This window comes from Leptotrichia shahii (assembly GCF_008327825.1).
Taxonomy (GTDB): Bacteria; Fusobacteriota; Fusobacteriia; order Fusobacteriales; family Leptotrichiaceae; genus Leptotrichia; species Leptotrichia shahii.
In genome coordinates this window covers 692059-749729 of record NZ_AP019827.1, presented here as the reverse complement: position 1 = coordinate 749729, position 57671 = coordinate 692059, and the positions used below count along the sequence as shown (strand labels likewise).

General features: G+C 29.6%; 53 protein-coding genes (2 of these 53 only partly in view). 6 read left to right on the top strand and 47 right to left on the bottom strand.

The window, feature by feature from the left end; all coding sequences use genetic code 11:
- The 3 genes from F1564_RS03415 to F1564_RS03405 form a co-directional block, all read left to right on the top strand.
- A protein-coding gene (locus tag F1564_RS03415; protein WP_018450354.1) for a riboflavin synthase crosses the window boundary here: on the top strand, positions 1-74 show its 3' end. Its footprint begins 604 nt before the window's first position; the window shows 74 of its 678 coding nt (coding positions 605-678); the start codon falls outside the window, past its left edge; the stop codon is at positions 72-74.
- A gap of 63 nt (positions 75-137) precedes the next feature.
- The gene (locus F1564_RS03410; RefSeq protein WP_018450355.1) at positions 138-1358 is read left to right on the top strand and encodes a bifunctional 3,4-dihydroxy-2-butanone-4-phosphate synthase/GTP cyclohydrolase II; all 1221 of its coding nucleotides are present in this window, start codon (positions 138-140) and stop codon (positions 1356-1358) included.
- 196 nt (positions 1359-1554) lie between these two features.
- Entirely contained in the window at positions 1555-2643 is a 1089-nt protein-coding gene (locus F1564_RS03405) for a glycerol dehydrogenase (RefSeq protein ID WP_018450356.1), read from the top strand.
- 111 nt (positions 2644-2754) lie between these two features.
- On the opposite strand, the gene F1564_RS03400 is transcribed toward F1564_RS03405, so the two are convergent.
- The 41 genes from F1564_RS03400 to nikA form a co-directional block, all read right to left on the bottom strand.
- Positions 2755-3555: a hypothetical protein gene (locus tag F1564_RS03400; protein WP_018450357.1), complete on the bottom strand. Its 801-nt coding sequence runs from the start codon at positions 3553-3555 to the stop codon at positions 2755-2757.
- Positions 3556-3675: 120 nt separating this feature from the next.
- Positions 3676-4416, bottom strand: coding sequence for an amino acid ABC transporter ATP-binding protein (locus F1564_RS03395; RefSeq protein ID WP_018450358.1), 741 nt, complete (start codon positions 4414-4416; stop codon positions 3676-3678).
- Positions 4416-5981 carry an ABC transporter substrate-binding protein/permease gene (locus F1564_RS03390; protein ID WP_018450359.1) on the bottom strand — a complete coding sequence of 522 codons (1566 nt, stop codon included), beginning with the start codon at positions 5979-5981 and terminating at the stop codon, positions 4416-4418. Before F1564_RS03390 ends, F1564_RS03395 begins: the two co-directional genes overlap by 1 nt.
- A gap of 6 nt (positions 5982-5987) precedes the next feature.
- Positions 5988-6986, bottom strand: a complete 999-nt coding sequence (gene asd, locus F1564_RS03385) for an aspartate-semialdehyde dehydrogenase (protein WP_018450360.1) — start codon at positions 6984-6986, stop codon at positions 5988-5990.
- A 127-nt stretch (positions 6987-7113) separates the two neighbouring features.
- Positions 7114-7962, bottom strand: a complete 849-nt coding sequence (locus F1564_RS03380) for an NlpC/P60 family protein (protein ID WP_018450361.1) — start codon at positions 7960-7962, stop codon at positions 7114-7116.
- Positions 7963-8113: 151 nt separating this feature from the next.
- Positions 8114-8557, bottom strand: coding sequence for a D-aminoacyl-tRNA deacylase (gene dtd, locus F1564_RS03375; RefSeq protein WP_018450362.1), 444 nt, complete (start codon positions 8555-8557; stop codon positions 8114-8116).
- A 33-nt stretch (positions 8558-8590) separates the two neighbouring features.
- On the bottom strand, positions 8591-9241 hold the full coding sequence (locus F1564_RS03370; protein ID WP_018450363.1) for an MBL fold metallo-hydrolase: 651 nt from the start codon (positions 9239-9241) through the stop codon (positions 8591-8593).
- A gap of 159 nt (positions 9242-9400) precedes the next feature.
- The gene (locus F1564_RS03365; protein WP_018450364.1) at positions 9401-10450 is read right to left on the bottom strand and encodes a mechanosensitive ion channel family protein; all 1050 of its coding nucleotides are present in this window, start codon (positions 10448-10450) and stop codon (positions 9401-9403) included.
- 163 nt (positions 10451-10613) lie between these two features.
- Positions 10614-12158, bottom strand: a complete 1545-nt coding sequence (locus F1564_RS03360) for a class I SAM-dependent methyltransferase (protein WP_018450365.1) — start codon at positions 12156-12158, stop codon at positions 10614-10616.
- Between the two features lie 62 nt (positions 12159-12220).
- Positions 12221-13057 carry a tRNA (guanosine(46)-N7)-methyltransferase TrmB gene (gene trmB, locus F1564_RS03355; protein ID WP_018450366.1) on the bottom strand — a complete coding sequence of 279 codons (837 nt, stop codon included), beginning with the start codon at positions 13055-13057 and terminating at the stop codon, positions 12221-12223.
- A 46-nt stretch (positions 13058-13103) separates the two neighbouring features.
- Entirely contained in the window at positions 13104-13907 is an 804-nt protein-coding gene (locus tag F1564_RS03350) for a 3-deoxy-D-manno-octulosonic acid transferase (RefSeq protein WP_269473413.1), read from the bottom strand.
- Positions 13874-14362: a glycosyltransferase N-terminal domain-containing protein gene (locus F1564_RS10475; RefSeq protein ID WP_269473406.1), complete on the bottom strand. Its 489-nt coding sequence runs from the start codon at positions 14360-14362 to the stop codon at positions 13874-13876. Before F1564_RS10475 ends, F1564_RS03350 begins: the two co-directional genes overlap by 34 nt.
- A 136-nt stretch (positions 14363-14498) precedes the next feature.
- The gene (locus F1564_RS03345) at positions 14499-14780 is read right to left on the bottom strand and encodes an HU family DNA-binding protein (protein ID WP_018450368.1); all 282 of its coding nucleotides are present in this window, start codon (positions 14778-14780) and stop codon (positions 14499-14501) included.
- A gap of 285 nt (positions 14781-15065) precedes the next feature.
- Positions 15066-15725 carry a (d)CMP kinase gene (cmk, locus tag F1564_RS03340; RefSeq protein ID WP_018450369.1) on the bottom strand — a complete coding sequence of 220 codons (660 nt, stop codon included), beginning with the start codon at positions 15723-15725 and terminating at the stop codon, positions 15066-15068.
- Positions 15726-15813: 88 nt separating this feature from the next.
- Entirely contained in the window at positions 15814-16737 is a 924-nt protein-coding gene (gene prmA, locus F1564_RS03335) for a 50S ribosomal protein L11 methyltransferase (protein ID WP_018450370.1), read from the bottom strand.
- Between the two features lie 21 nt (positions 16738-16758).
- Complete coding sequence (locus tag F1564_RS03330) at positions 16759-17538, bottom strand: TIGR00282 family metallophosphoesterase (RefSeq protein ID WP_018450371.1); 780 nt, start codon at positions 17536-17538, stop codon at positions 16759-16761.
- Positions 17539-18144: 606 nt separating this feature from the next.
- Positions 18145-19719 carry a ribonuclease Y gene (gene rny / locus F1564_RS03325; RefSeq protein WP_018450372.1) on the bottom strand — a complete coding sequence of 525 codons (1575 nt, stop codon included), beginning with the start codon at positions 19717-19719 and terminating at the stop codon, positions 18145-18147.
- A 12-nt stretch (positions 19720-19731) separates the two neighbouring features.
- A complete protein-coding gene (locus tag F1564_RS03320) occupies positions 19732-20130 on the bottom strand; it encodes a hypothetical protein (protein WP_018450373.1) in 399 nt (132 codons plus the stop codon).
- 115 nt (positions 20131-20245) lie between these two features.
- On the bottom strand, positions 20246-21115 hold the full coding sequence (locus F1564_RS03315) for a lysophospholipid acyltransferase family protein (protein ID WP_018450374.1): 870 nt from the start codon (positions 21113-21115) through the stop codon (positions 20246-20248).
- Between the two features lie 70 nt (positions 21116-21185).
- Positions 21186-21449, bottom strand: a complete 264-nt coding sequence (gene rpsO, locus F1564_RS03310) for a 30S ribosomal protein S15 (RefSeq protein WP_010129505.1) — start codon at positions 21447-21449, stop codon at positions 21186-21188.
- 182 nt (positions 21450-21631) lie between these two features.
- On the bottom strand, positions 21632-22126 hold the full coding sequence (locus F1564_RS03305) for a TlpA family protein disulfide reductase (protein WP_018450375.1): 495 nt from the start codon (positions 22124-22126) through the stop codon (positions 21632-21634).
- A gap of 277 nt (positions 22127-22403) precedes the next feature.
- A complete protein-coding gene (locus tag F1564_RS03300) occupies positions 22404-23798 on the bottom strand; it encodes a tetratricopeptide repeat protein (RefSeq protein ID WP_018450376.1) in 1395 nt (464 codons plus the stop codon).
- A 115-nt stretch (positions 23799-23913) separates the two neighbouring features.
- Entirely contained in the window at positions 23914-25815 is a 1902-nt protein-coding gene (gene metG, locus F1564_RS03295; RefSeq protein WP_018450377.1) for a methionine--tRNA ligase, read from the bottom strand.
- Positions 25816-25854: 39 nt separating this feature from the next.
- Positions 25855-26535, bottom strand: coding sequence for a lysophospholipid acyltransferase family protein (locus F1564_RS03290; RefSeq protein WP_018450378.1), 681 nt, complete (start codon positions 26533-26535; stop codon positions 25855-25857).
- A gap of 34 nt (positions 26536-26569) precedes the next feature.
- Complete coding sequence (locus F1564_RS03285) at positions 26570-27124, bottom strand: TetR/AcrR family transcriptional regulator (RefSeq protein ID WP_018450379.1); 555 nt, start codon at positions 27122-27124, stop codon at positions 26570-26572.
- Between the two features lie 18 nt (positions 27125-27142).
- The gene (locus F1564_RS03280) at positions 27143-27661 is read right to left on the bottom strand and encodes a dihydrofolate reductase (protein ID WP_018450380.1); all 519 of its coding nucleotides are present in this window, start codon (positions 27659-27661) and stop codon (positions 27143-27145) included.
- A 117-nt stretch (positions 27662-27778) separates the two neighbouring features.
- A complete protein-coding gene (thyA, locus tag F1564_RS03275; RefSeq protein WP_018450381.1) occupies positions 27779-28648 on the bottom strand; it encodes a thymidylate synthase in 870 nt (289 codons plus the stop codon).
- A gap of 36 nt (positions 28649-28684) precedes the next feature.
- Positions 28685-29608 carry a hypothetical protein gene (locus F1564_RS03270; RefSeq protein WP_018450382.1) on the bottom strand — a complete coding sequence of 308 codons (924 nt, stop codon included), beginning with the start codon at positions 29606-29608 and terminating at the stop codon, positions 28685-28687.
- Positions 29609-29626: 18 nt separating this feature from the next.
- On the bottom strand, positions 29627-30088 hold the full coding sequence (locus tag F1564_RS03265; RefSeq protein ID WP_018450383.1) for a tRNA (cytidine(34)-2'-O)-methyltransferase: 462 nt from the start codon (positions 30086-30088) through the stop codon (positions 29627-29629).
- A gap of 42 nt (positions 30089-30130) precedes the next feature.
- Positions 30131-30700, bottom strand: a complete 570-nt coding sequence (ruvC, locus tag F1564_RS03260) for a crossover junction endodeoxyribonuclease RuvC (RefSeq protein WP_018450384.1) — start codon at positions 30698-30700, stop codon at positions 30131-30133.
- Positions 30701-30779: 79 nt separating this feature from the next.
- Positions 30780-32363, bottom strand: a complete 1584-nt coding sequence (locus F1564_RS03255) for a hypothetical protein (RefSeq protein WP_018450385.1) — start codon at positions 32361-32363, stop codon at positions 30780-30782.
- A gap of 32 nt (positions 32364-32395) precedes the next feature.
- Positions 32396-33472 (bottom strand): tRNA pseudouridine(55) synthase TruB, encoded by a 1077-nt coding sequence (gene truB, locus F1564_RS03250; RefSeq protein WP_018450386.1) that lies wholly within the window; start codon positions 33470-33472, stop codon positions 32396-32398.
- A 32-nt stretch (positions 33473-33504) separates the two neighbouring features.
- Positions 33505-35112: a cardiolipin synthase gene (gene cls / locus F1564_RS03245; RefSeq protein WP_018450387.1), complete on the bottom strand. Its 1608-nt coding sequence runs from the start codon at positions 35110-35112 to the stop codon at positions 33505-33507.
- Positions 35113-35474: 362 nt separating this feature from the next.
- Entirely contained in the window at positions 35475-35831 is a 357-nt protein-coding gene (locus F1564_RS03240) for an MliC family protein (protein ID WP_018450388.1), read from the bottom strand.
- A 134-nt stretch (positions 35832-35965) separates the two neighbouring features.
- Entirely contained in the window at positions 35966-36550 is a 585-nt protein-coding gene (gene gmhA / locus F1564_RS03235; RefSeq protein ID WP_018450389.1) for a D-sedoheptulose 7-phosphate isomerase, read from the bottom strand.
- A 154-nt stretch (positions 36551-36704) separates the two neighbouring features.
- Positions 36705-37598, bottom strand: a complete 894-nt coding sequence (locus F1564_RS03230; protein ID WP_018450390.1) for a LysR family transcriptional regulator — start codon at positions 37596-37598, stop codon at positions 36705-36707.
- 166 nt (positions 37599-37764) lie between these two features.
- Positions 37765-38544 (bottom strand): ABC transporter ATP-binding protein, encoded by a 780-nt coding sequence (locus F1564_RS03225; protein WP_018450391.1) that lies wholly within the window; start codon positions 38542-38544, stop codon positions 37765-37767.
- Positions 38545-38590: 46 nt separating this feature from the next.
- Positions 38591-39391 (bottom strand): ABC transporter ATP-binding protein, encoded by an 801-nt coding sequence (locus F1564_RS03220; RefSeq protein WP_018450392.1) that lies wholly within the window; start codon positions 39389-39391, stop codon positions 38591-38593.
- 17 nt (positions 39392-39408) lie between these two features.
- Positions 39409-40212 carry a nickel/cobalt ABC transporter permease gene (gene opp1C / locus F1564_RS03215; protein ID WP_018450393.1) on the bottom strand — a complete coding sequence of 268 codons (804 nt, stop codon included), beginning with the start codon at positions 40210-40212 and terminating at the stop codon, positions 39409-39411.
- A complete protein-coding gene (gene opp1B, locus F1564_RS03210) occupies positions 40213-41151 on the bottom strand; it encodes a nickel/cobalt ABC transporter permease (RefSeq protein WP_018450394.1) in 939 nt (312 codons plus the stop codon).
- A gap of 15 nt (positions 41152-41166) precedes the next feature.
- Positions 41167-42753: a nickel ABC transporter substrate-binding protein gene (gene nikA / locus F1564_RS03205; RefSeq protein WP_018450395.1), complete on the bottom strand. Its 1587-nt coding sequence runs from the start codon at positions 42751-42753 to the stop codon at positions 41167-41169.
- A gap of 173 nt (positions 42754-42926) precedes the next feature.
- On the opposite strand from nikA, the gene F1564_RS03200 reads away from it, so the two are divergent.
- Entirely contained in the window at positions 42927-43706 is a 780-nt protein-coding gene (locus F1564_RS03200; RefSeq protein ID WP_018450396.1) for a nucleotidyltransferase domain-containing protein, read from the top strand.
- 66 nt (positions 43707-43772) lie between these two features.
- Positions 43773-44516, top strand: coding sequence for a gamma-glutamyl-gamma-aminobutyrate hydrolase family protein (locus F1564_RS03195; protein WP_018450397.1), 744 nt, complete (start codon positions 43773-43775; stop codon positions 44514-44516).
- A 132-nt stretch (positions 44517-44648) separates the two neighbouring features.
- On the opposite strand, the gene F1564_RS03190 is transcribed toward F1564_RS03195, so the two are convergent.
- Both F1564_RS03190 and gltB read right to left on the bottom strand, forming a co-directional pair.
- Positions 44649-46100 carry a glutamate synthase subunit beta gene (locus tag F1564_RS03190; RefSeq protein WP_018450398.1) on the bottom strand — a complete coding sequence of 484 codons (1452 nt, stop codon included), beginning with the start codon at positions 46098-46100 and terminating at the stop codon, positions 44649-44651.
- A gap of 2 nt (positions 46101-46102) precedes the next feature.
- Entirely contained in the window at positions 46103-50614 is a 4512-nt protein-coding gene (gene gltB, locus F1564_RS03185; RefSeq protein WP_018450399.1) for a glutamate synthase large subunit, read from the bottom strand.
- A 461-nt stretch (positions 50615-51075) separates the two neighbouring features.
- Here gltB and F1564_RS03180 point away from each other — a divergent pair, with 461 nt between their 5' ends.
- Entirely contained in the window at positions 51076-53181 is a 2106-nt protein-coding gene (locus F1564_RS03180) for a glutamine synthetase III family protein (protein WP_149201891.1), read from the top strand.
- A gap of 180 nt (positions 53182-53361) precedes the next feature.
- Here F1564_RS03180 and glmM read toward each other — a convergent pair whose 3' ends face one another.
- The 4 genes from glmM to F1564_RS03160 all read right to left on the bottom strand — a co-directional run.
- Positions 53362-54726: a phosphoglucosamine mutase gene (gene glmM / locus F1564_RS03175; protein ID WP_018451503.1), complete on the bottom strand. Its 1365-nt coding sequence runs from the start codon at positions 54724-54726 to the stop codon at positions 53362-53364.
- A 105-nt stretch (positions 54727-54831) separates the two neighbouring features.
- Positions 54832-56403 (bottom strand): sensor histidine kinase, encoded by a 1572-nt coding sequence (locus F1564_RS03170; protein WP_018451502.1) that lies wholly within the window; start codon positions 56401-56403, stop codon positions 54832-54834.
- A 10-nt stretch (positions 56404-56413) separates the two neighbouring features.
- Complete coding sequence (locus tag F1564_RS03165) at positions 56414-57094, bottom strand: response regulator transcription factor (protein ID WP_018451501.1); 681 nt, start codon at positions 57092-57094, stop codon at positions 56414-56416.
- A 291-nt stretch (positions 57095-57385) separates the two neighbouring features.
- On the bottom strand, positions 57386-57671 hold the 3' end of the coding sequence (locus F1564_RS03160) for a peptidase U32 family protein (RefSeq protein ID WP_018451500.1). The gene runs 983 nt beyond the window's last position; the window shows 286 of its 1269 coding nt (coding positions 984-1269); the start codon falls outside the window, past its right edge; the stop codon is at positions 57386-57388.

Sequence of the window (57671 nt, the reverse complement as noted above, 5' to 3'; positions counted from 1 at the left end):
GCTCTGAAAACGAAGAAAAAAATTTAAAAAAATCAAACTTGACAATGGAATTTTTACAAAAAAATGGATTTTGATATAAATAATAAACTTTGCTAAATTGAAATCAAAAATATAACTAACGAAAGAAGTGATTTAAAATGTCAGAAAATAAAATAAAATTTGATACCGTCGAAGCTGCAATTGAAGACTTGAAAAAAGGTATTCCAGTTGTGGTTGTTGATGATGAAGACAGGGAAAATGAGGGGGATTTGATAATTCCTGCTGATACAGTAACTTATGAAACATTAAACTTCATAATTAATGAAGCACGTGGACTTATGTGTGTTCCAATGTCTAAAAAAAGAGCTGAGGAACTTGCATTGAATCCAATGGTTCAGCATAATACTGACTATTTTGGAACTGCCTTTACTATTTCAGTTGATTCATTAGAAGGTACGACTACTGGAATTTCCACAGGGGATAGACTAAATACTATAAAAGATCTGGCAAATCCATCTAAAACTGCAAAAGATTTTAGAAAGCCAGGACATTTATTTCCCTTAATTGCACGTGAAGGTGGCGTTCTCGAAAGAAAAGGACATACTGAAGCGGCTATTGATCTGGCAAGACTTTCAGGATTTTCTGAAGTGGCTGTCATTATGGAAATTTTAAAGGAAAATGGAGAAATGGCTCGTCGAAATGACTTATTTGAATTTTGTCAAAAACATAATTTAAAATTAATTACAATTGATGATTTGATTGTTTATATAAAAAAAAACGAAAAATTAGTTAAAAATGAAGCGACTGTCGATATCCCAACTCAATTTGGAAAATTTACTTTTGCAGGTTACAGTGATAAAATTGAACATAAAGAATATATCGCAATTATGAAAGGTGAAATAAAAAATAAAGAAAATATTGTAGCAAGACTTCACTCTGAATGTCTGACAGGCGATGTCTTCGGTTCAAAACGATGTGATTGCCAAGAACAGCTTCACAGAGCTTTGCATGAATTGGAAGAAAGTGGAGAAGGGCTTATAATATATCTACGTCAAGAAGGACGTGGAATTGGAATTTTAAATAAATTGAAAGCATATAAATTACAGGACGAAGGCTATGATACTGTGGAAGCCAATCATAAACTGGGATTTTCTGATGATTTGAGAGATTATGGTGTGGCTGCACAGATTATAAAGGATTTAGGAATTAAATCTATTATTTTAAAAACTAATAATCCAAAAAAAATTGAAGGATTGGAAAAATATGGGATTAAAATTGCTGGACGTAAGGAAATTGAAATTGCTGCCAACGATGTGGATAAAAATTATTTAAAAGTAAAAAAAGAAAAGATGGGACATTTGTTAAAACAGGATTTATAAAAATTTTAAATTTATATTATCCAAAAAGAAAATTTAACTTTAGAATCAATTTAATAAAATTCAAAAATCAGGAAATTATCTAAAATATTAAATCTGAATAATTTTTTGATTTTTTATTTTAAATTACTATTGACTTTATTAAAAAATATGTTATAACAGTATTAATAAATAATAAATTTTCAGGAGATGATTTTTTATGGTAAAAATTATTAATTCACCATCAAAATATATTCAAGGAAAAAATGAAATCACTAATTTAGCAACTTATTACAAATTACGTGGTAACAGCGGAGCATATCTGCTAGTGGACAAATTTATTTTTGATAATTTTAAAGATAAAATTGTTGAAAGTTTTAAAAAAGAAGGTGTAAATTATCATATTGAAGTTTTTGGTGGAGAATGCTCAAAAGCTGAAATAAACCGAAATATTGATATTTTAAAAGAAAAAAAATGTGATGCAGTATTTGGAATCGGCGGAGGAAAAACTCTTGATGCAGCAAAAGCAATATCATATTATGAAAATATCCCTGTATTTATCGTGCCTACAATCGCCTCAACTGATGCACCATGCAGTGCCTTATCGGTAATTTACACTCCAAGTGGAGAATTTGAAGAATACTTATTCCTAAAAACAAATCCTGATATGGTAATAATGGATACAGTTGTAATTGTAAATGCACCTGCAAGACTTCTTGTAGCTGGAATTGGAGATGCACTTGCCACTTATTATGAAGCTAAAGCCTGTGTCGACTCAAATGCCACTTCAATCGCTGGCGGTGGTATTACAAAAGCTGCTATTGCAATCGCAGAACTATGTAAAGACACATTATTTGAAGATGGTTTAAAAGCTAAAATTTCAGTTGAAAATAAAGTAGTTACAAAAGCTCTAGAAAACATAATTGAAGCAAATACTTATTTAAGTGGAATTGGATTTGAAAGTGGAGGACTTGCTGCAGCTCATGCTATTCACAATGGACTTACAATTTTAGAAGAAGGACACAATATGTATCACGGAGAAAAAGTCGCATTTGGAACAATAACACAGCTAGTTTTAGAAAATAGATGTCTATGTGAAATCAAAAAAGTTGTAGACTTCTGCAAAAGTTTAGGACTTCCAACAACATTGGCTGAACTAGGAATGGGAAATGTTTCAAAAGAAAGATTATATGAAGTGGCAAAAGCAAGTACAGCTGAAGGTGAAACAATCCATAATATGCCATTCAAAGTTACTGCTGATGATGTTTTTGCAGCAATATTAGTAGCAGATGAACTTGGTAAAAATTAATTTAAAATTAGATAATTTTTGGGGGTACTGTATTGTACTCCTTATTTTTATAAAATAAAAAAACTTGGATTTTATAAATTTACTACTTTCCAAGTTTTTATATAATTATTTTTATTCAGCTTCTGCATATTCTTTTGCAACTTCATCAATTTTATAATCTTCTATGATTTTATTTATTAAATTGTTTCTTTCTTCAACTGCTCTATTGTTTAACAAACTATTAGCAATTTGTTGATAAGCACTGTTTGGAGTTACATTTCCTAGTTTTGCTTTTTCATTTTCATAAATTTCAGCTACTTCTTCTTGAGTTACTTTTACATTTTTTCTAACTTCTAAATCCAAATAATAGTTGATGTATACATTATCTCTTATAACTTCTAAATCTTTTTTATTTTGTTCTTGTTCTTCAAATTTATCATCAGCTATTTTTTTAGAAATTACTTTACCAACTATTAAAGTTTTTAATACTTCTGCATCTCCTTTAGAAAATAATACTTCTTTTTTAGTGATTTCTATTTTATCTTCCATTCCTTCAATTAATTTATTCAATTCTTCTGCTTCTAACATAGCAACCTGCTGATTCAGTAAATCTCTTTGAATAATTTCTCTAGCTTGAGAAAAAGGAATATTTTGTGCATCAAAATTTGCTTTGTTATCTGTATATAATTTTGTAACATCATTTTCGTTTACAGAAATTTTATCTTCAATTAATTTTGCAACAAAAAATTTATGTTTTTCATTTGTAAAGAAATATTCAAATTCTTCTTTTTCCTCATCTGAAAATTTATATTCTTTTGCCACATTTAATATAGCCTTATTAGTTAAAACTCTTTTTACTCCTTCGTTATCCAATCCTTCTCTTTCTTCATCAGTTAAAGTTAATTTAATATCTTCAGCTTTTTTCTTTGCCATTTTTTCTCCTTTAATTTTAATAAATTTTACTTTTACTATTCTACACTATTTTTTTAAAAATTTCAAGGAATATTTTTAGTTTTAATTTTATTTTAATTATAATTTATAAATAATAGTATATTATTTACTCAACATTCTGCTTAAAAATTCCTTAGTTCTTTCATGTTTTGGATTTCCAAAAATATTTTCAGGCTTGTCATCTTCTACAATTACACCTTGATCCATAAATACAACTCTACTTGAAACATCATGTGCAAAATCCATTTCATGGGTTACAACGATCATTGTAAGTCCACTTTTTGCTAAATCCTTCATTACTTTTAGAACTTCTCCAACCATTTCTGGATCTAACGCACTTGTAGGCTCATCAAATAATAAGACTTCAGGCTGCATTGCCAGTGCTCTTGCTATTGCCACCCTTTGCTTTTGTCCACCTGAAATTTGATTTGGCTTTGCATAAATAAAACGTTCCATTCCCACTTTTGCCAAAAATTCTTTTGCAATTTTTTCAGCTTCTTCTCGTGACTTTTTTAAAACTTTCATTTGTCCAATTACACAGTTTTCCAAGACACTCAAATTATTAAATAAGTTAAACTGCTGAAATACCATTCCTACTTTTTCGCGTAATGTTACAAGCGATATATCTCCTGCCATAGCGTCTTTTCCGTGAATTAATACTTGTCCACTTGTAGGTTTTTCAAGCAAGTTTATACACCGTAGAAGAGTTGACTTTCCACTTCCAGATGAACCAATTATACTTACAACTTCTTTTTCATGAACATCAAAGTTTATATCCCTTAATACTGTCCTTTTTCCAAAATCTTTTCTAATATTTTTTATTTCAATAACTTTTTTCCCCATTATTTTTCCTCCCCATTAACATCATCTAAAAATTCAAAATTTTGAGGTCCATCAATTCTTTTTTCAATTTGTTTTAAAATTAATGATAACGTAAATGTCAAGAAGAAATAAATTACACTTGTTATAATAAACACTTCGTAATAACGTGAATAAGTTCCTGCAACAGAATTTGAAATAAAAAATAACTCTGTAACACTTATTACATTTAACACTGATGTATCTTTTATATTTACAATAAGTTCATTTCCTATCATTGGCAAAATATTTCTAAACATTTGCGGAAAAATAATACTTTTCATTAATTGAAAATTTGTCATTCCAATCGCCTTTGCCGCTTCAAACTGTCCTGTGTCAATCGAATCAATTCCACCACGAATAATTTCACTCATATATGCCCCCGTATTTATTGATACAATAAATAAAGCTGCTAGTAATGGAGATAAATTTAAATTAAATACTTGAGAAAGTCCATAATAAATTACCATTGACTGAACTATCATAGGAGTCCCTCTAAATACTGCAATGTAAACTGAAAAAAACCAGTTTAGGACTTTTAATCCACCTTTTTTATATTTTTTAGTCTGTCCATCAATTTCTGCTTCTGAATATCTAAATAATGCAACTACTAATCCAATGAAAAATCCTACAATTGTACCAGTAACTGAAATAAATAATGTTACAACTGTACCTTTTAAAAATGTCTTCCAGTTATTTTGAATAAAAAATGTAACCCATCCAAAAAATGAGCGAGATGTTTCATTTGGCTGATTTTGTATGGCTTTTTCCATAATTTGCTGTCGCACTTTGGGAGTCAGTTCTTCATCTAGAATTTTATTAACTTTCTCTTCCAATTCTGTATTTCCCAGTTTCATTCCAACTGCAACATTTACTTCTTCAGTATCGTATTTAAATCCATCTTTTTTATCAAATGAAATGAACTTTAAATTGGGATTTGAAAATTGGGCTGCCATCGCTCCTGGTCTTTCAGAAATATATCCATCTATTTTCCCAGAATTTAGGGCTACTATCATCGCAGGAAAACTTTCCATCGCAGTTTGCTTTTTCACACCCTTTATTTGATCAATAACATCATAATGAAGTGTATTTAACTGCCCTGTAATCTTTGCTCCCACAAAATCATTAATTGTTTTAGCATTAGCATATTTTCCATTTTTTTTCACAACTACTACTAAATCTGATTCATAATATGGTTTTGAAAATTTTAAACTTTGTCGTCTTTCAGGCGTTGCCGACATCCCTGCTATAACCAAATCAACTTTCCCAGAAGTTAAGGCAGGTCCAAGCAATGCATCCCATTTTGTTTTTACAACTACTAATTTTTTATTTAACTTTTTAGCAATGACTTTAGCTATTTCAACGTCATATCCGCCACAATAACCTCCATCTACTTTCACTGCACCATTTTTACTATCATTTTGAAACCAGTTGAAAGGAGCATATCCACACTCCATCCCAACCTTTATATCATCACTATATCCTGCTATGAAAGTTGCCATAAAAACTAGTAATACTAATATTTTATTTTTTATCGTACTAACTTTCATTTTCTATTATAGTGCTCCTTCTTTTATTAAAGTTTCAGCAATTTGAATTGTATTTGTAGCCGCCCCTTTTCTGATATTATCTGCCACAACCCACAAATTTAGAGCATTACCAGCTGAAAAGTCTTTTCTAATTCTTCCAACATAAACTTCATCAGTATCTTGTGCATTTATAGGCATTGGATAAATATTATTCTTACCATCATTTTGCACAATAATTCCTTCTTTTTCTTCAAATGCATTAATAACATCTTCCAATTCAAAAGGTTTTTCCAATTCCACATTTACAGATACCGCATGTCCAAATCTAATTGGAACTCTTACACAAGTTGCAGTTACTTTTAAATCTGGCAAGTTTAAGATTTTTCTAGTTTCATTAATCATTTTTTCTTCTTCTTTTGTATATCCATTATCTAGGAAAACATCAATGTGAGGCAATGCGTTAAATGCAATTTGATGTGGATACCCTTTTGATGGTTCTCCTTTTAAATTAGCTTCCAGATCGTTAAGCCCCTTTTGTCCAGAACCTGCAACAGCCTGATAAGTAGAATAAATTACTCTTTTCAATCCATATTTTTCTTGCAATACCTTTAATATAGGCATTACTTGAATTGTAGAGCAATTTGGATTTGCAATAATTCCAGGGTGGTTTTTCAATGCTTCTGGATTAGCTTCAGGAACTACCAGTGGAATATTTTTATCCATTCTCCAAGCACTACTGTTGTCTATAACAACTGCGCCTTTAGCTTTAAATTTTGGAGCATATTCAAGTGATACTCCTCCTCCAGCTGAAAATAAAGCAATATCAATGTCATTAGCTATATTCTCATCCGTTAATTCCATCACAGTGTATTCTGTTCCATTAAATTCGATTTTTTTACCTGCTGAATTAGCTGAAGCATAAAGATACAACTTTTCCACTGGAAAATTTCTTTCTTTTAACACTTTTAAAAATGTTCTTCCAACAAGTCCTGTAGCTCCAATGATCGCCACTTTATAATTTTTCATTATTTTTCCTCCTAAAAAATTTTTTAAAGGTTTTACCCCTCCAATATTTAATTTTAAATGTTATGGGTATATTATACTCTAAAATTTTTAAAATTACAAGTTTTGAAGTCCTTTAAAATAATATTTATTATGCCATTCTAACTCTTACACCGTATTTAAAATATTTATTCCAGTAAGTATTTTCTAATGTAGAAATTACAACTCCTTTAGAGGAAGATGCATTAATAAAAAGAGAATCTCCTAAATAAACTGCCGTATGATTATTTGTATCTTCTGGTCTAAAAAATACAATATCTCCTGGTTTCAAGTTTTCTTTAGCGATATGAGCTCCCATTTTAATTTGCTGTACTGTCTGTCTTGGTAGTTCATATCCGTATACTTCTCGATAAACTCTACGTGTTAATGCTGAACAGTCCATTCCACTTGACGAATCTTCTCCAAGTGAATATTTTGTACCTTTCCAGTGACTGTACGACTTCAATAGATCATTTTGTAACTTTACAGTCTTTTTTTGACTAGCTGTACCATTTTTTAATATTTCCTGCTGCTTTCTCTTCAATTCAGATAACTTTTGCAATATTAATTGAGAATTTGGCATTGAACGATCTACCAAAGTATTTTCATCAAATAATTTAGTAATTTTTAGATCGTCTGAATTTTCATTTGTATGACTATTTCTTTCAGAATTATTTCTTTCAGTTACTTTTTCAATATCATATTCACTTTCATTATTTTTATCTTGATTACTATATTTTTTTTCTATATTATTACTTTGAGAATCTCCTTTGTTTCCCTTCTTATTATTCCCAACTATTTCAATAACAATATTATCATCTCTATCATCACCATTACTATTAGCTGAAAGATCATTATTATTCTTTCTAGTTTTAGAATCATTTTCACTATTTGTTTGTAATCCTGTACATCCCACTGTCAATAACATACAAGCCATTGTTAAAGTTGATTTTCTCACCATTTTCTCTTTTCTCCCTTCATTTATATCAATTATTTTTATTTGTAAAAGTCAATTTTAATTTTTTATATTATCTCATTTTATAATTTTTTCACTTTTACAATTTCCTTTTTAAAAAATTAAATAATTTAACTTTAAAATTAAATTGTTTTCATTACAAATCTGAAGATAATATTAAATTTACAGGTCCATCATTTTCAGAAACTATTCTCATATATTCACCAAATTCTCCTGTTTCAAATCTAATATCCGTATTCTTCAATTTTTGCAAAAAAAGACTATAAACTTTTTTAGCCTCATTAGATGCCGCAGAATTTGTGTAACTTGGTCTTCTTCCTTTTTTTGTATTTCCATAAATTGTAAAATTGCTGACAATTAATAATTCTCCTTTTATATCTTTCACCGATAAATTTAATTTCCCATTTTCATCATTAAAAATTCTAAGATTAATTAATTTTTCAATACAAAAGTCTATATCCTTCTCACAATCTCCGTTAGCAACTCCAACGTAAGCAACTATTCCCTTTTGAATTTCCCCTTTAAATTCATTATTCACAAATATTTTTGCAAAATTCACTCTTTGAATTATTATTTTCATTTTTTTCCTTATTTTTTTATTTTAACTTATAAATTAATAATATCTTTTTTCTACTTCAATAACAGTATCAAATCCATGTCCTGGATAAACTTTAATCTCTGGATTCAAATTCAATAATTTTTTCAATGATTTTCCCATTTGAATTGGATCACTCGTTGGCAAATCCACTCTTCCATAAGTTCCAGCAAACAACGTATCTCCTGAAAATAATATTTCATTTTTTTTATCATAGTAGCAAATATCCCCTCTGCTATGTCCCGGCGTTTCAATTATTTCAAAGTAAACTTCTTCATTATTAATATTTCCAGAGATTATCCCATTTTCTCCAATTTTATCATTTTCCTTCAAAGTTACAATTTTGACATCTTCTTTACTTAACTCAAACTCTCCTTCTCTCCAAGCAAAAAGCGACAATTCAGGATTAAATAAAAATTCATATCCTCCTTCACTTACATAAACAGGAACTTTTTTATATTCTAGCATAGACGGTATACCCCAAATATGATCCCAATGACTGTGTGTCAAAAGAATTCCCAATAAGTTTAACTCATTTTTTTCAATATAATCAACAACTTCTGTCATTTTTTCCTGTCCAGGATCCATAACATAACAGTTTTTTCCATAAGAAATAACGTAACAGTTACTTTGTACTGCATTGTCATTCAAAAATCTTTTTAATTCCATTTTTCCTCCTTTTTTTATTTTAGCATTTGTAAAAGTCTAAAATTTCTAACAAATACAATGCTTTTACAGTTCTAAATTTTACAGTATTTTTGTAATAAAATTTTAATATTTTAAATAAAATTGAATTTTTATCTTATTATTTTTAAAATTTCCTATTTATTATTTTGATATATGCACATCCATTTGAGGATATGGTATTTCAATGCCTACCTTATCAAATTCAGTTTTTATTCTTTCATTCAACTTCAATTTCAAATTCAAATAATTTTCTGAACGTGTATAAACGTAAACATAAAATATTATCGCAGAATCTGCTAACTTACCAACTCCTATAACAGATGGCTTTGAACCTAATATCATTTTTTCATTATCAACTTTTGGAATATTTGATACATTTTCTATATTTTTAGTATTTCCATAAATTTCTTCTTCAGATCTTTTACCTGCTTCATCTTCTGCTTCTTTCATTTTTTTCCTAGAAAAAATTGTTGAAAATAAATTGATTCTATTTTTTTCACGATTTTCTAAAATTGTATTTTGAAGTTTTACAAGTAAATTATTCTTTATTTGCGTTTCCTCAACTTCATTCATTGTTTCATCTATAACTATTCTTTCCAAAACATTTTTTACTTTTTCAATATTGCTATTATACGAAACTCCAATTTCCAAATCAAGTCTACGTTCTCCATTTTGCCTAATATTTCTTATTTCTGTATTGGTAACTATTCCATTTGGAATTATTACAAGCTCATTTTGCGGATTTAACATTTTTGTATAAAATAATTCTATTTTCTTTACAGTTCCAATATAATTATTATACTCAATTGTATCTCCAACACTAAATGGCTTAAATGTAAGAATTATGAGTCCTCCACAAAAGTTTCCCAATGTTTCCTTAAAGGCTATTCCTAAAACAATACCAGTTGCTCCTAAAAACGTTGTAATTGAAGTAGTATTGATTCCAAGAATTCCCACAGAAGAATAAAGCAGGATAAAATAATATAAAATCGAATAAATTGAAAGCAAAAATGAAGCCACACTTTTATCAACATTTGATTTATTAAGTATAATTTTTAATATTTTTTCAATCCTTGTCTTAAATATTTTTCCAATTTTTACAATTAAATAAATTATAAACAATTTAAAAATATTGGTCTTTAAAAATCTAATTATATTATCCAATTCTAAAAATTTTTCCAATTCTTTCATAATTTATTTTCTCCCCCTTTTTATTTATATTCGTCTAAATGATATACAATTCAAAATTCCTGATATACTAAACGAAATAGTATTACTACAGTTTCATTACAACATAAATAATTATGTAAAAAAGTGATAAGTATTTATCCGCCTATCACTATTTTACATTAATTTATCTTTTTGAAAAATAACCTAAAAATTCAAATTTTCTTATGCTTTCTGGTAAATATTCAGAAGCTTCCACTTCTTGTTTTTCACCATTTGGCATCGTTCTATAAATAGTTGTTTTTGATAATTCCTTAATTATTTCATTTTCTGTTCTCGGTTCTGATAAAATATCTGCAACTATTACATCAACATCATTCAAATCACTAATAATTTCATTTCTCGAATTTGCTATTCCTACTAATCCAGATCCTTCTCCAACAATTAATGTTTTTATATAATTTCTAAATTTTTCAGAAATATAAACTTGATTTTCTTCATAAGGAATTATTTCATTTTCAGAACAGTAAAATTTAATTTTACCATTAATCATACTATTTAAAACAAATTTTCTCAAATTAGCAAGAACTTCATTTTTTTTCTCTTCACTTTTATCCTCTTCTTTAGTATTATTCTCCCAATATTTCATAGCATCCATAATATCAAAGCTCTTATATGGAGTTTCTGCCAAATGAAGCATAATTTCCTTAACATTATCTTCATTTAATGTTTCCAGTTCTTCCTTTGTATATCTCAATGATAATATAAATGAATCTAGTATTTCGTTAGGAAAACTTTCACTAAAATTGAGTTTTCCAGATTGACTATTTTTACAAATTAATGATCTTCTAAATTTAGTATCAAGTATAAAGTCAAGGCACTGTTCCTTTATTACATGATCTCCTTGTGATAATTGCTGCAATTTATTTACTGTATCTTGATTATAAGTACTGATAATAGATAACCTTAAAGCAACATCTGATACATATTGTAAATTTTCTTTTTTTATCAAGTCTACAAATTCATTTAAATACAATGGATGATTAAAACTTTCAAGATATTCATGTGCCACATAGTAATCCTGCATTTCTAGAAGCTCTTCTATCTGCTTAATAAAATCCCCTTTTTTCTCAACAATATCTTCATATAATTTCATTTGTTCTGCAACAATTGAAATAAAAGCCTTTCCACGCTGATTTTTATCCCCTAGTGAAATTTCAGGAAAATATTTATTAGCATAAATCATCATTTCACGTATTTTATCTGGCTCTTTCCATCCTGGATAAGTATTATAGGAAATATATGCAATTCCTTCTTCATTTAAATTTTCATTGCAGATCTTAATAATTTTATCCTTTACATTTTCAGGAACCCATGAAAACACACCGTGAACAATAATGTAATCAAATTTCCCGAAATCTTCATTTACATCCAGAATATTTTTTTCAATTAATTTTATATTTGTAAGCCCTATTTTTTCAATAATTTCATTTCCTTTTCTTACCTGTTCCGCTGTCAAGTCAATACCGACATATTCAGCTTCAGGATTATAAAGTGCCTGTGTAATAATATTTCCTCCAAATGATGAACCTAATTCCAGTACCCTAGCTTTTCTCGAATCTTTTGGAGTTAATCCATATAATTTCCCATTTGCCTCTAATAACGCTGGTACAGTATAATTAAACGGATTAGACTTATAAAGCAATTCACTATATGTATTTTTATTTTCCATAATTTTTAATATAAGAAATTCAGATTCTTATTTTCTCTCCCTTCAATATTTTTACCTATAATTTATTTTATTTTTTCAATTTCGATATACTTAATATTCATATTATGCTTACTTAAAAACATTTGTTCAAATTCAGTTTTAATATTTTCACTTGCCTTTTCTGAATTATGCAAATCATTTGTATGATAAATAATTTCATAATTATCAAGTTTATTCACTAATTCCAAAACATCTTCATAATATTGATCATGGTCAGTTTTAAAAAATAGTTTCCCATTTGTTTTTAAAATAATATCCAATTTAGAAAATAGACTTTTACTTATAACTCTTTTTTTCTCCTCGCCCTCCCAAGGATCAGGAAAATTAATATACACTCCTGTAATTTCATCTTTTCCCAAAAAATCCAATACTGTTTCAGCTCTTTTTCTCACAAACAAAATATTATCTAAATTTCTTTTCTTAGATTTTTTTGCTCCCAAGACAAGTCTTTTGAATCGTAATTCCAATGCGATATAATTTCTATCTTTAAATTTTTGCGCATTTTGAACTGTGAAATTTCCACTTCCACAACCTATTTCCAAGTAAATCTCATTTTTATTTTTAAAAAATTTATTCCATTTTCCACAATATTCATCAACGCTCTCATTATTATACATCAAATGCCTAGGAAATTCAAGCATTTCATACATATATTTATTATAATTTTTTTTAGGCTTTTCAAAGAAATATTTCCAAATTTCCTTTTCATTTATAATCCTGCTTTTTTCTGCATTCGCCACTTTAAATTCATCATTAACTTTTTTTATTTTAGCTCTTCTTTCCTGCTCAGCTTTACTAATTTCAATTTTTTGACCATTTTTCCCAATAATCTTAATCTTATCTTTATTCTTATCTTCCATAATTTATTTATTTTCCTTTTCTCTTTCTAAATTATTTTCAAAAATTTTAATATAAAATTTCATCCAGTATCTTATTTATTTCGTTATTTTTCTCAAAAAATTCCCTCGTATCAACATTTTCAAATTTTTTCAAATATTCAACAATCTCATCTTCATTTTCCACAATTTCAACAAAACCAAGCTGTTTAGCATCCTTCACAATTTCCTCAATATTTTGAAAATACTTCCCAATAATCGGCTTTTTCCCATAATAAAGCGGCTCTAAAATCGAATGTCCGCCAATATCTACAAGCGTCCCGCCAACAAATACAAAATCCGCCAATTGATAAAAATCAGTCAAAATTCCCATTTTATCAACTATAATTATTTTTTTATATCTTGTTGTTTCATTATTTTTTTTATTTTCTTCAATTTTTGTAAATAAAGAATAATCATTTCTCAAAAATTTTTCCAAAATTATTTTTTCAATCTCATAAATTCGCTTTAAATGTCGTGGCACAATAATCAACTGATATTCATTATCTGTATCTACTTTTTTTAAAACATCCAGCCAAATTTTTTCCTCATCTGGACGTGTACTTCCACATACAATTATTTTTTTATTTTTATCTATGGTTGTATTGTAATACTCTTTTTTTTGATCTTCTGAAATTTTATTATATTTAATTGAATATTTCAAGTTTTTATAAACTTTAACTTTATTCTTTTCAGCTCCTAATTTTTCATATCTTTCCTTATCAGAAACACTTTGCACCATTATTTTTTTTGCACGATTTATAGTTCTTTTAATAATCCAGCCAAATTTTAGATATGATTTTAATTTTTTTTCTGTAAGTCTTCCATTGACAATAAATAATTCTCCATTTTAGCAGCAAAATAATATAAATTTGGCCAAATTTCAGTTTCTATAATCAATGTTTTTTTTATTTTATATTTTTTGTAAATTTTACGAATCACAAAAAAATCATCAAGTGGAAAATAAAATATTTTTACATTTCTATTTTCAGAATATTCTTTACTAACTGCCTCATATCCAGTATTTGTCATAACAGAAAGAATAACTTTTTCTTTTTTTCCAGTCTTTTTTCCCTCTAATATTTCTGAAATAAGCTCTTTTGTTAAATTAAATTCTCCAACTGATGAAAAATGAATAAGAATTGCCTCTTCATTACTATTTAGAAAACTATTATTGTCCATTTTTTGAAATAATCTAGATTTAAAAAATTTTAGCAGTTTACCGTTAAATATTGCTAAAATTATTATTACAAAATACAGTAAATTTCTTAATAAATTATATAAAATCATATCTCACCTATCTTCTAACTTCTTTTTCTAATTATCTTTAAGCAAAAAGACTATCTCCCAATGATTTTCCATTTAGAAATAGCCTTTTAGACTCTCATAACCAAAGTTATGAGTGTTTTGGTACTAATTTAAAGTATTATTTTCCTTCAACTACATTATCAGCTAATTTTTTACCAACTTTAAATTTAACAACCTTTTTTGCAGGTATTTGAATTTCTTCTTTAGTTTGTGGATTAATTCCAGTTCTTGCCGCTCTTTCTTTTACTTCAAATGTTCCCCAACCAACAAATTGAACTGAATTTCCATTTAATAACGTTTTTTCCACAGTATCTAAAAATTGATTTACCAATTCTTCTGCTCTTTTTTTAGTTTCTCCTGTAGCTTTTGCATAAGCATCTACAAATTCTTTTTTTGACATATTAATCAAACCTCCGCTTTATTCTTTAAATTATTAAATTACTAGATTATTATACACTATTTTCAGCATTTGTCTAGTACTTTTTTTACTTTCTCCCTCTTTTTTACATATTCTATGTATTTTATAATTTTTAAAAAACAAAATCTAAGCAGATTATTAAAAAATAAAGGGTTTTTATAAGTTTAAACTAATATAAATCCTGTTAACAAGTCAAAATTACATTTATTTCTAAATTTCGTAATAAAAGATTTTATGGAAAATTCTCTATTTAAACTTAAAATAATACTAAATATTCTCATTTATCATTCTCAAAATCTCATTTTTCACTTCTTCAATATTTTTAGAAGTTGTATCCACTTCAATAGCATCTTCCGCTTTCTTCAATGGACTTTCTTTTCGTGTCGAATCAATTTTATCCCTTTTCAAAATATTTTCATAAATTTCCTCAATTTCAACATTTTCACCTTTTTCAACAAGTTCCTTATAACGCCTTTTTGCCCTTTCCTTTGCATCAGCAATCAAAAATATTTTCAAATCCGCATTTGGAAAAACAACCGTTCCAATATCACGACCATCTAAAATAACATTTTTTGATTCTGAAAATTTTCTCTGCAAATCTACCATTTTTTCCCGAACCTCACGAATTGCCGCAACATCTGATACATTTTCTGAAACAATCGGCTTTCTAATTTCTTCACTTACATCAACATTATCAAGATAAAATCCATTTTTCTTAATATCAATATTAAGATTGTCAAGCAGTTTTTTTATTTCCTCCAAATAATTCAAGTCATTATTCCCTAATATTCCTTTATTTAAGGCCTTTAATGTAACAAGTCTATACATAGCACCCGTATCAAGATAAATAAGCCCTTTATCTTTTGCAATTAGTCTTGCAATCGTGCTTTTACCACTTCCTGCTGGACCGTCAATAGCAATTATCATTTTTTCTCACTTTCTATTTTTATTAATTTATTTCACCAGATACATTTAGAATAATCTTACATTTTTTAAATAAAAAATACGAAATTAACTAATTTTCATATTTAAAAACAAGTGATACCCAATTATTCTTCTCTCGTCTATCAATTTGTTTCAAATTATAATTTTTAGCCTTTTTCACAAATGCCTCTTCTTTTTCATTCAAAATCCCAGAAAAAATAACCGTTGCCCCTTTTTCTAAAATCTTTTCTATATCCTCAAGCAGTTTTTCCAAGACATCCACCAGAATATTTGAAACAACTAAATCATACTTTTCACTTACGTCATCTACAAGATTTCCGATTATCACTTGAAAATTATCATTTATTCCATTTTTAGAAAAATTTTCCAGCACGACATCATTTACTTTTTCATCAATATCAATTCCAACAACCTTTTCTACACCTAATTTTTTCCCAATTAACATCAAAATTCCAGAACCGCATCCAATATCAAGCAATTTTTTCTTATTTTGGGCATATTTTTCCAAAAATTCTACACAAAGTGAAGTCGTTTCATGTGTTCCAGTCCCAAAGGCAAGTCCAGGATCAATCTCAACTACAATTTCGTTATCAGACGGCTCATATTTATCCCAGCTGGGCTTTATCACAATATTATCAGTTATGTTTACAGTGTGAAAATACTTTTTCCATTCATCTTGCCAGTCTTCATCGTTGCATTTAGCTGTAAAAATTTCATGCATAAATTCATTTTCATTTTCCATAAATTCTTTTAAATTATTAAAAATAATATTTAATTTTGTATTTGCAAATCTATTATCCACAATATATCCGATGATACTCCAAACATCATTTTTATTAGAAAAATTAGCATTATAGTCAAGTTCATTTTCTAAAAAATAATCAATGACTTCAACTTGATTGATTCCAATTTCATTAAACATATTTACTAATTTTGCTTTTGCTTCTTCTAAATTATCTGAAAAATAATCTACTCTTACTTTTATCCACTTCATTATTAAATTTTTCCTCTATTTTTATATTTCATCGTATCCCATATTTACACGTTTTATAGAAACTGCTTTTCCCGTCTTTTCATTTACTTCCAGTTCAATTCCATTAATTCTTAAATTTTCTTCACATACAGAATATCTTGTTGGCATTCCATCTTTAAATCTTTGAATACTTTCCCGTCTATTCATTCCCAAAATACCGTCATGACCTCCAGTCATTCCAATATCTGAAATATAAGCTGTTCCTCCAGGCAATATTCTTTCATCAGCTGTTTGAGTATGCGTATGAGTTCCATAAACTGCAGATACTCTCCCAGTTAAATTCCATCCCATAGCCTGTTTTTCCGAAGTAGCTTCTCCATGAAAATCAAGCACAATAATATCAGTTTCTTCCTTTATTTTAGGCAAAACTTCTTCAACTGCTAAAAACGGACAAGCAATTGGTGGCATGAATACTTTACATTGTGCATTTATGACTGCCACTTTTATTCCATTTTTCTCTACAATTGTATAACCATTTCCTGGAGCTTCCTTTGTAAAATTAATAGGTCTAATCAAGTTTTTCTGCTCATTAATATAAGAATAAATTTCCCTTTTATCCCAGCTATGATTTCCTAAAGTTATAACATCTGCTCCACGCTCAAACATTTCCTTTGCAATCTTTACATTTATCCCAAATCCACCAGCAGAATTTTCACCATTTACAATAATAAAATCATAATTTTGACGTCTTTTTTCCAAATATTTAAACAGTGTATTTCTACCAGGTCTTCCAACAACATCTCCAATTATTAAAAATTTCATCTAAAATCATTCCTTTACATCTTCATTTCTTGATTCCTTGCCAAACAACAAACTTATATGATTATTAAATACTTACAATATTCAAACTTCAAACTAATCTAAATTAGACAAAATTTTTAAGATCAGTTTTAAAATAGCTTTAACGTATTATACTTATTATACTACATATTATCATTTTTTTATAGTTTTTCTTAATTTATTTTTCAATAAATTTTACTCCTTATTAATTAACCAATCTATAGTCTTTGTAAAAATCGAAAATTTTCAATAAATACAGTATTTTTTTATGTTTAATTTTCTTATTTTTCTTTACTTTCTGTCAAGTGGTATTGACCCTTGTAATTATAATTCCGTCTTTATTGATTTTACTTTTTTAATCGTCTAAATTAGCCAACCTATACTATTTCTCATTTAAAGAATAAAGTTATTACAAATTTTATTTAACAAGGGTGGTCAATCCTTATCAAAAAATATTTATTAAATAATTATGATAAAAAAAGAGCCTCCAAAATAAAATTATCTTCACTTTGAGTTTATATAAAATTTTAAACACTCTCTAAAAAGATATTTTTAATGGATTAGCTCTATTTTTAATTTATTTTATTATTATTTTGCATATTCCACGGCTCTAGTTTCTCTAATAACTGTAACTTTTATTTGCCCTGGATATTGCATTTTTTCTTCAATTTCTTTTGCTACATCTCTTGCCAGTATTGTAGCCTTGTCATCATCAACATTATCTGGATGAACAATTAATCTTAGCTCTCTTCCAGCTTGAATTGCATACGAACTTTCAATTCCTTCATGGCTGTTTGCAATTTCTTCTAGTTGTTCCAGACGTTTTAAGTAATTTGATAATGTTTCACGTCTTGCTCCTGGTCTTGAAGCTGAAATTGAATCTGCAGCCTGTACTATTACCGCTTCAATACTTAACTGCTCAACTTCATTATGATGTGATTCTACTGCATTTATCACAATTTCACTTTCTTTAGAAAATTTTCTCAAAAACTCTCCACCATTTATAGCATGTGAACCTTCCTGTTCATGTGAAAAAGCCTTACCTATATCGTGCAATAATGCAGCTCTTTTGGCTATATCAATATTTGCACCAATTTCTGCAGCTAGTGTTGCCGCTATATGTGCAACTTCTATTGAATGCTGTAAAATATTTTGTCCAAAAGATGTTCTAAATTTCAAGCGTCCAAATACTTTTAAAACTTCACGTGGTAATGTTGGAATTCCCACTTCTAAAATAGCCTGTTCCGCAGCATCTAATATGCTTTCATCTACTTCATGCTGTGCTTTTGCTACAACTTCTTCTATTTTTGTTGGATGAATACGTCCGTCTGAGATTAATTTTTCAAGTGCAATTTTAGCCACTTCTCTTCTTACGCCATCAAACGAAGATAACACAACTGCCTCAGGAGTATCGTCAATTATCAGGTCAACTCCAGTCGCCGCTTCAATAGCTCTTATATTTCTTCCTTCACGCCCAATAATTCTACCTTTCATTTCTTCACTTGGCAGCTGAATAACTGAAATTGTGGAATCTACAACATAGTCAGCAGAAGCCTTTCCAATTGCAGTAGAAATAATTCTCTTAGCAATTCTGTCTTTTTCCCTGTCTAAATTATACTCATAGTCTCTAATTAACACAGCTTTATCGTGATCTAATTCATTCTCAAGCTTAGTTAAAATGATTTTTCTAGCATCTTCTTGTGTCAATTCAGAAATTCTTTCCAGTTCCTTTTCCTCACTTGCAATCATTTCTTCCAGTTCTTTTTCTCTCCGAAATAATTTTTCACGATGTTTATCACTTTTAGCTTCTTTTTCTTCCAATCGTTCCATTTTTGTTTCCAATGTTTCCTCTTTTTTGGCAATTCTTTCTTCCTTAATGGCAAGCTCTGATTTCATTTTTTTTATTTCGTCGTCTGCTATTTTTTTCTCATTTAACAATTCTTCTTTTACTTTTAATGTCTCTTCTTTCCTAAACGATTCAATTTCTCTTTCAACTTCTTTTTTTGATGTTTCAAGTCTTCTTTTAGCATCAACGATTTTTAATTCTAGTTCGTTCAAATCTCCGTATTTTTTCTTAAAAATTGAACTTCCAAAAAAATAAGCTATAAAAAAAGTTAAAAAAGAAAAAATAACAATCAACAAAATTGTTATTGATATGCTCATTTTTCTCCCTTCCTATTTTTTTTCAGCTACATTTGAAATCTTCCATACATTGTCATCTGTCTTTTTCCAAGTTAATTTATAATAATTGCTCACTGTGGCAAAATTAATTACCATCGTACTATTTGCCTTATTTGCTGATACGACATTCACATCAGAAAAAACAAATGTCAATCCTGAAAGATCGTATTTTTGTATTTTTTTTACAATAATATTATTTTTAAATGTAGGTAAAAAAACTTCTTTTAATTTATCATATTCATTTAAGCTGGCAGCATTTTTTAACTCTTCAGTAACTTTTACTATCTCAGCACTAATTTCATTTGCTTCAACTTGAGATATATTAGCCGCAGGGCTTAAAATTGTACAACTTGTTAGAATTAACAAAATAAATAGACATAAATATTTTTTCATATTTTCCTCCAAAAACTTCGTCATTTAATTTTATCATAATTTTTTCACATATTCAAGTTAGAAAAATAAATTTTTACTTTTTTTTCAACTTATTTTCTTCTTATCTGTTTCTTTCTTAATTTATTCTTTTCTTATTTCTCCATCTATTATGCTGCCACATATACTGCCCTGGATATTCTCTTATAATTTCTTCAAATTCATTATAAATTTTTTGCATATTAAACTGCATTGTTTCCTTTAATTTCTTTTGCTTTTCAATTTGAATAATCTTTTTATTTATAACTCGAACAACATCTCCATCAAATATTGCATAAGCCAAAACTATTGGTATCTTATGTTTCATCGAAAGCAGCACAGGTCCTGCTACTCCTGTCGTTTCCCTTCCAAAGAATGTCACGTTCACATCTTTTCCATAATGATCTGAAGCAAGTGCAATAATTGATTTTTCATTTATCGCTGTACTAAGTACCTCATTATTATGCAGAGGTAATGAATTTAATCCACCTTCTTTTCGCCACTTTGTCATCAAGCTATTAATTTTTTTATTTTTCTGATTTCTAAAAACGGCATAAAATTTTCTAATATTACTCATTTTACTCCCCGCTTCAAATCCTCCTAAATGAAGCGACACTATTAAAACTGCCTTTTCATTATTTTCACAAGCTTTCCTCATTAGCTCTTCATTTTCTACAACAGTATTCCCATCTTTTGTAATTTCCTTCAGGAAAATCGAAGTCATTATCATTTTTCCCATTGTCTTGTATGACTCTTTTGCAATTTTCACAACTTCCTTTTCATCTTTTTCAGGAAAAGCATTTTTTATATTATTTATCGCAAGTAATCGTCTCTTTTTTATAAGATGATATGCAAAAATTCCAAAACCCTCAAAAATTTTATACCTAATTTTAAGAGAAAAAATCGACAACAATTTTTTTATCAGAATTACAAAAAATCCACTTATTTTCTCACTTACTTTATATTTCATGTATTTATCTGAACTCCTTTAAAATTTTTAAAAAAAGAGCATATACAAATACGCTCTTTTAAATTAATTACTATTTTCTGATTCCTAATTTCTCGATTAGTGATCTATAATCATCAACATTTCTATTTTTAATGTAGTTTAATAATCTTCTTCTTTTACCAACCATTTTTAATAATCCTACTCTTGAGTGAACATCTTTAGGATGTGTTTTTAAATGAGCAGTCAAATGACTGATTCTATCTGTAAGAAGTGCAACTTGAACTTCTGCAGATCCAGTATCTTGAGCATTTTTTCCGAATGCTTCAATAATTTCTTTTTTTGGTTTTAATGCCATTTTATTTCCTCCTAATATTTATTATTTAAACCAAGAATATAACGGCAAACTTATATTCATAGTATAAATTTCAAGTGTAATTTTATCATATATTTTCATATTTGTAAAGATTTTTATTTTTTATTTTAAGTTATTCTTATAAAGTCTCTTGTTACTAAAACTTCTAATAAACTAAAATTAAATTATTTTCCAAAAGAAGCTGTCATCGAATCAAAATCAACTGGTAATTCAAGTTTTTCTTCAACTTTTCCATTATTTATTTTTAAATTAAATGGGAATCCATCAATTTCAAATCCACGAGTAACTGTACCATCTTCATCATAATAAGCTGGGAAAGTATATTCATTATTTTTTACATAAGTTTGTGTTTTTCCAAGATTAGTATTACTATTTGTGAATACTACAATCACATTTATTTTATCTTTATTTGCGTCATAAAATTTTTGAACTTCAGGCAATTCTTCCCTGCAATGCGGACACCATTCAGCAGCTATAATAAACAAAGTCTTTTTCCCATTTTTCATAATTTTACCAAGGTTAGCACTTTTACCATTAAGATCCTTCAATTCAAAGTCAGGAACTTTCCCTTTCCCATCGACATCAACACTAAATTCCTTTGTTCCACACGATACTACAAATAATAAAAGTATCGATATCATTAAAATTATTTTTTTCATTTTTAAAATTTCTCCTTTTCTTAAATTTTATTCAGTCATTTGTAAAAGTTTGAAAATCTCATCCAACACTGTATTTTTTAATGTTTGATTTTCCTTCTTTTCTGTATTTTCTAACGAGGAGCCAAGACTCCTTGCGATTAAAAGTATTGTTTTTAATTCTCTCACTTTTATAAATGGCTATTAAATTTATCGTTATAATAATTTAGTAATTATACATTATATTTATTAGATTTTTCTGTTAAAACATTTATTTTTGTGCATAAAAACTTAAATATTGTTACTCGGCTATATAAGCACTAAAGACATCTCCAATATCATATCCATTTTCTTTAGCAACTTTAAAATAAAATTTTGCCTTGTCTTTATTTTTTTTGTTATAATAATAAACTCCTAAATTGTAAAATGCAGTTGTATTCAGTTTTGCAGCGGCTTCCAGATTCAAGATTCTAACCATTTTATCATTTTCTGGATAATAAAGGCTTAAATCTACCATTGAATAGTCATCTCCGCTATTTGCAAGTCTTTCAAGTATCTTTTTAGCTTCTTTATTTCGTTTTGCTGGTTCATTATCATTGTTGCTTACAGGAGGATTTTTTTCTTTTTCCTCATCTTCAAGAATATAGGCAAGTTTATATCCAGCTGAAATTGAACCTAGCATATATGCCTTATTATAAATATTTTTAGCTTTTTTCATTTCCTTTTGAGTTTCATACAAACGTCCAAGATAATTCATTGCGTCAATGTCATCTTTATTAGCAGCTTTCTGATAAAATTCTTCCGCTTTTGAAAAATCCTTTAAATTTTCATAAATAAATCCTTTATATCCTAAAATAAGAACTTCATCAGAATTTGTATCATCTAATATCTTTAATGCCAAGTCATAATTTTTTTTGTCTTTTACAAGTCGTGAAGCCAGCTCAAATGCCGCTAAATAATATTTATCCTGTGTAAATATCTGATTATAAATTTGCACAGCTTCTTCATCCTTATCATCTTTTTCCAGTAATTTTGCTTTTGCATAAAGTGCAGGCGAATAATTTTCAGATAGAAAATCCTTTAAAATATCATAAGCTTTTTCTGGATTTGAAACTTTTTCCAAAACTAAAGTTCCAAGTTCCTTTTTTTCTTCTGATGTAATCGTTCCATCGTTTAATTTTTGATTAAGCTCTTCTATCCGCTTATAAAATTTCATCAATTTTTTATTGTATTCATATGAATAAAGCGAATAAATCTCTCCAGCATCTCTGCCTTTTTTCAAGTATTCCTGTGCCTTTGTAAACTGCAACCTATTTTCATATATATTTCCAATCATGTAATAAGCCTTTATATTCCCTTGCTTTGCTGAATTTTCTAAAAGATCTAGAATCTGAAGCTCATCTCCATTAGTTTGCTGCAACAAAAGTGCCTGATAATATTCGGCAATTCCTTTGCTTTTTTTCATATATTTATTAAAGAACATACTCCCATTTTCAGCAAGATAAGTATAGGCAAGTCCGTAGACATCTTCATTCCCAGCCTTTGCCGATTCATTTATATTTTTCATTATATATTCATAATCTTTCTTTTCCAAAATACCGATAAGACCTTTTTCAAGTGCATCATAACCAGCATCATTTTTTGAGCAAGATACTAGAAATAATAACACAAATAATATATATATACATTTTTTCATATTTTTATCACATTTCCTATTCGTAAAAAAATTGCCCCCGCTTTTTTAATCTATACATTTTCCTATTTATTTGATAACAACTCTGCCATTTAAAATAAATCATAATTAAAATTACTTATTTTACAGTTGTTCCAACTTTTACTTCATCATTTATAATTATCAGTTTAGTTTTTTTCTTTTCTGTCGTTGTCAAAAGCATCCCTTGTGAAAGTTCCCCTTTTAATTCAACTGGTTTTAAATTTAACACAGCCTGAACTTTTTTACCAGCTAATTCCTGTTCATTCGGATACCATTTTGCGATTCCTGAAATAATCTGTCTTTTTTCTTTTCCTGTATTTACAATAAATTTTAGCAGTCTATCGGCATTTTCAATTTTTTGTACTTTTTCAATTTGAACAACTTTAATTTCAATTCTGTTAAAGTCATCTATTGTAATTGGATTTTCAATTTTTAAATCTTCATTATATTCTTTTTCAAGCTCTTCTTCCAGCTCAATTCTAGGAAATAATGGAACCGCTTTGTTTAATTTATTTCCAACAGGATAACTTTTCCATTCTCTTACATCATCCAAAAGCAATTTAGTAACATCCTTGTCAAGTCCCAGTTGATTTATCATCTTTTGTCCAGTTTCAGGCATAAACGGCGAAATCACTACAGCAATCTTATAAAGTGAATCCACTAAATTATACATAACCGTTGACAATCTATCCTTTTGATTTTCACTCTTTGAAAGTTTCCAAGGTTCACATTCATCAATATATTTATTCATTCTTGAAATGAATTTCCAAATATCCTTTAATGCTTCAGAAAATTGATAATTATTTATATGCTTATCCAAGTCTGCCAATGTATTTTCCCAAAGTTCCTTAATTTCAGCATCAAAACTTTCTTCAGCTTCATTTAATACAACTTCCGAATTAAAGTATTTCTTTTGCATTCCAATCGTTCTATTTAAAAGATTTCCCAAATCATTTGCAAGGTCAGAATTTATTCTTTGAATCATAGCTTTTTTGGAATAATCTGCATCTTGTCCAAAAGTCGCCTCTCTCATCAAATAATATCTAAAGGCATCAAGCCCGTATTTTTTCACTTCTTCTTCAGGATTAACGACATTTCCAAGCGATTTAGACATCTTTTCACCTTCAACAGTCCACCATCCATGTGCCGCAACCGTATCAGGCAATTTTATTCCAGCTGACATAAGCATCGCAGGCCAAATAATAGCATGGAATCTCAAAATATCCTTTCCAACAACATGATTTACTGTACCATTTGTCCAGACATTTGCAAATTCTTCAGGGTCTTTAGCAAATCCCGCTCCAGTCAAATAATTTGTCAAAGCGTCAAACCAGACATAAATTACATGCCCTTTTTCCAGCTCTAATGGTATTCCCCAATTAAAAGTCGTTCTTGAGATTGATAAATCCTGCAATCCTTGCTTTATAAATGCGATAACTTCATTTTTTTTGCCTTCTGGCTTGATAAATTCAGGATTCTCTTCAATATACTTTAATAATGCATCTTCATATTTTGACAACCTGAAAAAGTATGAAATTTCCTTCACATCAATAACTTCTTTTCCCATATATTTTCCATCAACTAATTGATTTTCAGGAACAAAAGTTTCTTCTGAAACGCAATATTTACCCCAGTATTCACCTTTGTAAATATCTCCATTCTCATTGACTTTTTTTACAATTTCCCTGACACTGTTAATATGCCTTTCTTGAGTAGTTCTCATAAAATCAGTATTTGAAATATTTAATTTTCCCCACAAAGTTGTAAAATTTGATGACATTTTATCCACCCATTGTTGGGGCGTATATCCATTTTTTTCTGCTGCTTCTTGAATTTTTTGTCCATGCTCGTCCACTCCAGTCAAAAACTTAACATCATATCCTGTTAATCTTTTATATCTCGCTACCATATCACAAATTATTGTTGTGTAAGCTGTTCCCACATGCGGTGCCGCATTAGGATAATAAATTGGCGTTGTTATATAAAACGATTTTGACATATTTTATTCCTCCTTATAATTTATAAAAATATTTATATTTTATTCTTTTCCAAAACTTTCTTCGTTGAATTCAATTTTTTTATTTTTATTATATTTTTTATTATAAATCTCAAATGCTTTGTACCCAGCTTCATGTATTCTTTTTTTGACTAATTCTATTGATTCTTCCATGGAACTTTCCCGTGTCAAGTAAAATGGCTTTGCAACATAATGGACACATCTTGAAAACGGCATTGGTATTTCAAGTTTGTCCCACATATTCTTAAAAATCCACTTTTTACTACAGTAGGAGCTGATTGGCACAATTGGCATTCCTGTCTTTTTTGCTATAAAGATTGCACCAGATTTTGGCTCAAAAATAGGTCCTGCTGGTCCGTCTATAGCAATTCCAAGTTTATATTTTCTTTTAGCATATTTCATAGCTTCTTTTAAACTTTTTATATTATCTTTGTTAGAAGAGCCTCGAATAAGCTCATTTCCTTCCCTTCTAAGCAATTCCGCCAATATCTCTCCATCCTTTGATGCACTTACGATGGAAGCCTTCTTTTTAATAGTTCGTGTAGCATTACAAACTGTAAAAATTTTTCTGTGCCAGAAAACAATGATATTAGGCTCATTCATTTCTACTCCATCTGCAAAAAAATATTCCTTTCTAGTCATAAAGCTAAGCATCCTGTATATAAAATGAAGAAATGCTCCCAAAAATTTGTATTTATTCATTTTTTCTCCCATTTATTTCATCATTTTTTTAGATTTACATCTGAAAATATTTTACTATTTCTAATATTTTATTTTCTATGATTTCATTCGTTTCATTTTTTCTATAATCTTCATCAAGCCGTGTACAAAGCATAGTTGCATATCCAAATAAAAAATACCATATTTTATTTACAACATTTTTAGCCTCTTCCTTTTCTAAATCAGGAAAACTTTCATGTAAATTTTCTTTTGTTAAAAGTTCATTAAGCGTCATTTCATAGAGTTTTTCAAATCTTTCAGTAGTATCAAGAAAAATTGTTCTAAATAATTCCTTTTCTTCTCTAGCAAAGATTACAAATCCAATAGCTCCACTTAAAATTTTTCTTTCTGAATAATTCCCATACAAATATTTTTTTAATTTTTCCTTGCACATATTTATAATTTCTTCCTTTAACTCATCTATTGTCCTAAAATTAAAGTAAATCGGTGCCGTGGAACATTTTAAATAATTTGCAATTTTTCTGACACTTACATTTTGAAAGCCTTTCTTTTTCATCAATTCATATCCAGCCTCAACCACTACTTCTTTTGTAAATTTTAGCTTAGGCATTATCTTCTCCTCTGATACTTATTTTATTTTTTCATAAATACAAAATTTCCAGCCATCATAATTTTCCTCTGTCAAAGTTACCCATTTTTCAAAATCTATCTCTGGAAAATAAGTATCTGCCTCATCATCAGAAAAATCAACATGGCTCATATAAATTCTTGTTATAATTCCAAGTTCAAGCGACTTTTTGTAAATTTCGCCTCCACCAATAATAAAAACTTCCTCTGGGAAATCTTTATACTTTTCGATAACCTTTTGAAAATCATCAAAAAATTCCAGCTTTGTAGTTTCATTTTCATATTTTTTTCTATCTTCACTTATTTTTTTTCCTATTTCTAAAAAATTTCTTGATAAAACAATATTCACACGATTAGGCAAAGGTTTTCCTATGCTTTCATAAGTATTTTTTCCCATAATAACCGTTTTCCCAGTAGTTATTTTCTTAAAATTTTTCAAATCTTCAGGAATATGCCACAAAAGCTGATTATTTTTTCCAATTTCATTATTTTTCCCAATAGCAACTATTAAGCTAAACATCAACATCACCTTTCTGCTGTATCTTATTTTTTATACTAAAACTGCACTAAAATCCAAGTAAAAATTTAATTTGATTTCCACTTGAGTTTTAAAGAAGTTTTAGTATAAATTTTTGGATTAAACCGCAACTTCAAATTTAATCACAGGATGACTTTCATAATCTTCCAGCACAATATCGTCAAATGCAAGTTCATTAAACGGCTTGTCTGCGATCTTAATTTTTGCAAGTTTTAATGGCTCTCTTGTCAATTGCTCCTTTAGCCCTTCAATATGATTTTCATAAATATGAGCATCAATTATTGTATGAGCAAATTCTCCAACTTCATACCCACATTCTTTTGCAATCATCATTGTAAGCAATGAGTAACAAGCTAGATTAAACGGTATCCCAAGTGCAATATCTCCGCTTCTTTGAGTCAAATGGCAGTTAAGTTTATTTCCAAGAACATTAAACGCAAAAGTATAATGACACGGTGGCAATTTACTAATTGTTGCATTTCCTGGATTCCAAGCTAAAACTATCATTCTTCTTCCGTTTTTGTGATTAGGATTTGTTTTCATTTCCTTCAGAGTGTCAATAATATACTGAATCTGGTCAAATACAAGCTGTCCATTTTCTTCTCTAGTTACCCAAGGATTATTTTCATCAGCAAAAACTTCTCCATCTAGCGAAATTTCAGGTACAGGATATCTTCTCCAGAATCTTCCATAAGCCGTTTCCAGCCTTCCTTCCTCATCTGCCCATGCATCCCATATTTTTGTCTTTTTTCGCAAGTTCTTAATATGCTCTTCTCCCGATAAATACCAGAACAACTCATGTAACATCGAGTTAAAATACATTTTTTTCGTTGTCAAAAGTGGATAACCTTTGCTCAAATCTACTTTATATGAATAAGCAAAAGTTGAAATTGTGTCAACTCCTGTCCTGTTTTCCTTTTTCACTCCATTGTCAAGTACATACTTAACCATATCCAGATATTGTTTCATTTTTAATATATCTCAAAATCACAAAAAACATCAATTTTAAGATTTTCCCTCCTTTAGTTTATATTTCATTATTTTTTTTACGAAATTATCCAAATAAAATAAACAAGTAAATATAGAATTAATTTCTAATAATGCTATATTTTCATTTATATTGCCAGAAAAATGTGCACTACTACATTTTCCCCTAATCTTTGCAGTTTCTAGCAATATTTTATTAACACTTTCTGAAATTTCATTATTAAAATTTTCACAATGAATTTTTATCTCTGATAATAAAGTTTCAAAATCTTTTTTATTGTCTTTTTTTACTTCTTTATTTAATTTAATTAAACTTTTTTGAATAAATTCTTCAAAACAAGTTCGAGCATTTGATACAGTATCCTTATATCTTTTTTGTTCTAGATGAAAAATCAAATCATTATATCCAGAAAGATATTTAAATTCACTAATATGAATTATATCTTGATTTTTATTTACTAATTTATATTCACCATTATTTTCTTGTATTCCCAAATTATATTTCAATAAAATATCAGAAAGAAAATTACGAAACTTTAATAATTCATTTTTTGTTAAATCTTTTGATTCATTTTTTAATATTTTATCAATTACTTTTTCAAAATACTCTAATTTTTTTAAAATCGACACTATTGATGAATATATATAATCTTTCAAACTTTTTTCAGTATAATAATACCAAAAAAATTTATTCCAATTTATATGCTTTACTCCCGCAGGAATCTCGATTTTTGATTTAGCTACTTGAGTATTTACAACATAAAAAATTCTTTCAAATTTTTGCACTTGTTCTTTTAACTGCTGTTGGTACATTGGATTCTTAACTAGAAAAGTATTATTTCTTAACAACTTAGAGTTACAATAATCTTTATAAAAAGTATCTATAAAAAGTTTATTTATATATTTAGATAATTTATTTATTTCATTTTCTGATAATGTCATATTTTTCCTTTCACTTTTTTAATATTCAAAATTATTTTGTCTTAAAGCCTCAAACAGCACCACCGCCACAGCATTCGACAAATTCAGTGAACGTCCAAGTGGAAGCATTGGAATCGTAATATTGCTTTCCTTGTATTTATTCAATATTTCTTCAGGTATTCCACGTGATTCAGGCCCAAACATTATATAATCGCTGTCATTAAATTTCACATCTGTATATCTCTGTTTTGTTTTTGTTGTTGCAAAATAGATTTTTGCATTGCTGTTTTCGATGTTTTCCTGCCAGAAGTGTTCCCAATTTTCCCACACGAAAAGTTGTACATCTTTCCAGTAGTCTAGTCCCGCACGTTTTATTTTCTTATCATCCAGTTCAAAACCGAGAGGTTTTATTAAATGCAGCTTTGTATTTGTTAAAACACAGGTTCTTCCTATATTTCCTGTATTTACATGTATTTCTGGATTTAATAGAACTATGTTCATTTTATCTACCATTCTTTCTATTTAAATTTTTTATATATAAACTTATTTTATTAATTTTTTATAATCTTCCAGTTTTATTCGGTTAGAAGTAATTTTACTCAATTTTTTTGTAATATTATCTCCCCTGTCAAAACTTCCAAACCCTATTTTAGAATTTATGTGAGTAATTGCGATGGCAAGGGCATCTGCAGCGTCATCAGGCTTTGGAATTTCATCTAACTTTAACATTAACTTTACCATTTCCTGAATTTGCTTTTTATCAGCTCTTCCATAACTTGCAATTCCCATTTTTACTTGAAGCGGTGTGTAACTGTATAAATTTAAATTATTCTTTTGTCCTGCTAAAGTTATTACTCCACGAGCCTGTCCTACTTTTATTACTGTTTTTTGATTTTTAAAGAAAAATAAATCTTCAATAGCCATATCTTCAGGTTTCCATAGCTTTATAATGTTTTCCAGTCCATCATAAATTTTTTCCAGCCTAATTGGCATATCTTCATCCTTATCTGTAAAAATACATCCATAGTCGAGTGGATTGTATTCACCATTTTCATAATCTACAACAGCATATCCCACTATCGCTGTCCCAGGATCTATCCCTAAAATTCTCATATTTTCTTTTATTTTCCTCTACTTCCTTATTTTTTTATTATATCACACCTAAAGGCTGTATGCAAGATATCCGTATATGCTATCCAAAATATTTTTCTATATAATTTTGAGTATAATCAATATAACTTTCCAAGTCAATATCCTCATAATTTTCAAATTCATTTACGCTTGTTTCAACATTTCTCACTTTATACAAGTTGTCATTAATATCTCCAAAACCATATTTTTCATAATATTTTTCATCTTTACGAATTACAGCTTTATATAATCCTGTTCTTGAGAAATATAACCGATATTTCCTAAATTTATCCAGCACTTCATTGCTTTCAAATTTCATTTTCCCATTTTCATCACAAGCATAAATATCTTCATAAACTGAAGCATACATAAAAAATATATCGGGGTTTTCTGAAAAAACTTCCCTTACTGCTGTTCCTATCTCTTTTTTTTCCCAAAAATATAATTTTAAAATTTCTGAAATCCATCTATGATTTTTTGGCATAATTAATTTACTGTAATGATATTCATTAATTCCTCTAACTTTATCTCCAACTTTATACAAGATTGAACTTTTATTTTTCAAAAATTTATCAACATTTTCTATTAAAAAAATCTCTTGATATTGATGATTTATCTTGTTTCTTATTTTCTTTAAAAGCTCATTAGTTACATTTGTTATAAAAATATCATTTTCTGATGCTCCCACCATTTCAATGCCTTCCCTCGCAAAGATTCTTTTTATCCTTTTTACAATGCTTGTTCTATACCTATTTAAAATATCCTTTGCAAATGACGATTTTAAAAGCAAATCTCTCGGTATTTTTTTTATTATATTTTTATCTATTTCAAGAAAAATTTTATTTTCAAGTAGCCATTTATACAAATGATCTTTTTTTATCGACAATTTATACACTTTTTTCTGAAGATAATTATCATAGTCATCTATTTTTACTCTTTTTGAGTAATTTATCCTAGTCTGACTAAAATTATCAGAATTCTTTTCCAAAAGCATAGTCACAAGTTTGTCATTACTGTAGTTTAAATATTTTATCTTTCTTTTAAGTTTCATATTATTGCTGTAATTGCCATTTGTAAGCATATTTAACAGGTTTTCCTTTTCATCCCAGTTACTTTCTTCTGAAATTATAAAATTATACATTTTTTCAGTTGCCAAAACATCTTGCAGGCAATAGTCAATTACTTTATCAACAGTTTTATCATATATATTTTTTTTTATTACATAATTAAAATTAGCAAAATCCTGCTCTTCAATATTATCTCCACAGTTAAACTCAAACCCTTTTACTCCAAGATTCAAGTTATATTCGTAAGCCAAGTCATACGAATTAAATTCGTGATTTTCACTTTTATACTCATTTTTTGGCATATTTCTTATTATTTTTATTTCACTATTTAATTTATTCCTATTTACATTTGAATTTCTGTATTTTAAAAGATCATTAATCACAATATCATCAAAACTATGTCCCGCATAGGAAATTAGCACATTTTTTGAAATAACTCCATATAAAAGTTTCTTTTGACGGTTAAAATTATCTGAATCAATAATCAATATTTTATCATCGTTTAACTTTTTTAATACAATACAAAAATAATTTGGAAAAACTTCGATATCAAATACATATTTATTTGACTTCTTCATATATTATTATCACCACTTCTCAATTCTGAAAGTTACAAAAAATATTTATCTCTTTTTAAATAAATCCTATCTCCCTTAATATTTACAATTTTTACAATTCCACGAAATTCCCGTTCATTTGTATCTCTATTTCTCACATAAATCTTAAATTTCTGATTTTCTTTAATGTTTTTTCTCATATTAACTTCTTTACTTATATTTTCAAATTTTTTAAATGTGTCAATAACTGTCATTCCATTTTTCAATTTTCCATATTTCTCATTGGAAACATTTATCCCAAAATAGTCAAGCACATATTCTATTTCCACAAAACACACTATTTCCCGAATTTTTTCAGCTCTGATTACAGCCTCACTTTTTGTAGCCCAAAACGATTCATTTTCCCTTTTAGCTTCCACTAATTCCTTCAATTTATCAATTTCAGCTTCAGCCTTTTCCAAATTAATCGCATCTTCAATTTCAAATCTTCCAATTTTAGTTCTCACAAGCCTTGTCATTGTAGCAAAAACTCCCAATTTTTCCCCAATATCGTAAACTAGAGAACGGATATAAGTTCCACTGCTGACTTTTACATAAAATGAAATTTTAATATTTTCATTATCTTTTGAATTTTTATTCGGTCGAACAATTTTTATTTTTCTAACTTCTGAAATTTGAACATTTCTTTCTGTTCTTTCAACTTCCACACCTTTTCTCGCCAAATCATAAAGTTTTTTCCCATCTACTTTTACTGCAGAATACATTGGAGGGATTTGTTTTATTTTTCCTTTAAAACTATTTACAGCTTTTATTATTTGGGCATTGCTTATATTTATTTCAGCTTCATATCTTTCAATAATCGTCCCTTCCAGATCATAAGTATCAGTTTTGTATCCAAGTTCCATTTCAACATAATATTCCTTTTCCTTTTTCATCAGGTCATCAGAAAATTTTGTAGCATCATTAATCATAACAATCATAAGCCCTTCAGCCATCGGATCTAATGTCCCCGCATGCCCAACTTTTTTAGCCTTGATTTTTCTTTTTAGCTCATTAATTGCCGCAAACGAGCTTATTCCTTTACTTTTATTCAGTAGAATAAGTCCGTCCTTTGTGAAATTTTTTTCCATCTTTTTCCCTTTCTACAATTATTATAATTTATTTACATTATTGGCGAAATTAACTTGAATACAGAATTTCTCAGTTGTTTTCTAAAAGTCACCTTCTTCAATCTTGCCTCATCAAACTTTTCACACACTTCCAAGTCTTTTCCAAACTGCTCTTTCAAATCCCTGCTGATTTCCTCATTGTAAAATACCGAATTTACTTCATAATTTATCTCAAAACTTCTCATATCAAAATTACACGTTCCCATTGTAGATATTTTTTCATCCACTATTACATTTTTACTGTGCAAAAATCCTGCCTTATATCTAAAAATTTCAATTCCAGCCTCTATCAATTCTGCAAAATAAGTTTCTGCAATCCAGTATGGCATCTTTTTATCAGGTACTCCTGTAAGCATTATTTTTATTTTTACCCCAGAAAGAGACGCCATTTTCAGCTGAGAAACTAAATCTGTATCAGGCACAAAATATGGACTTTGAATTAAAATTTCCTTTTTTGCAGTCGCAATCATTTTAGAATACAAATATTTCAAAGTCGTCCATTCTGTGTCAGGTCCACTTGAAGAAACCTGCATCAGATATTCAATCTTTTCCTGCTTGTCAATTGGCTTTTGCCCTTCCAATTCGTGAACCGCTTCACCCTTTATATCTTCACCAAAACTGTATTTGCCGCCACTATTTAGCCAATCTGTTACAAAGATTGCAAGATATTGCCCAATTATTTCCCCAGTAATTCTAATATTCGTATCTCTCCAGCTTTCAAACCGCTTTCCACCGTCTATATATTCCTGCCCCACATTCATTCCGCCAGTATGTACTACTTCATTGTCAATCAAGGCTATTTTACGATGATTCCGATAATTCATCTTGGAAATGAAAAATTTTACGTCTAAGAACCATCTTATTTCAATTCCAGCACTTCTAAGTTCCTTTTTATATTTTCTCGGCAATTTCCACGTCCCTACTCCATCAAAAAGCAGTTTTATCTTAACCCCTTCCTGTGCCTTTTTTATAAGTACATTTTTTATTCTTTCACCTAATTCATCAGCTTTCCAAATAAAATACTCCATATAAATCGTATTTTTCGCATTTTCAATATCTTCCAAAATAGAGTCAAAAGCCTCTTTCCCGCTGTAAAACAGCTTGTAGGAATCATTATTAGTCAAAAAAGTCCCTTCAGCACTGTAAAGCATTTTTACAATTTCTCTTTGCTGGGCAGGAAGTCCAATATTTGTTATCATCGTATCAATTTGATCCTGAATTTTTTCCTTAATTTCAGTTTTTGACATTTTATTGGCATTTTCATCTATATTTTTTAGCCGATTATAATAAAAAAAGTCCTGTGACCTGAAAATATCGGATACATCCCGCTGCATAAAGTTAAAAAGTTTTGAAAACAGCTTTCTTTCTTCGCCTTTCATCTTTTTTGAAATTATCTTATTTCTTCTCCAATTAATTCCAAATAAAAGATACAAAACTGCTCCACCAACTGGAAATGTAAAAATCGTAAAAATCCAAGCAAGCATCGCATTTGGCGACTTATCTGACAGCAGCACCGCCACCGCTAAAATAATAATAATCAAATAATGTATCCTCTCAAACGGAATTATCCAAGTTGAAATAATTATAGCCAATCCATGCATTATAATTTCCTCTCTATTATTTATTGTATTTATTAAACTAATATAAATTTTATTTTTCTATTTATACTCTATAATTTTATCATTTTTAACAAAGATTTTCAATCATTCTATTTCGATGAATACAAAAAATTTAATATTATACTCAAACTTGTCCAAAATTAAACTATTAAAAAATCACATAGACTTAGAGATTAAGTAAAATAGTCATAGTTTTTGAGTTTGGATTTAAATCAGTTTTACTATGATATTGAACTTTATTCAAAAAATAAAAACACAGCTTACAAATTCGATAATCTTACTTATCTAATCTGCTAACCGTGTTTTTAAATTCAGTTAAAATTCTTATATTCTATTTTTTAGAACTATCTTTTTGTACAAGATTTTTCAATACCGTTAGATCCTCTATACATAGCCTCTTTTCCGCCTTTGAAAAATTCAATATTTCCATTTTTAGAAACATATCTTGATCCACTACCTGACACTGCAACATTTAAGTTATAAACTTTTCCTTCTTTTGTTGTTAATCTTGCAGTTTTTGTTGTTGGATAGGCAACTGTTATTTTTTCAGAACCGCAAGTGTATGATTCTGAAGCAACTTTTCTAACAGTTGTTTTTTTAGCAACTCGAGCTTTTTTTGTTTTTGCTGCTGCAGCAAAGCTCATTCCACCAATTAATGTCATTACAGATAATACAAACATAGATTTTTTCAATATTGTCATCTTTACCATCTCTTTTCTTCAAAATTTTGTAAATTTACTTAAATTTACTGTAATAGAATATACCACTTTAAACTGTTAAAATCCTTATAAATTTCCATTAATTTATAATAGAATTATGGTAAAATTACATTATTTTAATAATTTTCAGGAAATAAAATTCTTTCCACACCTTCAATTATAATATGCAAAACTATCATATGAACTTCCTGAATCCTGTCTGATGTTTTACCAGGTATTATAAATTCATAATCACATTCTCCCTTCAATTTCCCACCATCTTTTCCAAGCAATGCCACAGTTTTCAGATTTTTTTCTTTTGCCATTTTTACAGCCTCAATCACATTTTTAGAATTTCCCGAAGTTGAAATTCCAAAGAAAAAGTCCCCTTCCTGTCCAAATGCCTCCACACCTTTTGCAAATATAAAATCAAATCCATAATCATTTCCAACACAAGTAATATGTGAGGAATCACTAATACTTATAGATGGCAATGCTTTTCTGTCCCTTCTAAATCTCCCTGTAAATTCTTCTGCAAAATGCATCGCATCACAGTTACTTCCACCATTTCCAGCAATTAGTGATTTTTTCCCATTTTTATAAGCCAATGCCAATTCCTGTGAAATTTTTTCTGTTTTTTCAATATTTTCCTCATTTTCTACAAATGCCTTTACAGTTTCAAAGGCAGTCAAATACGAATTTCTAATACTTTCCTTTAGCATAATTTCCCTCCATATAAAAAATATTTATTTAATAGATATGTTCGATAACCTAAACTTTTTTATCTATACAAGGGGTCAAGACCCCTTGCTTCAAGATATTTATTTTATTAAATTCTAAGTTTGTATAGTTATCGAACAGGTCTAATATAAATTATTATTTATTTTTTACTGAAAATAAATCAGGCGTAATTTTATAATTTTTTACAAATTTTACAAACTTTGAAATCCCTGATTTTTCTCCATTTTCACGAATATAGGCAATCTGAAATTTATCCTCAGATTTTTCAAAGTTATGAATAACTTTTAATGCACCTTTTTCAATTTCTTCATAAACGCTATAATATGGAAGAACTGCAAATCCAAGCCCACTTTTTATAAAATTTTTCATAGTTTCAATACTTCCGTTTATTACAATACGATTTTCTAAATTAAATCCAATTATTTTTTCAAACAAATCAAGATATTTACTTGTTAAAAGCGTATCCCGTTTTAACAGCTGCATCCCCTTCAATTCCTTGTAATCTGATATTTCCCTTCCTGCTACAACAACAAATGGATATTCTTCCGTTTCAATTACCTTTATTTCCTTATCCTCAATAAAATATTCCTCCATTAAGGCAATATCAACTGTTCCTTCCTTCAAATGCCTTACAAGCGATTCTCGATTCTTAATATACAAATCAAATTCAATTTCAGGATTATTTTTCTTAAATTCTACCATAATCCTCGGCAATACAGGCTCACCAATATTATGAGTCGCTCCTATGCAAATTTTTCCCTTGCCATAATGCGAGATTTTCTCCATTTCCTTTTCTACCCGCAAAATTTTATCAAAAACATCCTTTGACATCCGATAAAGTTCTTTTCCTGCAAAAGTGAGCCTAAAATTTTTAGAATTTCTTTCAATAAGCTGGATTCCCAATTTTGTTTCCAGTTTTTTTATTTGTATTGACACCGCAGATTGACTTATAAATAAATTTTTTGCAGCTTTAGTAAAACTTTTTTCCTTGCATGCCTCAAAGAAAATTTTTAAATGATGTACATCCACACTTATTTTTCTCCAATCATATATTTTTTATACCATACTCAAACCTTAAAATCAAACTTATAAAATTACATAATCTTAGAGTTTAAATAAAGCAGCTATAACTTTTAAATTCGATTTTAAAATAATTTTACTACATTATAACATTTTTATTCTGTGAATGTAAATATCAAAATTCTATTACTGCATTTAAGAGCTTTCTCGAATAATCTTTTTTTATATTTTTTAAATTTTCTATATCAGAAATTTCCTCTTCAATTTTTCCATCTTTAAAAAATATGACACTATCACAAATATAAGTTATTGTCAACAAGTCATGTGTTACAAAAATATACGACAAATTATACTCTTTCTTCAATTCTTGCAGTAAATCCAGTATTTCCACCTGCGTTGAAACATCCAGCGAACTCACAGCCTCATCCAGCATAATAAATTTAGGTCTTGTTGCAATCGCCCTTGCTATACACACTCTTTGAAGCTGTCCTCCGCTTAGTTCATTGGGAAATCTCTGTAAAAATTCTTCAGAAAGCCCTACAGATTCTATCAATTTTTTTAATTCTTCCTGTATTTCATCTTTTTTTAGCCGAGATTCAATTGTTAATGGCTCGGCGATAATTTCAGCAACAGAAAATTTTGGATTTACAGAAGATACATAATTTTGAAAAACAATGCTTATTTCTCTTTTGAGATATTTATTCTTCTTTACATGAATATTTTTTCCTTCAAATTCAACGATTCCATTATCAGCATTTTCAATTCCAGTCAAAATCCTTCCAAGCGTACTTTTTCCGCTCCCGCTTTCTCCAATAATTCCAAGACATTTTCCTTTTTTTAGTGAAAACGAAACATCGTTTAACACATTCTTTACTGATTTTTTCAAAAATTTCTTTTCAGTATAACTTTTAGTAATATTTGACACTTTTAACAAAATATTATTTTCACTACTCATCTTTTCTTCTTCCATCAATTATTTATTCTCACTTTCATTAAACACCTTAATCAGCCACTTCCTTAAATTTTTTCATCAAAGCCCGTCTTGTTTCAATTAAAAAATTAGTATGTTCATGTTTATAATTATTTATAATTTCTGAAGTTGTACCTCTTTCTACAATTTTTCCATTTTGCATTACAATCAGATTGTCTGCCAAATATGATAAAATTCCCAAATCATGCGTTACAAAAAGAATTGATGCATTTATCTCATTTTTTAATATTTTAAATTCCTCGATAATATCCTTTTGGTTAAGTGAATCAATGGCTGTCGTCGGCTCATCGGCTATGATTAATTTTGGCTTTAGTGCGATGGCTATTGCAATCATAATTCTTTGGAGCATTCCGCCGCTCAATTCATGCGGATACTTTTTCAAAATACTGTCAATATCCTTTAGCCTCATCTTTTCAAGCGACTCCTTTGCCAAATTTACTGCTTCCTGCTGTGAAAAATTCTTATGTTCCAGAAAAGTTTCAATCATCTGATTTTCTATTGTGTATAATGGATCAAATGAAGTCATCGGATTTTGCAAAATCATGCAGATTTCCTTTCCACGAATTTTTCTCATTTCTTCTTCCTTACATTCAAGCAGATTTTTTCCATTAAAAATAATTTTCCCTTTTACATCAAAATTTTTATTCAGAATATTTAAAATTGATTTGCACGTAACACTTTTTCCACTTCCACTTTCCCCAAGAATTCCAAGACAAGTATTTTCTTCCATTGAAAAGCTGATATTTTTTATTATTTCCTTGTTACTTTCTCTTAACTTTATTTCCAGATTTTTTACTTCCAATATTTTCATTTTATGCCTAAACTCCTTTATTTATTATCCTTAAAACTGTCCCCTAACAAATTAAAAGCTGCAACTGTAATTACAATAGCAAGTCCAGGAGCAATCATTTGTTCAGGTTTCGTACCGATTACATTTTTTGCCTCATTAAGCATTGCTCCCCATTCGGGTGTCGGTGCCTGTACTCCCAGTCCTAAGAATGATAATGTTGAGATGCTTAAAATCAACCATCCCATATCTAGCGTTATTAGCACGATTAATTCCGGCATTATCATTGGGATAATATGTTTTCTGAAAATATAAAATGTTCTTGCTCCTATTGTTTTTGAAAAAAGTATGTAATTTCTGTCGCTTTGACGAATTACATTTCCACGAATCATTCTTGCATACCACATCCATTTTACAGCAATATTCGCAATAATAACATTTTTTATTCCTATTCCTAAAGCTCCAATTATGGCTAAAATCATAACTTGACTCGGAAACGACATCATCACATCACAAAATCTCATAAGCACTTCATCCACAATTCCTCGAAAATAACCTGCAAACAATCCAACAGCAAGTCCAATCAGAATAGTTGGAATCATTGTAACAATAGAAAGCAGTAAAGTCGTTCTCACACCATAAATAAGCCTTGTAAACGTATCACGTCCCATATAATCAGTTCCTAGCAAATGCTCAAATGATGGACTTTTAAATTTCTGAGTAATACTTCCTTCAAGCGGGTTGTATGTAGAAACAAATGGGGCAAAAATTCCCATAAGTATGATTAATGCAAGAATAATTAAACATACTAGTGCCACTTTGTCTTTTAATACTTTTTTCAACATCTAAGCCTCCGTTTCTGCAAGCCTTGGATCAATATAGCAGTTCACAATATCCACCAGTAAATTACATCCAACAAACAAAATTCCCATAAGCAGTATATAAGCCTGAATTACTGGATAATCACGTCCAAATATCGCCTGTACACAAAGTCTTCCAATTCCAGGCAGCACAAATATATTTTCAATTATAAAAGTTCCTGCAACCAGTTTTACAATACTCATTCCAAGTGCATTTAATGAAGAATGGATTGAATTTTTGAGAGCATGCTTAAAAATAATTGATTTTTTTGAAAGTCCTCTCACCTTTGCATAATAAATATGGTCTTCTTCCAAAGTTTCTATCATATTTGTCCGAATTAATCGGATATATGTCGAAATATAGCTCATACTAAGCGCAAATGAAGGTAAAATATATCCTAAAAGTGAATCTGCCCCGCTTATTGGAAATATATTTAATTTCAAGGCAAAAATTGATAATAAAATTAATGATAGCCAGTAATCTGGAACAGCAGTTCCAAAAAACACAATGATTCTCGTAATTCTGTCAAAAGAGCTATTCTTGTTAACAGCACAAAGCACTCCAATCGGAATGCTTATGCTCAGTATCATAACAAGTGAAATCCCAGCCAATTTCAATGTAACTGGTAAAGTTCTCGCAATCTCATCTGCAACTTTCCTATTCGTATTCACATAAGAAATTCCAAAATCAAAATGCAGACTTTTCCAAAGCCAGTCAAAATATCTCAATAAAAATGGTCTATTTAATCCCAATAATTCACGCATTCTGTGAATATCTGCATCCGTTGGAGTAATATCATTTACACGCAGAGCCACTTCTGCTGGATCTGATGGAATTAAATTTATAAGACAAAATGCAATAAAAGTAATTCCAATAATTAAAGGAATTGATATTAAAATTCTTTTTATTATGTATTTTTTCATTTCTTAATTTCCTTCTTATTTCAAGTTCATTGAATAATATGGCACTTCATACAGTGATGTACCAAATTTAACACCTTTTACTCTGTCATTAAAGATTACTCTGTTTGTTTCATAAGTAACTGGAATATAAACAGCTTCATCTTGCAATGTCGTCAATACGTATTTAAACAGTTCGGCTCTTTCAGATTCACTTGTTGTTTTTAACCCTTTCAAAATTGAATCATCAATCTGTGCCTTTTGAGATAATCCTTGCTGTGCCGCATAATCTCCATAAACAGGTTTTCTCATACCTCCTAGGAATGATTGCGGATCATAAGGTACTCCCCATGAAATATTGAATACGATATCAAAATCACCTTTTTTCATTCTATCTCTGTAAGACTGCTCTTCTTCCCCAGCCGTTTTTAATTCTACTCCAATTTTAGCCAGCTGTTGTGCAAAATACTCTGAAATTGCCTTTTCACTTACACTGTCAGCATTATAATTTAATGTAATTATTAAAGGCTTTCCATTTTTTTGTCTTTTTCCATCAGCTCCTGCAGTCCATCCTGCCGCATCTAGCAATTTTTTAGCTTCGTCTAATGAATAATTGTAAACTGGAACATTAATATTTGCATAAGGCACTGTTTTCGCAAGAATTGTATCTGCAGGTGTTTCAGTTCCTTCAAAGATTCCTTCAGAAATTTCTTTTTTATTCAATACATGCTGTAAAGCCTTACGTACATTCTTATCAGCCAATGCACCTTTTGTTGTATTCACAAGCATCATTCTTGTTGCTACAGGTTCAGACATCATAGCCGAGAATCCTTTTTTATCTTTAAATTTCTTAAATGTTTCACTATCAATCATATCACGTCCAAACACAATATCAATATCCCCTTTTTCAAGTGCCAAAGCTCTTGTTTGCTCTTCAGGAATGACTTTCACACGGATTCTCTTAATTTTTGGCTTTGTTCCCCAATACTTATCATTCACTTCAAAAACAGCTTCTTCATCAGTTTTATTTGATTTTAGCACATAAGGTCCTGTTCCAACATATTTATCTACTCCATTTTTTGTACTTTTCCCATTTTTCATAGCTTTGGGTGAAATAAATCTGAATGGACGTATTGAACCAAGTTCAATTAGCATTGGATAATATGGTTCCTTCAATTTTATTTTAAATGTATAGTCATCAGGCGTTTCAAATCCATCAAAAAGTCGTACACTTTCAAGCCATCCATGTCTATCCTTATTTTCCATAATTGCATCAAAGTTAGCTTTTACAGCCTTTGCATCAAATTTTTCTGCATCAGAGAATACTACATTTTTTCTCAGATGAAACGTATATTCACGTCCATCCTTTGAAATTTCCCATTTTTCAGCAAGCTGCGGTGCAATGCTTCCATCCTTGTTAATTGTTACAAGCCCTTCATATAAAATATTCTGTGCATACAGCTCCCCAGCATAATTATGCGGATTCAAGTCACGAATATCCCTGAAATTAGCTGCTATAATCTCGTCCTTGCTGGCATTTTTTCTGACATTTCCTCCACAAGACAGCACAAACAATAAAATTCCTGTCAACAATAATAAAAATTTAAAATTTTTCTTTTTTTTCATTTTAGAATATATCCTCCTATAATCAAATATTTTTATATCAAAAATATTATATCATTATTTATTTTGATAATCAAATTATTTTTATAAAAATTTTTAAATCAAATAAAAAATTATAGAAAAATCAAATATTTAGTGATAAAATATATCTATTAGTATAATTTTAGGAGGAAAAAATGGTAGAACAATTATTTAAGGAATTATCTTTATTAGAAGAAGTTGAGGCAATCGCATTGGGAGGTTCACGAGCGGGAGCAAATTATGATGAAAAGTCAGACTATGATGTATACCTTTATGTAACTTCACCAGTTAGTGAAGAAAAAAGAAAAAATATTCTACAAAAATTCTGCAGCTATATGGAAATTGGAAATAGCTTTTGGGAATATGAAGACAACTGTGTTTTAAACAATGGAATTGAAATTGACATTTTATATCGGGATATGGAAGACTTTATGAAAGGTATTCAAAGGGTAGTCGTTGAATGTCAGCCGAGCAATTCCTACACAACTTGCATGTGGCATAATTTAATTACATGCAAAATTTTATACGACAAAAATGGAAAACTTGAAAAATATAAAAATAAATATTCAATACCTTATCCAAAACAGCTAAGAGAAAATATCATAAAAAGACAACTGGAATTAATTGATTCTTCAATGCCAGCATACCCAAAACAAATAAAAAAAGCAATTTTAAGAAAAGACTTTGTAAGCATAAATCATAGAATAACAGAATTTTTAGCCTCTTATTTCGACTTATTATTCGCAATAAATGAAATAACACATCCAGGTGAAAAACGATTAGTTCAGCTTTGTAAAAAACAATGTAAAATTTTACCTAAAAATTTTGAAGAAAACTTAAATTTATTATTTTCATATATGTATTTGGAAGAAAAAAATATTTTTTTTATGGAAACTCTTGAACAAATTGTTGATAATATAAAAAAAATCATATAAAATAATTGACTAACAGAAAAATATATGCTTAAATTCATATATATTTTTACAACTCGGAGGAAAACTATGAAAAAACCTATTATTGGAATCTCAAGTAATATACTTGGACTGGAAAAAGGGCTATTTGCTGGATATAAACGATCTTATGTGGATGTTTCCTATATTAATGCCGTCATAAATGCTGGTGGAGTGCCACATATTCTACCTTTGAATGAGCACGAAGACATCATTGAGGAATTTGTAAAAAGTGTGGATGGAATAATTTTAACTGGGGGAAATGATGTTTTTCCGCTTCTTTACGGGGAAGAGCCAAAAGAGAAACTAGGAGAAATTTTTCCAGAACGTGATAAATTTGACTCACTTCTTATCCGTTATGCAATTACCTATGAAAAGCCAATCTTCGGAATTTGCCGTGGAATGCAGATAATTAATGTTGAATGTGGCGGATCACTTTACCAAGATCTTTCTTATGATGAAAATGTTAAAATAAAGCATTTTCAAAAGGCTAGAGCCCATACTCCAACTCATTCTATTTCTGTAGCAACCAACTGCTTTTTAAGCGACATTTATCCTGAAGGGATTGGATTTATAAACAGTTACCATCACCAAACGATAAACCAGCTAGCACCAGGATTTTCTACAATTGCAAAAAGTACAGATGGAGTAATTGAAGCAATTGAAAATATTTCAAATAAAACTTTTATCATTGGAGTCCAATGGCATCCAGAAATGATGGCAATTAATGATGAACTTGCACAAAAATTATTTAAAAAATTCATAAATGAAGTAAGTTTAAGAAAAAAAGATTAATTTACGATTTTTTTATAAAATTAAGAAAAGACTGCTTTACAAAATTGTTTTTATAAAACAGTCCTTTTTTTATTATTATATTAATTTAAATTAAATATATGATTTTAAATTCTATTATTCAGGCTAATAATATTAGTTTTTATTTTTTCTCAAATATTCATGAATAGCCTTCGCAGCATTTCTACCTTCACTAATTGCCCAAACAACAAGTGATTGCCCTCGTCTTACATCTCCTGCGGCAAAATATTTTGGAGCAGAAGTTTTAAAGTCGATGACATTTGCACTAACATTTCCACGCCCGTCCAATTCAACTTTTGAGTTTTCTAAAAGTCCTTCAAAATATGGATGTAAAAATCCGATTGCTAAAAAGACAAAGTCAACTTTCATTATTTCTTCAGAGCCTTCAACTTCCCTAAATCCAAGTCTTCCATCTTCATTTACAAAACTTTCAACTTTTGCAATTTTTACTCCACAAAGATTGCCGTTTTCATCTTTTACAAATTCTTTTGTTGTAATATTCCATTCCCTTGGGTCATTTCCGTAAACTTCTGTCGCTTCCTTGTGAGAAGTCGAAGTTTTTAGATACATTGGGAATTGTGGCCAAGGATTTTTTGATGTACGAGTTTCAGATGGCTTATTTAAAATTTCAATTTGTTTTACACTGGCAGCACCTTGTCTTACAGAAGTTCCAACACAGTCAGAACCAGTATCTCCACCACCAATTACAAGCACATTTTTATCTTTTACATCAATTTCTTCGTTATACAAAGGAATATTATTTACTTTTCTGTTTTGCTGAGTCAAAAAGTCCATTGCAAGATAAACGCCTTTTGCTTCTCTTCCTCTAATATTTAAATCTCTAGCTTGTTTTGATCCGCAAGACATAAGAATTATGTCAAACTCTTTTTCCAGTTCTTTGTTGGAAATATCTTTTCCAGCTTCAGTGTTGTAAATAAATTTAACACCTTCTTCTTCCATAAGTTTTACTCTTCTGTCAATTATTTTCTTATCAAGCTTAAAATCAGGAATTCCAAGTGCAAGTAATCCACCAGCTCTCTCATTTTTTTCATAGACTGTCACATTGTAGCCAAATCTGTTTAAAGTTTGAGCGGCAGCCAGTCCAGATGGTCCGCTTCCAATTACTGCAATTTTTTTGTCAAATCTTTTTTTAGGAGTTTTTGGTTTTACCCATCCGTTTTTCCAACCTTTTTCAATAAGGGCAAGTTCAATATTTTTAGTAGTTACAGGCTTGTCATTTTTTCCTAAAGTACAGCTTCCTTCACAAAGTGCTGGACAAATCCGCCCAGTAAATTCAGGAAATGGATTTGTTGACAAAAGTAAGTCCAAAGCCTTTTTCCATTCTCCATTATAGACTAAATCCTGCCATTCAGGACAGTGGTTGTCAACTGGACAGGCCCAATGGCAAAAAGGAACTCCGCAGTCCATACATCTAGCCGCCTGTGTTTCTATGTATTCATCATTTAAAGGGATGTCAATTTCATTAAAATCTTTAATTCTGTCAGAAATTTCCCTAATTTTTTTCTCTTCTCTATGTATTTCTAAAAATCCACCTAGTTTTCCCATTTTTAAGCCTCACCTCTCTCAAATATTTCTTTAAATTCAGGTGCAATAACAACTTTAAAGTTTTGTTTTTCAGCTTCCCAATTATTTAAAATTTCCTTTGCAATGGCACTTCCTGTATAATTAAAGTGTTTTTTCACATAAGTTTTTATTTCATTTTCGTAAACTTCGTTAAGTTCGTCAAAATCGACCATTTCTTTATTCAAATTTTTCTCAAAAGTGTTGTTTTTATCATAAACATAAGCAATTCCACCGCTCATACCAGCAGCAAAGTTTTTCCCAGTTTCTCCTAAAACAATAGCACGACCTCCAGTCATATATTCACAGCCGTGATCTCCGACACCTTCTACAACAGCAACCGCTCCAGAGTTTCTAACACAGAATCTTTCTCCAGCAACTCCGTTTAAATAAGCTTCTCCTCTAATTGCACCGTATAAAATGGCATTTCCTCCAATTATATTTTCATCTGCCTCGTATTTAGAAACTTCAGGTTTTTTAATAATAATCTTTGCTCCAAACAGTCCTTTTCCGATGTAATCGTTTGATTGTCCAGTCAAGTTATAAGTTATACCTTTTGCTCCAAACACCCCAAAACTTTGTCCACCAATTCCTTCCAAGTTTAGCGTAATTGTATCATCTTCAAGTGTGTATCCACCAAATGTTCTAGCCACTTCTCCACTTAACATCGCTCCGAAACTTCTGTCAAAGTTTTCAATTTTTTCATTAATTACAGTTTTTTGAACATTATTTTTATCACTTTCAAAAGTTGCTTTAGCAAGCTTAATTAATTTTCTGTCAATTATATTTTCCATTTTAAAGTCTTGATTTTGAGTTTTTACATTTGGACTTTCACTATTCTTGTCAGTATAAAGAATTTTTTCAAGGTTTACATTTTTAACTTTTTCTAATTTTGGAGTTTTAGAAACTTCCAAGAATTCATCAGCTTTTCCAATTAATTCACTAAGTTGTGTAACTCCAAGTTCAGCCATAATTTCTCTTGCTTCCTGTGAAATAAATCTAAAGTATCTGATGATATTTTCATATTGTCCAGTAAATTTCTTACGAAGTTCTTCAGATTGAGTTGCAACTCCAACTGGACACATATTTGTATGACATTTTCTCATCATAATACATCCTAAAATTACAAGCGGCATTGTCGCAAATCCAAATTCTTCAGCTCCTAAAATCGCTCCAATTACTAAATCTCTACCAGTTTTTAATTTCCCGTCAACTTGAAGGGTAACTCTGCTTCTCAATTTGTGTTCCTTTAAAATCTGGTGAGCTTCAGAAAGTCCTAATTCCCAAGGTAATCCAGCATGTTTAATTGAAGATAGAGGAGATGCTCCAGTTCCTCCGTCATGTCCAGAAATTAAAATCATTTCAGATTTTGCTTTAGCAACTCCAGAAGCAACGACTCCAACTCCAGCTTCAGATACTAATTTAACGCTAATTCTAGCTTTTTCATTTACATTTTTCAAGTCAAAAATTAGTTGTGCCAAATCTTCGATTGAGTAAATATCGTGGTGTGGTGGTGGAGAAATTAAGCTAATTCCAGGTGTTGTATGACGAGTAGCTCCAATTTCCTTATTAACTTTAAATCCAGGCAGCTGTCCACCTTCTCCAGGTTTTGCTCCTTGAGCCATCTTAATTTGCAGCTCGTCGGCATTTACCAAGTAATCCGTTGTAACTCCAAATCTTCCAGATGCAATTTGCTTTGTAGCACTTCTTCTATTATCCAGAAATCTTTTAGGATCTTCTCCACCTTCTCCGCAGTTAGAACGACCACCGATTGTATTTAATGCTCTTGCAATCGCCTCGTGAGCTTCTTTTGAGATTGAACCAAATGACATTGCTCCAGTAACAAATCTTCTCATAATTGCTTCAACTGGCTCAACTTTGTCAATTGAAACAGGTTTTCTATCAGAATGGAATTTTAGCATTCCTCTTATTGTAAGCAAATGCTGACTTTGGTCATTCACAAGTTTTGCAAATTCCTTATAAGTGCTATAATCATTTCTATTTGCCGCATCTTGAACTTTTGAAATTGCATCAGGAGTAAGAATTCTGTTCGTTCCTTCTTTCATCCAAGAATATTCTCCATCCACATAAAGTGCTTCATCACCAAGATTAATTGAATCAATAGCATCATCAAAGTTATTTAGGACTTCATCTTCCAATGTTTTAATTGTAAGTCCTTCGATTCTTGAAACAGTTCCTGTGAAATATTTTTTTACTAATTCAGTTGACAATCCAACAGCTTCAAAAATTTGTGCTCCTCTGTAACTGTCAACAGTTGAAATTCCCATTTTTGACATAGTTTTCAAGATTGATTTTTTCTGAGCTTTCAAATAGTTGTATTGCAAATTTTTTATTTCAGATTCATCGGCATTCAAGTAAAGTTTATTTTTTACCATATATTCAATTGAATCAAGTGCCAAGTAAGGATTAATCGCAGTTGCACCGTATCCAATCAGCAATGCAAAATGCATAATTTCCCTAGCTTCTCCAGTTTCTACCAAAATATCAATTTCATTTCGTTTTTTGTTTCTAATTAAATAGTGATGAAGCCCAGCAACAGCAAGTAAGGCTGGAATTGCGACATTTTCAGTATCCGCATTTCTGTCAGATAAAATAATTGATTTCACTCCGCTATCAATTGCATCTTCAGCAAGCTTAAATATCTTATCCAGTCTTTCTTCCAAGTTTTCAGTTGGCTTGAAAGTTATATCTAAAACAAAAGGCTTCTTACCATTTCTTTCATAATTTTTCAAAAATTCCATAGTTTTATTGTCCATGATTGGAGAATCTAAAACCACAGTTTCCCCAGCTTCAGGAACTTCTTCCAAAATATTTGCTTTTCTGTAAAGCTGTGTTCTAAGCGACATAACAAAACTTTCTCTAATTGGGTCAATTGGAGGATTTGTTACTTGCGCAAACAATTGTTTAAAGTAGCTGTAAAGCAATTTTGGCTTCTCGGCAAAAATAGAAAGTGCTGCATCATTTCCCATTGAACCAAGTGGTTCTTGCCCAGTTATAGCCATTCTTGAAATTAAGATGTGCAAATCTTCCCTTGAATAGCTAAATAATTTTAATTTGTTGTAAATGTCATCTAAATCTCTAGTTTTGTTATAGTTAAAATTAGCTTCCTTCATCAAGTCATTTACATTTTTCTTATCTTTAATCAATTTTTTAAAATCTGTTCCATTTAAAACTTTTTCATTAACTTCGTCATCTTTATACAATTTTTTCTCTTCCAGGTCAATTACAAAAACTTTTCCAGGTTTAACTCTTCCACTTTGAACAATATTTTCAGGTTTAATTGGCAAAGTTCCAACTTCAGAACCAACTAACATCTGATTGTCATCAGTCAAAATATATCTAAGCGGTCTAAGCCCGTTTCTATCAAGTTTTGCAACCAAATATCTGGAATCAGTCATAATCATGGCTGCAGGTCCGTCCCAAGCTTCCATTAATCCTGAATAATAGTCATAAAACGCTTTTAAATCTTCAGATTTAGTATGATCTTTCTCCCAAGCCGCAGGAACTAAAATTGAAATTGCTTCCATCAAAGTTTTTCCAGAAAATACAAGAAGTTCAATAACGGCATCAAGATTAGCTGAATCCGACCACCCTTCATCATTTACAGGAAATAATTCTTTTATATCTTCATAGTTAGGCGAAGATAGTGTAATTTCTCTGGCTTTCATCCAGTTTACATTCCCTTTTACCGTATTAATTTCCCCATTGTGTGCCAAAAATCTGAATGGATGTGCAAGTTTCCACGCTGGAAAAGTGTTTGTACTGAATCTTTGGTGAACTAAGCAATATGAGCTTACAAGTTTTTTTGATTGCAAGTCAATATAGAAGTTTTCAATCTGGTCAGGTTTTACTAGACCTTTATAAACTATTGATTTTGAAGATAATTTTGTTATGTAAAATTTATCTTCAGTATCGCAGTTTGCCTTTTTTACAGCATTTTCAATTTTTCTTCTCAAAATATAAAGATTTTTTTCAAAATCATCTTTTGATGAATTTACTCTTTTTACAAAAATCTGCCAGACAGATGGCATTGTAGATTGTGCTTGAACTCCTACGGCATCTCTTTTAATTGGAACTTCTCTCCAAGTTAAAATTTCATCTTTTGAGTTTTTTACAGTTTCTTCAATAATAGATTTTATTTTTTCAAATTCTTCTTTTACAGTTGGGAAAAATATGTTTCCAACTCCATAATCTCCAAATTCTGGAAGATTTGGAACTATTTCTGCAAAAAATTCGTGGGGAACTTCAAATAAAAGCCCTGCTCCATCTCCTGTTTCCGAGTCATATCCTTCTGCTCCACGATGTTCTAATCCCGCTAAAATTCTTATTCCGCCTTTTACTATCTGATTAGTTTTCTTATTGTCAATATTTGCGATAAATCCCATACCGCAATTGTCTTTTTCAAAATATGGCTCATAAAGTGAATTTTTAGAAAGCTCATATTTTTGCAATTTTACATTTTGAATGTTATTATCCAAAGTCTGTACCTCCAATGTTTTAGATTTTATCTAAAATATTAAAAAAAATATTTTAGCCTTATAGATGAACCAATTATACATTTCACAAAATCATTTTGCAAACATAAAAAAAAATTTGACTGTCAAAATATTTGCTGCTTTAAAATGTAAAAAAATACTATAAATATTAAATTTATGAAACTTTCTAAATATAAAATATTATAAAAATTTTTATTTGACTTATAATTTTACGCATTGTATAATAAGCCTATGGAAAGTTTTGAAAGAGTTTTGGAAAAGTGTATTTTTATAAATTGAAAACTACATAAATTTGGAATTAAAAAAAATGCTCTAAAAAAACAAAAGGTCTTAACCCCTTGTCATATTATGTTAGATTTCATACTTATTTAAAATTTAGCACATTTTCAATCTTAAAATATCTTAAAAAACGAAAAATAGAAAAATAAGAAAGAGGTAAATTTATGGAAAATGCTATGAAAAGTTTTGGAGAAAATGTCTTCAGAGACAGCAACCTTAAAAAAAGAGTTTCCAAAGAAGTTTTCAAAGAATTTAAAGCATCGCAACTGGGAAAAACAGAATTGTCAAAAGAAGCTGCAGAAGTAATTGCAAATGCGATAAAAGACTGGGCAACTAAAAGGGGAGCAACTCACTACTGCCACTGGTTTCAGCCGCTAACAGACTTGACAGCTGAAAAACACGACTCATTTTTGGAACCAACAGAAAGTGAAGAATTAATTTACAAATTTTCAGGAAGCAATTTGATAAAAGGTGAGCCTGATGCTTCATCATTTCCAAATGGAGGACTTCGTAGCACATTTGAAGCAAGAGGATATACAATTTGGGACACAAGTTCATATCCATTCATAAGAGAAAATAAAAATGGAGTTACATTATATATTCCAACCGCCTTTATTTCATTTACAGGTGAAGCGCTGGATAAGAAAGTTCCTTTGCTAAGAACAATGAAGTATATAAATGAGCAGGCTTTAAGAGTGCTAAGGGCATTGGGAAATACAACTTCAAAGCATGTATTTAACACACTTGGAGTTGAACAGGAATATTTCTTGGTTAAAAAAGAATTGTTTGAAGCAAGGGATGATTTACTTCTGACTGGGAGAACATTGTTCGGAGCTCCAGCACCAAAAGGTCAAGAATTGAACGACCATTACTTCGGGAAAATCAAAGATAAAGTTATAAACTTTATGAGCGATGTCGATGTGGAACTTTGGAAATTAGGAATTCCATCAAAAACTAGACATAACGAAGTTGCGCCAAACCAATTTGAAGTAGCGCCATTGTTTTCAGTTGCAAACTTGGCTTCAGACCAGAACCAGATTATAATGGAGACAATCGAGAAAACTGCATTAAAACACGGATTAGTCGCATTACTTCACGAAAAACCTTTTGACGGCGTAAATGGTTCAGGAAAACATAACAACTGGTCGCTTGGAACAGATGACGGAAAGAACTTGTTTAGCCCTGGAAAAGATCCTAAGACAAATACAAACTTCCTAATCTTTGCATCTGCAGTAATTGAATCTGTTGACAGGTATTATCCAATGCTGAGATATTCAACTGCAACTGCTACAAACGACCATAGACTTGGAGGGCATGAAGCACCGCCAGCAATTATTTCAATCTTCCTAGGTGAAGAATTGACAACAATTTTAGACAACATTGCAAACAAAAAAGATGCACCTGTGTCAGAAGCTTCAGAAGTAAACTTGTCAGTTGATGTGCTTCCAACATTCAGCATGGATTCAGGAGATAGAAATAGAACTTCACCTTTTGCCTTCACAGGAAACAAATTTGAATTTAGGATGCCAGGTTCAAGCTCAACTCCGGCAACAACAGCGGCGGTAATAAATGCCGTGGTAGGAAAAGTGCTGTCTGAATATGCTGAAAAGCTTGAAAAAGCAACAGAGAGAACTTTACCAAAAATAATAAATGAAATCATTGCAAATGCCTACAAAAAACACCACAGAATTATTTTCAACGGTAACGGATATAGCGAAGAATGGGTTAAGGAAGCCAAAAAAAGAGGACTTACAAACGAAGTTTCCGCAAACACAGCACTTAGGAAAATGGTTGACCCAGAAATTCTGGAATTAGTAGACGGAATCGGAATGTTGTCAGAACAAGAATCATTAGCAAGATACAACGCTTATGCTGAAAGATATGTAAAGCAGCTTACTATCGAATCAAGAACATTCATTGACATTGTAAACAAAAACATCCTGCCGTCAGCTCTAAAATTTGCGAACCTGTTGGCAGACCATATTGAAAAAAATTCAAAATACGGAAAAGCCTTTATAAAAGAGCAGGAAGAATTGTTAAAAGATGTTTTGTCAAATGTGACAGCATTAAGAAAAGAAACAAAATCGCTTGAAAAAGAAATTGCAAGAGTTTCAAACGAAGAAGATTTACCTAAACAAACTGATTTAGCAAAAGAAAAATTAGTATCAGGACTTGAAGCATTGAGAGTTCCTTGCGATAATTTGGAAAAAGTTATTGATAAAGACTTATGGAAATTCCCAACTTATACTGACTTATTATTTAAATTATAATAGTATAAATACAAAACTCAAAGCAGTTTAAAAAATTAGGGGCTGTCTCAAAATGGTTAAAATTTTGAGTTCAGCTTTTTTTATTTATTTAAGGTGCAAATAAGTTTATATCCAGAGAATTAAAAAACTGAGAAAAAAATCCCAGTTTCATAATTATTTTTTATTCTTTTTTATCTTTCATTAACAAAGAGTTTCTTCCACTTTTTTACTCAGCTCTTCCACATATTTATCCACAGTTTCCTGGCTTTCAGCCTCAACCATTACTCTTATTAAAGATTCTGTTCCAGAAGCTCTTACAAGGATTCTACCTTTTCCAGCAATTTCTTTCTCTTTTGCCTTAATAAAGTCAATTAATTCCTTATTTGTTTCCCAAGTTGCCTTTTTCTCCTTTGCAACTAAAATATTTTTTGAGTCTTGTGGCCATAATTTAATATCTTTTACAAGTTCATGCAAAGTCTTTCCGCTTTCTAAAATAGCTGCAACTAGCTGAATTGATGACAATACTCCGTCTCCAGTTGTGTTATAATCAAGCATCAAAATATGTCCAGATTGTTCTCCACCAATATTTAATCCATATTCCTTCATTTTTTCAAGAACATATCTATCCCCAACATTTGCACGAATTAGACCAATTCCCTTTTCATCTAAATATTTTTCAAATCCCATATTACTAAGAACAGTAGTCACAACTTTATTATCATTTAAAAGCCCTCTATGTTGCATATACTCAGCAATAATTGCAATAATCAAATCCCCATTTATAATAGCTCCCGTATTGTCAACGGCAATTAATCTGTCAGCATCCCCATCATAGGCAAGTCCCAAATCAGCCTTGTAGACTTTAACTACTTCCTGAAGAAGCTCTGGATGTGTAGATCCGCAGTTTACGTTAATATTTTTCCCATTTGGAATATTATTAATTACAATAACATCCGCACCTAAATTTTGAAAAACTTTTGAAGCTACTCTATAAGCTGCACCATTTGCAGTATCAATTACAATTCTTAATTTTGAAAAATTAGTTTTTACTGTAGAAGTCAAATAGTCTAAATAGATTTTCATATCATCTTCTACATATTTAAACGTTCCAAGATCATCTCCCGCAACTTGATATTTTTCAAGAAGTTCATCCTTTTTTTCCATTAACTCTTCCAATTCTTCCTCAACTGCATCAGGCAATTTATAACCATTTTGACTAAATATTTTTATTCCGTTATCCTTTACAGGATTGTGTGAAGCCGAAATCATAATTCCCGCATCAGCTTTTAATTTTCTAGTCAAATAACAAACTCCAGGAGTTGGAAGTACTCCAACAAAGTCAATATTTACACCCATAGAATTTAATCCTGCTGTAAGTGCTGAACGGATCATATATCCTGAAATTCTTGTATCAGTTCCAAGAATAATTTTGGGTTTCCCAGCTTTTTTTCTATGTTTTTTTAAATAATATCCAAGAGCAAGTCCAAGACTTGTAACCAAATCAATTGTCAAGTCCTTATTGGCTTCTCCTCTCATTCCATCAGTTCCAAAATATTTTCTAGCCATCATTTTTCCTTTCTATTTTCTATTTTTTTATTTTCTACTTTTAAATTTAAAAATAGATTTACTAATTCTTATCTAGTTTTATTACTAAACAAACAAACTATACTTTTATTTTTTCTTATTTTTCTTTTTTAAAAATCCAAAAACCTTTTTTTTCTTTTCAGTTTTTTCTTTATTTATATTTTTGCTAACTTCCTCCTGCAAATTTACAACAGTATTTCCAATAGGTAAAACAATTGAAATTTCTGTTCCTTCATTTATTTTAGAATCAATTTCAATTTTTCCATTGTGAATTTCTACAATTCGTTTAACTATCGCAAGGCCAAGTCCAGTTCCACCTGTCGCTTTTGTTCTCGATAAGTCTACTCTGTAAAATCTGTCAAAAATTCTCTTTGCATCTTCATCAGAAATTCCAACTCCTTCATCTCGAATTGAAATTCTCCCAAATCCATCTTTTATAAAAGATTTTATATAAATATCTGTATTTGGCTCTGAATATTTTGCAGCATTTTCAATTAAGGCTCTAATTGCCTGTTGCAGTAATGTTTCATCGCCCTTAATTTTATAATTTTCTCCAATTTCTAAATGAAATTTATGAGTTTTTGTGGAAACTACTGTATCAGAATGAATCTGATGAACCATTTCATTTGCATCAATATCTGTAAACTTGGTATTAATTTTTGTAATTTCACCTTTAGCCAAGAATAATAATTTTTGTATTAAATTACGCATATTATCAGTTTCACTAATTATCGAATCAATTGACTCTACAAATATATCAATATCCGTAGTTCCACGCTTTCGTATAATTTCCGCATAACCTTTTATTATAGCAAGTGGTGTCCGCAATTCATGTGAAGCATCTGATACAAATTTTTTCTGATTTTCAAATGACGTTTCTAGCCTATCCAGCATTTCATTTATAATAAGTGTCAAATCCTGCAACTCATCTTCTTCTTTTGGTATTTCTATTCTTTTGCTCAAGTCATCTGTTGAAATACTTTTCGCTGTTTTTATTACATTGTTAATTGGCTTTAAAATTCTGCGGCTCATTATTTTTGAAACAATAATTGTTATAACAACTCCGATTATTGTAAACAAAATAACAAGATATTCCAATCTTTTATAAATTTTATTTTCATTTGTAACATTCTTTAAAGTATAGATATTGAATTTATAATTTTTTATTACACGGCTTACTTTAAATACAAAATATTTATTTTTTTCAATATTTATTGTCTTTCCGCTTGGAACATTATTTTTCAAGTTATAACTTTCAAGCAATTCAACCATACTTTCATTAGTCATGGAAGCCTCTTCTGTATCAGTATCCCCAATTGTATTAATTGGAATTATTGAATCCTTATTTTGCTTTATTTCCAAAACATACAAATAATTATCCTCTCCTGGATTAAACGGCTTTACGTGAATTACCTTTTTTCCTTCCACGATTTCAGGATTAAAATCAAGTGTAAGCACATTTGTCTTATCTGAAAAGATTCCAACTTTATCCAAAAAGCTATCTATCTCTTTTAACTTTTCATTAGCTGAATCTTCCAGCACTTTATTTGACTGCTTTTGCAGCGAATAAACCAAAATAATATTGGAAACTAATATTAATACCAAAAATAGAAGAGCGTAATTTGCTGAAATACGATCTTCTAATTTTAAATTTTTCATTTTTTACTCCTTATTTAAAAATAAATCCAATTCCTCTTACAGTTTGAATAAATCTTCTTTCATAAGGCTTGTCAATTTTATCTCTTAAATATTTAATATACAGATCGAGAATATTGTCATTTCCAATATAATCAAATCCCCAAACTTCTTCCAAAATTTTATCTCTTGATAAAACAATCCCTTTATTTAATACTAAAAAGTCAAGCAATTCAAATTCTCTCTTTGAAAGCTGAATAAGATTCTTTCCATAATCTCTAAACACTTCATAAGTAGAATAATTAATTGTCAAATCTTCAAATTCAAATATTCCCTTATGAACAACTGATTTTTTAGTTCTTCTAAGAAGAGCTTTTATTCTAGCAAGTAATTCTTCATTTGAAAATGGTTTTGTCATATAGTCATCTGCCCCATAATCAAATCCAACTACCTTATCACTAATTTCATCTTTAGCTGTAAGCATAATAATAGGTACTTGCGAAGTTTCCCTTATTCTTTTGCAGACTTCCATTCCACTCATTTTAGGAAGCATTACATCCAGAAGAATAATGTCATACGAACCATATTTAGCCATATTTAGCCCTTCTTTACCATCGTACGCAAAAAATACATCAAACCCCTCAAACTTTAATTCAATTTCAAGTAGTCTTGAAATTTTAGGATCATCTTCGATTACTAATATTTTTTCTCTCATAATTATCTCCACTTCTGTTCCAATATTTTTCTTTTTACTTTATTTTTTGAAATTCTCAACACTTATTCAGTAATTTCCCCAACAAGCTAATTTTAAAATTTTGACATAAAGTAAAGGTCATTAACCTTACAAATCATTATAACTCATTTTTTTTGATTTGTATAGTATTTTATCTTTTTTTTTCAACAATTTTCAATAAATAAAAGATTTATTTAAAATTAAAAAGCAATACTTTTTATCCATATTGCTTTTTTTATGTTAAAATTATAATTAATTTTTTGTTTAATATAATTAAAATTCTGATGTATCCATATCACTATCCGATTGTCCTTCAGGAAGTTTTATTCTAATGAGATCCATTGGACCCATTTCCACATCTGTTTCAATAATAGCGATTGTATTTGGATTTACATACTCTTGATACTCATCGTTTTTTGTATTTAAAAAGTTTTCCACTTTAAATTTAACAGCATCTCCAATTGGACGAACCAATTCCAAAGTTTCAGTCGCAAAAACTTTATTTCTTATTTGAATCTTATACTTGTTCACATCAACTTTTTCTAGCACATTTGCAACA

Excerpts from the sequence above, each read along its gene's own strand:
- F1564_RS03225 (WP_018450391.1), bottom strand. The coding sequence starts at position 38,544 with ATGAGTAGTGAAAATAATATTTTGTTAAAAGTGTCAAATATTACTAAA.
- F1564_RS03315 (WP_018450374.1), bottom strand. The coding sequence starts at position 21,115 with ATGAAATATAAAGTAAGTGAGAAAATAAGTGGATTTTTTGTAATTCTG.
- gmhA (WP_018450389.1), bottom strand. The coding sequence starts at position 36,550 with ATGCTAAAGGAAAGTATTAGAAATTCGTATTTGACTGCCTTTGAAACT.
- opp1C (WP_018450393.1), bottom strand. The coding sequence starts at position 40,212 with ATGTTGAAAAAAGTATTAAAAGACAAAGTGGCACTAGTATGTTTAATT.
- rny (WP_018450372.1), bottom strand. The coding sequence starts at position 19,719 with ATGAGCATATCAATAACAATTTTGTTGATTGTTATTTTTTCTTTTTTA.
- dtd (WP_018450362.1), bottom strand. The coding sequence starts at position 8,557 with ATGAAAATAATAATTCAAAGAGTGAATTTTGCAAAAATATTTGTGAAT.
- asd (WP_018450360.1), bottom strand. The coding sequence starts at position 6,986 with ATGAAAAATTATAAAGTGGCGATCATTGGAGCTACAGGACTTGTTGGA.
- F1564_RS03345 (WP_018450368.1), bottom strand. The coding sequence starts at position 14,780 with ATGTCAAAAAAAGAATTTGTAGATGCTTATGCAAAAGCTACAGGAGAA.
- cmk (WP_018450369.1), bottom strand. The coding sequence starts at position 15,725 with ATGATAATTGCTATTGACGGTCCAGCAGGAAGTGGTAAAAGCACGATT.
- trmB (WP_018450366.1), bottom strand. The coding sequence starts at position 13,057 with ATGGAAGATAAGAATAAAGATAAGATTAAGATTATTGGGAAAAATGGT.
- F1564_RS03165 (WP_018451501.1), bottom strand. The coding sequence starts at position 57,094 with ATGAGAGAAAAAATATTAGTAATCGAAGATGATCCTAAAATTTCAAGA.
- F1564_RS03265 (WP_018450383.1), bottom strand. The coding sequence starts at position 30,088 with ATGAACATAGTTCTATTAAATCCAGAAATACATGTAAATACAGGAAAT.
- nikA (WP_018450395.1), bottom strand. The coding sequence starts at position 42,753 with ATGAAAAAAAAGAAAAATTTTAAATTTTTATTATTGTTGACAGGAATT.
- ruvC (WP_018450384.1), bottom strand. The coding sequence starts at position 30,700 with ATGAGAATTTTAGGGATAGATCCTGGGACAGCGATAGTGGGATATGCT.
- F1564_RS03370 (WP_018450363.1), bottom strand. The coding sequence starts at position 9,241 with ATGGAATTAAAAAGATTTTTGAATGACAATGCAGTACAAAGTAACTGT.
- F1564_RS03240 (WP_018450388.1), bottom strand. The coding sequence starts at position 35,831 with ATGACAATATTGAAAAAATCTATGTTTGTATTATCTGTAATGACATTA.
- F1564_RS03285 (WP_018450379.1), bottom strand. The coding sequence starts at position 27,124 with ATGCCTAAGCTAAAATTTACAAAAGAAGTAGTGGTTGAGGCTGGATAT.
- F1564_RS03320 (WP_018450373.1), bottom strand. The coding sequence starts at position 20,130 with ATGAAAAAATATTTATGTCTATTTATTTTGTTAATTCTAACAAGTTGT.
- prmA (WP_018450370.1), bottom strand. The coding sequence starts at position 16,737 with ATGAAGTGGATAAAAGTAAGAGTAGATTATTTTTCAGATAATTTAGAA.
- F1564_RS03305 (WP_018450375.1), bottom strand. The coding sequence starts at position 22,126 with ATGAAAAAAATAATTTTAATGATATCGATACTTTTATTATTTGTAGTA.
- rpsO (WP_010129505.1), bottom strand. The coding sequence starts at position 21,449 with ATGGCATTAAAACCAAAAAAAGAAATTATTGAAGCATTCGGAAAAAAT.
- F1564_RS03395 (WP_018450358.1), bottom strand. The coding sequence starts at position 4,416 with ATGGGGAAAAAAGTTATTGAAATAAAAAATATTAGAAAAGATTTTGGA.
- F1564_RS03220 (WP_018450392.1), bottom strand. The coding sequence starts at position 39,391 with ATGAAAATATTGGAAGTAAAAAATCTGGAAATAAAGTTAAGAGAAAGT.
- F1564_RS03255 (WP_018450385.1), bottom strand. The coding sequence starts at position 32,363 with ATGAAGAAGTCAAATAAATATGTATTTGATATCGAAGTTTTTCCAAAT.
- F1564_RS03280 (WP_018450380.1), bottom strand. The coding sequence starts at position 27,661 with ATGTTTAGCTTAATAGTTGCTATTGGGAAAAATAATGAAATTGGAAAA.
- F1564_RS03400 (WP_018450357.1), bottom strand. The coding sequence starts at position 3,555 with ATGGCAAAGAAAAAAGCTGAAGATATTAAATTAACTTTAACTGATGAA.
- F1564_RS03405 (WP_018450356.1), top strand. The coding sequence starts at position 1,555 with ATGGTAAAAATTATTAATTCACCATCAAAATATATTCAAGGAAAAAAT.
- glmM (WP_018451503.1), bottom strand. The coding sequence starts at position 54,726 with ATGGCTAGAAAATATTTTGGAACTGATGGAATGAGAGGAGAAGCCAAT.
- F1564_RS03390 (WP_018450359.1), bottom strand. The coding sequence starts at position 5,981 with ATGAAAGTTAGTACGATAAAAAATAAAATATTAGTATTACTAGTTTTT.
- F1564_RS03200 (WP_018450396.1), top strand. The coding sequence starts at position 42,927 with ATGGTAGAACAATTATTTAAGGAATTATCTTTATTAGAAGAAGTTGAG.
- F1564_RS03330 (WP_018450371.1), bottom strand. The coding sequence starts at position 17,538 with ATGAAATTTTTAATAATTGGAGATGTTGTTGGAAGACCTGGTAGAAAT.
- F1564_RS03270 (WP_018450382.1), bottom strand. The coding sequence starts at position 29,608 with ATGACATTATCAGAAAATGAAATAAATAAATTATCTAAATATATAAAT.
- truB (WP_018450386.1), bottom strand. The coding sequence starts at position 33,472 with ATGGAAAAAAATTTCACAAAGGACGGACTTATTCTACTGAATAAAAGT.
- F1564_RS03290 (WP_018450378.1), bottom strand. The coding sequence starts at position 26,535 with ATGAATAAATACAAATTTTTGGGAGCATTTCTTCATTTTATATACAGG.
- F1564_RS03365 (WP_018450364.1), bottom strand. The coding sequence starts at position 10,450 with ATGAAAGAATTGGAAAAATTTTTAGAATTGGATAATATAATTAGATTT.
- F1564_RS03410 (WP_018450355.1), top strand. The coding sequence starts at position 138 with ATGTCAGAAAATAAAATAAAATTTGATACCGTCGAAGCTGCAATTGAA.
- F1564_RS03300 (WP_018450376.1), bottom strand. The coding sequence starts at position 23,798 with ATGAAAAAATGTATATATATATTATTTGTGTTATTATTTCTAGTATCT.
- F1564_RS03170 (WP_018451502.1), bottom strand. The coding sequence starts at position 56,403 with ATGAAAAATTTAAAATTAGAAGATCGTATTTCAGCAAATTACGCTCTT.
- F1564_RS03380 (WP_018450361.1), bottom strand. The coding sequence starts at position 7,962 with ATGGTGAGAAAATCAACTTTAACAATGGCTTGTATGTTATTGACAGTG.
- F1564_RS03180 (WP_149201891.1), top strand. The coding sequence starts at position 51,076 with ATGGAAAATGCTATGAAAAGTTTTGGAGAAAATGTCTTCAGAGACAGC.
- F1564_RS03360 (WP_018450365.1), bottom strand. The coding sequence starts at position 12,158 with ATGGAAAATAAAAATACATATAGTGAATTGCTTTATAAGTCTAATCCG.
- opp1B (WP_018450394.1), bottom strand. The coding sequence starts at position 41,151 with ATGAAAAAATACATAATAAAAAGAATTTTAATATCAATTCCTTTAATT.
- metG (WP_018450377.1), bottom strand. The coding sequence starts at position 25,815 with ATGTCAAAATCGTTTTATATAACAACGCCAATTTATTATCCTAATGCG.
- thyA (WP_018450381.1), bottom strand. The coding sequence starts at position 28,648 with ATGAAACAATATCTGGATATGGTTAAGTATGTACTTGACAATGGAGTG.
- F1564_RS10475 (WP_269473406.1), bottom strand. The coding sequence starts at position 14,362 with ATGATTTTATATAATTTATTAAGAAATTTACTGTATTTTGTAATAATA.
- F1564_RS03190 (WP_018450398.1), bottom strand. The coding sequence starts at position 46,100 with ATGGGAAAACTAGGTGGATTTTTAGAAATACATAGAGAAGAGAAAAAA.
- F1564_RS03195 (WP_018450397.1), top strand. The coding sequence starts at position 43,773 with ATGAAAAAACCTATTATTGGAATCTCAAGTAATATACTTGGACTGGAA.
- cls (WP_018450387.1), bottom strand. The coding sequence starts at position 35,112 with ATGCATGGATTGGCTATAATTATTTCAACTTGGATAATTCCGTTTGAG.